The sequence below is a fragment of the Roseibium sediminis genome (assembly GCF_008711325.1).
Classification (GTDB): domain Bacteria; phylum Pseudomonadota; class Alphaproteobacteria; order Rhizobiales; family Stappiaceae; genus Roseibium; species Roseibium sediminis.
Genome location: NZ_VXDB01000021.1, coordinates 1 through 57,671, shown reverse-complemented (window position 1 = coordinate 57,671; position 57,671 = coordinate 1). Strand labels below are relative to the sequence as shown.

Here is a 57,671-nt window from a genome sequence, read left to right as displayed (position 1 = left end):
CGTCAAGATCGCCTCGGAGAAAACTGCGACCTTGCAGCGCAATCTCATTCTCTCCCATTGCTGCGGCGTGGGCGAGTCCATGGACCGGGCAACCACGCGCCTCATGATGGTCTTGAAACTGCTCTCGCTAGGACGCGGCGCATCCGGTGTTCGCTTCAAGGTTCTGGAGCTGATTGAGGCCTGCCTTGAAAAGAACGTCACACCGGTCATTCCCTCGCAAGGCTCAGTCGGCGCATCAGGCGATCTCGCGCCGCTTGCCCACATGACGGCCGTGCTGATCGGAGAAGGCGAAGCCGAATATGAAGGGGCGCGCATGCCTGGCGGCGAAGCCTTGGCCAAGGCAGGGCTGACCCCGGTGGTTCTCGGTTCCAAGGAAGGCCTTGGCCTCATCAACGGCACGCAGTTCTCGACCGCTTGCGCCCTCACCGGTCTCTTCGACGCCTGGCGTCTTGCCGAGGCAACCATGGTGACAGCCAGCCTCTCGACGGACGCAATCATGGGTTCGACTGCCCCGCTCCTGCCGGAAATCCACGCCCTTCGTGGCCACCGCGGCCAGATTGAAGTCGCCAAGTCGATGCGGGACATCATGGAAGGCTCGGAAATTCGGGAAAGCCACCGCGAAGGCGACACCCGCGTTCAGGACCCCTACTGCATTCGCTGCCAACCGCAGGTGGCCGGTGCCTGCGTCGATCTCCTGCGCATGGCTGCAACCACACTAGAAATCGAGGCCAACGCGGCGACGGATAATCCGCTCGTTCTGGTGGATGAGGGCCGCATCGTTTCCGGCGGCAACTTCCACGCCGAACCGGTCGCCTTTGCCGCAGACCAGATCGCCCTCGCCATTGCCGAAATCGGCGCGATTTCCCAGCGCCGGATTGCGCTGATGGTCGACCCGACCCTGTCCTTCGACCTGCCGCCATTTCTTGCAAAAGACCCCGGCCTCAACTCGGGCATGATGATTGCCGAAGTAACCACGGCGGCCCTTATGAGCGAGAACAAGCATCTTGCAAATCCCTGTTCGACGGATTCGACCCCGACCAGCGCCAATCAGGAAGACCATGTGTCCATGGCTGCCCATGGCGCACGGCGTCTGGAGCGCATGAACAAGAACCTTTCCCACATTCTGGGCGTCGAACTTCTCTGCGCTGCGGAAGGTGTGGAGCATCGCGCACCACTCAAAACCAGCGCACCGTTGCAGGCTGTCATAGCGACCCTTCGCGAAACCGTCGCCCCGCTGACCGAAGACCGCTACATGGCGCCGGATCTCGAAGTTGCCGCCGATCTGGTCCGCTCCCGCAAGATCGTCGCCAAAGTGTCCGCCGATCTGATGATCAAGCTGGGGGACAGCCATGAAGCCTGTTGAGGTTACGCGTGGCGACAGCCCGATCGTGCTCGGCGTTCCCCATTCAGGAACCTTCGTGCCGAACGACATCTGGACGAAGCTGAATGACAACGGGAAGCTGCTCGCCGACACCGACTGGCACGTGGACAAGCTCTATTCGGGTCTTCTGCCCGGAGCCACAATGGTGCGGGCAAATTTTCATCGCTACGTGATCGACGCCAATCGCGATCCGGAAGGGGTGAGCCTTTATCCGGGTCAGAATACGACAACGCTCTGCCCGACCACCGACTTTGACGGGCTGGCCATCTACCACGATGGCGAAGAGCCGGATGCAAAGGAAATCGAAAGCCGTCGTTTGGTGTGGCACGCGCCATATCACGCAGCGCTGGAAGCAGAACTGAGCCGCGTTCGCGAAAAGCATGGCGTCGCCCTCCTTTATGACTGCCACTCCATCCGCTCGGTCGTGCCTTATCTCTTTGATGGCACTCTTCCCGATTTCAACACAGGCACGAACAATGGCACGACCTGCGACAAGCAGGTTGAGACAACGGTTGTTGACATCACCGAAGCAGCAGAGGGCTTCAGCTCGGTATTGAACGGGCGGTTCAAGGGCGGCTGGACAACCCGTCACTATGGCAAGCCGGAAACCGGTGTTCACGCCATCCAGATGGAACTGGCCCAGTCCACGCATCTTCAAACCCAAGCGCCTCCCTTTGCTTACGACGAGGAAAAGGCCGCGAAACTGCGCGGGCATCTCGCCGACATACTGACCGCCCTCGACAAGCTTGCAGCCAGGCTTTGACGCCAGCCGACCAGACAGACCTAAGGAACACACCCATGGTAGATCGCCGCCACAACGCACGAGACGTTTTCCCGCCGACCGGCACGACACTCAACACCAAGTCCTGGCTGACCGAAGCCCCCTTGCGCATGCTGATGAACAACCTGCATCCGGATGTGGCCGAAAATCCGCATGAGCTGGTCGTCTATGGCGGCATTGGCCGCGCAGCCCGCACCTGGGAGGACTTCGATCGCATTGTCGCAGCGCTGAAAGAGCTCAACGAGGACGAGACCTTGATGGTTCAGTCCGGCAAACCTGTCGGCGTCTTCAAGACCCACAAGGACGCGCCGCGCGTTCTGATCGCGAACTCCAATCTGGTGCCGAACTGGGCAAACTGGGACCACTTCCACGAGCTCGATAAAAAGGGTCTGGCCATGTACGGCCAGATGACCGCCGGGTCGTGGATCTATATCGGCACGCAGGGCATTGTTCAGGGCACTTATGAAACCTTCATGGAAGCTGGCCGTCAGCATTATGAAGGCAACCTGAAGGGCCGCTGGATCCTGACCGGTGGCCTTGGCGGCATGGGCGGCGCCCAGCCTCTGGCGGCTGTGATGGCTGGCGCATGCTGCCTCGCCGTCGAATGCGATGAAAAGAGCGCTGACTTCCGCCTGCGCACCCGCTATGTCGATGAAAAAACCCACTCCCTCGACGAAGCCCTAGCGCTGATCGATCGATGGACAAAGGCCGGTGAAGCCAAATCCGTCGCCCTGATCGGCAACGCAGCCGAGGTCTTCCCCGAACTCGTCAAGCGCGGCGTGAAGCCGGATATCGTCACCGACCAGACCTCTGCCCATGACCCGGTCAACGGCTATCTGCCCCTTGGCTGGACCGTTGCCGAATGGCGCGCCAAGGCCGAATCCGATCCAAAGGCGGTCGAAAAGGCTGCCCGTGCCTCGATGAAGGTTCACGTTCAAGCCATGGTCGATTTCTGGAACGCTGGCGTTCCGACCCTCGATTATGGCAACAACATTCGTCAGGTTGCACTGGAAGAAGGTCTGGAAAATGCCTTCGCCTTCCCCGGCTTTGTTCCGGCCTATATTCGTCCGCTGTTCTGCCGCGGCATTGGTCCGTTCCGCTGGTGCGCGCTCTCCGGAGACCCGGAGGATATCTACAAGACAGACGCCAAGGTGAAGGAACTCATTCCCGACGACCAGCACCTGCACAACTGGCTAGACATGGCCCGCGAGCGCATTGCCTTTCAGGGGCTCCCGGCCCGCATTTGCTGGGTCGGTCTTGGCCTGCGCCACCGCCTCGGACTTGCTTTCAACGAGATGGTGCGAACCGGCGAACTGAAAGCACCGATCGTGATCGGCCGCGACCATCTGGACAGCGGCTCCGTTGCCTCGCCGAACCGCGAGACGGAAGCCATGAAGGACGGTTCGGACGCTGTCTCCGACTGGCCGCTGCTGAACGCTCTCCTCAACACCGCCTCCGGCGCAACATGGGTCTCGCTCCATCATGGCGGCGGCGTCGGCATGGGCTTTTCGCAGCATTCCGGCATGGTGATCTGTTGTGACGGGACGGACGATGCGGCCCGCCGCATTGAACGTGTTCTGTGGAATGACCCGGCAACGGGCGTCATGCGTCATGCCGATGCAGGCTACGACATCGCCCTCGATTGTGCCCGCGAGCAGGGCCTGAAATTGCCGGGCATCCTTGGAAACTGAGCATCTTCTTTAAACAAAACGGGAGGTTAAGATGAAAAGACGTGATTTTCTGAAAGCCGGTGCAATCGGTGCAGCGGCGACCACGCTGGCAGCTCCTGCAATCGCGCAGGACATTCGTCAGTGGAAGATGGTCACCGCGTGGCCGAAGAACCTGCCGGGACCGGGTGTTGCAGCCCAGATGCTGGCAGACCGGATCACGGTCCTTTCCGGTGGTCGTATTGAGGTAAAACTCTTCGCCGCTGGCGAAATCGTTCCGGGCAACGGTGTTTTTGATGCTGTCGGCCAGGGAACGGCCGATCTCTATCACGCCGTTCCGGCCTATTGGGGTTCCAAGTCGAAGGGCATCTTGCTGTTTGGCTCCCAGCCATTTGGTCTCACCGCACCCGAACAGGCCGGCTGGATGATCCACGGTGGCGGTCAGGCGCTTTATGACGAGATCTATGCGCGCTTCAATCTGAAGCCATTCCTTTGCGGCAACTCCGGCCCGCAGTGGGCAGGCTGGTTCCGAAACGAGATCAACTCGGTCGACGACCTCAAGGGCCTGAAGTTCCGCTCCACGGGTCTTGCCTCGGAAATGTGTGCCAAGCTTGGCATGGCGGTTCAGGCCATGAGCGGCCCGGCCATGTTCCAAGCCCTGCAGTCCGGCGCTCTGGATGCGGGCGAGTTCATTGGTCCGTGGACCGACAGCGCGCTCGGCTACTACCAGATTGCCAAGAACTACTACTGGCCGGGCGTTGGCGAGCCGTCTTCTGCAGAAGAATGCGCCGTCAATCTGGAAACCTTCAATGCCCTTCCGGACGATCTGAAGGCAGCTGTCACGCAGGCATGCGCCAGCCTCTACAATGATGTGCTGACCGAGTACAACACCAAGCACGCCCAAGCCCTGAACCAGCTGGTTTCAGACCACGGTGTGCAGGTACGCAAGTTGCCGGACGACGTGATCGTGGCCATGGGCAATGCGGCTGGAGAAGTGATTGCCGACCTGAAGTCCGATGAGGACGAACTGGTCCGCCGGATCACCGACAGCTTCCTCGCCTATCGCAAGCTGATGAAAGACTACATGTCGTATGCGGACAACGGGCAGATGAACGCCCGTTTGCTCGACTACAAATACGACTAAGCCTTTCCTCAAGCTCATCAGAGGGTCGATGTTCCGCATCGGCCCTCGCACTGCGACAAGACGAGAAAGCCATTTGCCATGGAAAAGCTGGCGAGCGCATTGGAGCGCATAAACCAGATCATCGGGCACGGATTGTGCTGGGCCGCTCTGGCCATGCTGCTCCTGCAGTTTGCAATCGTACTGCTGCGCTATGTCTTTGGCTTCAGCTTCATCTTTCTGGATGAAGGCGTTCTTTATTTCCATGCAGCCATTTTCATGCTGGGGGCAGGATACACGTTTCTGGTCAATGGCCATGTTCGGGTCGACATCTTCTATTCCGGCATGACGCCCCGTAAAAAGGCGCTTGTCGACATCTTCGGTCACCTGTTTCTTCTGACACCGGCCTTGCTGGTTCTCATCTGGTATTCGTGGCCGTCTGTGCGCGGTAGCTGGGCTATTCTGGAAGGACCGATTTCGGTTGGCGGCATTCCTGCCTCGTTCCTCCTGAAAAGCCTTATTCCCGCCTACTGCGCCCTGCTTCTCGTACAAGGGCTCGCTGCCTTGCTGCGTGACATTCTCCGCCTGAAGGAGACAAAGGCATGACCCTGCCCCTTGACCTCTTCATGTTTGGCGCGCTGGTCGCCTTCATCCTGCTGGGCTACCCGGTTGCCTTTACAATTGCAGGCGTCGCCACGGGCTTTGCTGTGCTCGGCTTTGCGCTCGGACAATTCGATCTGCAATTCATGGGCGCCATGGGCCAACGCTTCTTCGGCGTGTTGACCAACCCGGTCCTGACTGCAATTCCCCTATTTGTCCTGATGGGTGTCATCCTTGAAAAAAGCAGGATCGCCGAAGATCTGCTCGAAACGATGGGGCGGCTGTTCGGAAGAATGAACGGTGGCCTTGGCGTCTCCGTGGTGCTGGTCGGCGCGCTTCTGGCTGCCTCCACCGGCATTGTCGGAGCAACGGTCGTCGCAATGGGCCTGATCGCCCTGCCGACAATGTTACGCAACGGCTACGACCCTAAACTCGCCTCCGGCATGGTCTGCACGGCAGGCACGCTGGGTCAGATCATTCCGCCTTCCACACTGCTGATCATTCTGGCGGACGTCATGTCCAACGCCTTCCAGCAGGCGCAATATGCGCAAGGAAAATTCTCTATCGAAACCATCTCGGTTGGGCAGACCTTTGCGGCCGCGATGGTGCCAGGACTGCTGCTGGTTCTGATCTACTGCCTCTACATCCTCGGGCGGGCCTGGATCTCGCCGTCGGTTGCTCCGGCAATGTCAGAGCAGGTGGAAAAGCCGACCTTTGAGGAAATCACAAGCGCGGTCATCCCGCCGATCCTGCTGATCATTGCCGTTCTCGGCTCAATCCTCGGCGGCATTGCTTCTCCAAATGAAGCGGCCTCTGTCGGAGCGATTGGAGCCATCCTTCTCGCCGGTCGCCGTCTGGGTGTATCCACGAAGACAATCGTACTGGCGACAGCTGCGCTGTTGATCCTCGCCATTGCCGCAACACTCATGCCCGTTCGCCTTCAGCGCTCGGACATATCGGCTGGCGGCTACATTCTTGCGGTGATCTATGCCGGTCTTGCCTTGTTCGCATTTGGCGTCGTGCTTCATATTCTGCTGATCGCGATCAGGGACGGCCTTTTGAAGGCTGCACTCTTGTCGACCATGACGGTCACGTCGATGATCTTCGCAACGATCCTCATGGCGAGTTTCTTCAGCCTCGTCTTTGTCGGCCTTGGCGGCGAGGATCGGGTTCATGAAATCCTGAAGGAAATGCCGGGCGGAGCAACAGGTGCGCTGATCTTCGCAATGCTGTTTGTCTTTGTGCTGGGCTTCTTTCTGGACTTCGTCGAGATCTCCGTGATCCTGTTGCCAGTTCTGATCCCACCGCTGATCCTGATGGGGATCGATCCGATCTGGCTAACGGTGCTGATCGCGGTCAACCTGCAGACATCTTTCCTGACCCCGCCTTTCGGCTTCTCGCTGTTTTATCTCCGTGGCGCCGCCCCCAAGGAGATCACCACCGGTCAGATCTACAAGGGCGTTGTCCCTTTCATCCTTCTGCAAATTGCAGCCGTCGCGATCCTCTGGCTATTCCCGGCAATCGCCACATGGCTCCCCCGCTGGCTCTATTAAACCACCAAAGCCCGCAAACACGGTTTGCGGGCTTTTCGCGTCTTACGAGGATCATAAGGGTCAAACGGCTCGAAACATGTCGTGCTGAATAAGCAGAACTTCTGCGCCATGCGATTTGAGAAACCCGTTGATCGAACCACAACCAGCATCAACATTCACGAACATCAACCTGTCTGGATGTATAGCGGCGACCTCGGCCAGCAAGGCAGATCCCACGCCCCCCGTCGTCGCCAATCCCGCCGCACAGCAAGTTCTGGTGCCGCGCCATCAGGAAAAACAGCCTGCCAACCGATCACTTGCCCCTCTGCAAAGGCCCCGACAACTCGAACTGTTCCCGGCAGGGCTGACATGGCGGATCTCTGGTTCTGCCGGGTTGGGTACGTATCAAAGAAGGAACTTAACTCCTCAGGCAGGTCCACAAGTTCAATCTCCCGAATGGCCACGCCCTGTGGTACATCTTGAGAAAGATGAGGGTTTTCAAGCTTGTAAACATTGAGATCTCGAACAATCTCATATCCAAAACTCGCATATCCACGAAGGGCCGCTTCGTTTGTGGCAATGACCTCCAGCTGTAGCCCAGTACCCCCATCCTCAATGTGCTTGTCGAGAACCGCATCAAACAAGCGCCGCAAGAGCCCTTTTCGGCGATAGGCAGGTATCACACCGGCTGACAGACAATAGGCACGGTTTCCCACTTCCGATTCCGGTTTCGACGAAAACCAGAAGCCGGCGATCCGGTCCCCCTCCGTTGCCAGGAATGAATGGTCCTCGGAGAACCCGCGACGGTTGGTAATTTCATGAAACTGGGCATCAGTCAGATGCAGCGGAACAACATAGTCTGCGAAGGCTGCATTCATGGCCTCAGCCAGGCGCTGAGTTTGAATTCCGCGACAAGGGCGAATTTGAAGGGTCATGAACTCTAAAGGTCTTATGAAGGAAACCGTGTGGGAAAGTTACTTCTAGCTGCTTCATACTGAGCGATCAGGTCAAACGGAACAACCGGTCCAATAAAAAGGGCTGCGCCATGCAAGCGCAGCTCTCTCTCTTTTCAGTAGCAATGAAGCTTAGTGGAACTTCTTGATCTCACCAGACTTCAGGCGGCTCAGGTAGCTGTCCAGCTCGGCCTTGACGACCGGCATCAGCAAGTAGAGCGCGATGATGTTGACAACCGCCATTGCGAAGATCGCGGCATCGGAGAAGTCGATGACCGGGCCGAGGTTAGCGGCAGCGCCGATGACCACGAACACGCAGAACAGGACCTTGAACGACAGTTCCGTGGTCTTGCCTTCGCCGAACAGGAAGGTCCAGGCCTTCAGGCCGTAGTAGGACCAGCTGATCATCGTGGAGAATGCGAACAGGATCACCGCGATTGCCAGAACATACTTGAACCAGCCAAAGGCAGACGAGAACGCAGCAGAGGTCAGCGCAACGCCGCTGTTGCCGTCAACGGTCTGGATCGTGGAAGCACCTTCGTTCAGCAGGTAGAGGCCTGTTTCCGGATCACTGACCAGCTGGCCGGTGATGATGATGACCAGAGCGGTCATGGTGCAGATGACAACCGTGTCGATGAACGGCTCGAGCAGCGACACAAAACCTTCAGTGATCGGCTCTTTGGTCTTGACCGCCGAGTGGGCGATCGCTGCGGAACCGACGCCGGCTTCGTTGGAGAATGCTGCGCGCTTGAAGCCCTGGATCAGCGCACCAACGAGACCACCAGCAACACCAAGTCCGGTGAAAGCGCCTGCAAAGATCTGGCCGAAAGCCCAGCCGATCTTGTCGGCATTCATCAGGATGATGATCAGAGCGGTTACGACATAAAGGACGCCCATGAACGGAACGACCTTTTCGGTCACGCTGGCGATGGACTTCAGACCACCGACAATCACGGCAAAGACGATGACCGCAAAGACAACACCGGTGATCCAGCCCGGGAATTCGCCAACAACGTTTGCGATCTGGGCGTGGGCCTGATTGGCCTGGAACATGTTGCCGCCACCAAAGGCACCAAGGATACAGAAGATCGCGAACAGGATCGCCAGCGGCTTGCCAAGCGGAATGCCACGCTCTTCAAAGCCCTTGGTGATGTAGTACATCGGACCGCCGGAAACCGTGCCGTCTTCATATTCGTTACGGTACTTAACGCCGAGCGTACATTCGGTGAACTTGGAGGCCATGCCCATGAGACCGGCAAGGATCATCCAGAAAGTTGCCCCCGGTCCGCCAATGCCGACAGCAACGGCCACGCCAGCAATGTTGCCGAGGCCAACGGTGCCCGACAGAGCCGTTGCCAGGGCCTGAAAGTGACTGACTTCACCGGCGTCATTCGGATCCGAATAATCGCCCTTCACGAGTGAGATAGAGTGCGGGAAAGCCCGGAACTGGATGAAGCCGAAATAGAGGGTGAAAACCGTGGCAGCCACAACAAGCCACGCAACAATCCATGGGAAGGATGTACCCGGGAACGGGCTGAAGATGAAATTGACAAACCAGCCAGTGGAGCTGGCGAACAATGCGTTCACGGTTTCATCGATAGAGCTGGCCATCGCCGGCGCAGAAGCAACCAGCGTAGCCGTTGCAGCCAGGGCTGCAGCGTTGAATTTTTTCATATGTGTTTCGCTTCTGGAACGTTAGGGAACAATGGTGACCGGGACCGATGCCGCCTGGGCAAGGCTGCCCGCGACGGATCCGAACAACCGCGAAGACAATTGCGAATGTCCGTTACGACCGATGACGATCTGGTCGACACCATGTTCTTCGGCAATCTGGATAAGTGTTTCAGCAATATGGCCATACTTGAGTGCAGTGGTGACCTTCACGCCGCTCTTCGCCAGCTTGTCCAGTGCCGGTGTCAAAATGGCCTTTTCAGCCCGTTCCAGTTCCTCCTTGCGGCGCTTGTGGCGCTCTTCGAGTTCTATCGGTGTCAGGAAGGTATAAGGTGACCATTCAAGGACGTGAGCCACCACCAGCTCCGACCCGCTCGCCTTGGCCATCGAAACCGCGAAATCCAGCGCCCCCACAGCACTTTCGCTGCCATCGAAGCCGACAGCTATCTTTTTTGACATTTTTTACTCCCCTGTCATGCGGCATTTTGCCGTAGAGGAAACTTACAATGTAACGAAGAAGAAAGCTTCCTTAATTTCGCCTCATATGGGATAATTTATGAATATTTATCGAAATATGACGCAAAGTTCGGAAATTTTCCCATGGACACCCTTGATCTCAAAATTCTTGAGGCGTTGCAAATTGACAGCCGTATTTCGATGGCGAAGCTTTCGGAGCAGGTTGGCCTGTCGCTGTCTGCATGCCATCGGCGGGTCAAGCTGCTGGAGTCAAACGGCATCATTTCCGGCTACACGGTTCGGCTGGACCGGCGTGCCCTCAATCTGGAAATTCAGGTCTTCATCGAAGTCAAACTGACCAGCCAGCGCAAAGACGACATCACCGCGTTCGAACGCGCGATTTCGATGATGCCGGAGGTGCTGGAATGCCATCTGATCTCGGGCGAGTTCGACTATCTGATCAGGTTGGTGACGCGAAACACCGCCGCCTATGAGGATCTGTACCGCAATCGTCTGTCGCAGATCCCCTCGGTCTCGCAGATGAAAACGCTGCTCAGCCTCAGCACCGTCAAGGAGTTCAAGGGGCTACATCTGGACAACTGAACCAGACACGGCCCGCCAATATGACGCGATCGTTCACAACGATATCGCGTTCTTTCGTCCCCCAACAGCTATCCAGCCGATTCTGCTCGCTAGCCAGATGGGAGGATGGGTGCTACATTAAGATTCTCAACTATAAATAGAAATTCCGCTATCCAACTTGGTTGCGTTGGCAGGCGTTGTGCGTACACCAGCTCATAAAGGGGGAAGTTGGTGATCAGGATACTTGGCCGGTTGAACTCGGTGAATGTTCAAAAAGTCATGTGGTGCGCTGCCGAACTGGGGGTCGAAATCCAGCAGGAAGATGTTGGCGGCGCCTTTGGTGGCACCGACACCGACGACTACCTCTCCAAAAACCCGAACGGTCGGATTCCAACGCTCGAAGATGGCGATTTTGTCCTTTGGGAGTCCAACTCGATCGTTCGGTATCTGTGCGACAAGTATGGCAAGGACGACTGGCTTCCCGATACGCCGCAATTGCGCGCGCTCGCGAACCAATGGATGGACTGGTACATCGCCCAGCTCCACCCGCCCATGACCACGCTGTTCTGGCAGTTGATCAGAATAGCCCCGGACAGCCGTGATCTTGCCGCCCTGCATGGAAGCATCAACACGTCAGAGGTCTACTGGACGCTGCTGGATGCACATCTGAAAGGTCGCACGTACCTGCTTGGTGACAGGATCTCGATGGCTGACATACCGCTCGGGTGCTCCGCCTATCGCTGGCACTCGATGACATTCGAGCGCCGGGACCTTCCACATCTGGCGGCCTGGTATCATCGCCTTACCGTGCGTCCGGCATTCCGCGAAAATGTGATGCTTGAACTGACCTGAGCTCCGGGGTTCGAAGCGAGCTTGACAAACGCACGCAATTATCCCAAATTTCTGTCATGACAGAAATTACCGACAAAGATGCAGCAACAGCCCGCAAACAGTTCATCCTCTATTGGGGGGACATGGGCAGCCAATGGGGCGTCAACCGCTCCGTTGCCCAGATACATGCTCTCCTGTATCTGAGCTCCGTGCCGATGAATGCGGAACAGATTTCCGATGAACTGGGAATCGCGCGCTCGAATGTGTCCAATTCCCTGAAGGAATTGGTTGGTTGGCGCTTGATCCAGCGGGTCCCGGTTGCCGGAGACAGGCGTGAGCACTTTGTCGCCGAAACCGACGTTTGGGAAATGGCCCTCCTGATTACCAAAGGGCGCAAGGAGCGGGAGATCGATCCGGCGATCCGCGCGATCAACCTGTGTGTCACACAGGCGAGAACTGAGCCGCAGCAGGATCCGGTGGTTCTGGAGCGGATGCAGAACATGCATGAGTTTCTCACCACCGCGGACCGCTGGTCTGAACAGATGCTCAGCGTGCCGAAATCCAAACTCTCGATGCTCATGAAGATGGGCGACAAGGTTCTCTCGCTCCTCAAGATCGGCGGAAAGCCACCCGAATAGCGAAAAAATTTTGATCCTATATTTCTGTTTATACAGAAATTTCCGATCAATCGGTAACTGGTGTATAAAATGACCCAACTCAACCAATGCGCAGCCGCAGGCCGCAAATTCGGCGTGTCAGAAGATCCCCGGTTTCGCGACCTGTTGGGGCTTTCTGTCTGGAAGCAGTTACCCGATGCCGTTCGCCGACGGTTCGGCCGCCATCTCGGGCTTGGTGAATCCGTTGTCTATCGGGGCACTGTGGTCGCCATGCGCCTGAGCATCGTCGGGCGAACCCTCGCCTATCTGGCACGGATCATCGGAGGCCCACTGCCGTATGATCTGTCTTCAGTTGGTCAGGCGGCGATTGTATCCGTGACGGAAGATGGAGCTGAAAAGGGTCAATTCTGGATCCGGCAATACGGTCGGGCCAGCGGCTTTCCGCAGGTCGTTCACAGCTCCAAGCGCTTTGCAGGACCAACAGGCATTGAAGAGTATGTTGGCGCTGGCATCGGCATGGCGTTGAAGGTCTGCGCCCTCCCTGATGGGCTGAGCTTTCAAAGTGCGCATTATTTCCTGCAAGTGGGGCCCTATCGCCTGCGGTTTCCCGCATGGCTGGCTCCGGGAGACCTGACCATTCTCCACCGGGACCTTGGGCAGGGCCGATTTCTCTTTTCCCTCACACTCAAGAACCGATTGCTCGGCGAACTGATCCATCAGGACGCCGTCTTTCAAGACAGCGAGGACTGATCATGGACAATCCCTTGTTATGGACACTGGTCGCCATTCAAATCGTCATGGGCGGATTTGATACCGTCTTCCATCATGAAGGCACCGAACGTCTGGCGTGGCGGGCATCGCAAAAGACCGAGCTCACACTTCACGGCGTGCGAAACCTCTTCTACGCGATTATCTTTTTCGCCTTTGGGTGGTGCGAACCCCAAGGGGCCTTTGCAATCGCGCTTAGCCTGATCCTTGCAACGGAAGTCATTGTCACGCTTTGGGATTTCGTGGAGGAAGACCTGACGCGAAAGCTTCCCTGGACGGAGCGGATCAACCATACGCTTCTGACACTGAACTACGGTGCAATCCTGATCTTGGCAGCTCCCATTCTTTGGAGCTGGGCTCATCTTCCAACCGCTCTTGTCCCCGCAAACTATGGCTGGGCCAGTATCATGTCGACGATCGCAGCCCTCGGGGTTGTTCTCTTCGGCATCCGTGACCTTCTGGCCGCAACCCGCAGCGAACGGCTGACGTTAAATCGCGGTGACGCGGCCAAACTTGTGACCGAACTGCCTGAAAGACAACATGTTCTCGTCACCGGCGGCACGGGATTTATCGGCAACCGGCTGGTGGAGGCTCTGGTACTGGGTGGCCACATCGTCACGGTCGTGACACGCAATGTCCGACATGCGGAAAACCTCAGACATCCCGTGCGGATCATCACGTCACTGGATCAGATCCACGACGATGAACACCTGGACATCATCGTGAACCTTGCCGGCGAACCGATTGCAAACGGACTTTGGACAAGCCGAAAGAAGGCCCGCATCATCGTCTCTCGCGAGGACACAACAAGAGCTGTGGCCGCCTTGATTGACCGGCTTCGGACCAAACCCGCCTGTGTGATCAGCGGTTCGGCAATCGGCTGGTACGGCCTTCGTGAGGATGAAACCCTGACCGAATGGTCCGGCAGCAAACCGGCCTTCGTTCATGACGTCTGCGACCGATGGGAAAACGCCGCAGCGCCCATCTCGGCTACAGGTGTCCGCGTGGTGCTCTTGAGAATTGGACTTGTCATGGGAATAGATGGAGGCTTGTTATCCCGCCTTCTCACCCCGGTCGAATTTGGCGGTGGAGCGCAGCTGGGAAGCGGGAAGCAATGGATGTCCTGGATCGAACTCGACGACCTCATCCGGGTCATTGCCCGCGCAATGGTCGACGATACCTTGAGCGGCCCCGTGAATGCTGTTGCCCCAAACCCTGTTCGCAATGAGGAATTCACCCGCGCTCTGGCGAAGGCCTTGCATCGCCCTGCGCTGATAAGAATACCGGCAGCCGCCCTTAAAGCCCTCCTTGGGCAAATGGGGCAAGAAACCATGCTCGGTGGCCAACGGGTCCTTCCCGCCAAACTTCAGAAGCGGAACTTCTCTTTCAACCACCCGAACATTGCGCCGATGCTGCAACACATCACTGGCGGCCAGACGTCAAAAATTCCGGAATTCGAAGACGTATCCGGGCGGGTCGTCAGGCAGGCAGGCGAATAACGAACAGTTTCCGGGTGGTCTCAAGAACTTCCCAAACGCCGGAAAAGCCGGGCTGCAGGACAAAACTGTCGCCCGGCCGGATTTCACGGGTCACACCGTCCTTGTCGGTCAGGCGCGATCTCCCGGAGAGAATCGAACAAAATTCCCATTCATCGTAGGAAATGCGCCACGCACCGGGAGTGGATTCCCAGACCCCGGAAAAAAGGGTCTCGTTGTCAGTGGTTTCTGCCAACCATGTCGTGAATTGAGGCTCGCCGGAAATGACCTTCTCGGGTGCCGGGGCGTCCCGTTCCGGTTCGATTTTGTCGAGATCAAAGGGAAGAAACGCGCGCACTCAAATCTCCTTCGCCACTTGGGCCCGGCAAAGCCGAGCCAACCGAACGCCTCATGAACGATCAGGAATCCTGTATAGAATTTCCGCACCAAGCCGCCAAGCACAAAGGTATTTCCGGACCGTTCTTTGGCCAAAAGCAGATTTGATCACGCATCTTCGGGCGGAGCCAAATCCTGAGGGCCGATGCGGTCAATGATAAAAATCATACTCTCAATACTCTTACACTCAAGATTATTAAGCTTTCCGCTTGCAATTATAGAGAGAACCCTCTCCCTTTCACTAGGCCAAGCCTGAAAATACTCCACAAGATCAGCAACACGAGTTTCATCTTCCATCGATTCACAACCCTCTTAACTCTTTTACTTCTTAAGGATACCAATCCATAAGCGTGAACCTCCGTGAATATACTGTGAGACCAATAGCTTCCCTTAGGATAGGGTGTTAGTAGTATTCCTGAGGAACCGAGTTATGTCAGTCATTCTGGAAATATCTCTTTTCGGCACATGTGTGGTCCGACTGAAGGCTGCAGAAACCCTTGAAATTCGGGGGGCAAAACATCGTGCATTGATCGCAATTTTGGCGACAGCACCGATGGGCAGACGCACCCGCACTTTCCTGCAGAACACACTTTGGGGATATTCGGGATATGACAGCGGGCATCAAAACCTGCGCCGGGCTCTGGCTGATCTCCGCAAGCTGATGGGAGACGCGTTCGACGTTCTTTTTCACACCACCAACACCGATGTGGAACTAGATTTCGAGCACGTGCGGTTCGTCGGCGACATCAATGCAGGCCCATTTCTTGAAGACCTGAACGTCGCAGAGAAGGAATACCTAAACTGGGTGGAAACGATCCGCGACAATCCCAGCCAGATCGAGGCCCTCTACAGGACCACCCTGCCCGGCACCTTTCGCCGCCCCCGCCCCTGCATAACCATGCTTCCCTTAAAGCAACTGGGCGATGACCCCGTGCTTGCCGCATTGGGTGACTGGATCGGCGAACAGGCGTGCCGGGTCTTGTCCAGATCCCGGTTCTTGAACGTCATATCGCATCTTTCCGGACGCGCGATGGCTCAAAAAACCACATTGGTAACTGAAGTCAGACAAACGCTCAGCGTGGACTATCTGACAACCGGTTTCTTACGCCGATCCGGAACCGAGATCATCTGCGACATTGATTTTATCGAAGCAGATAGCGGCCAGATCATCTGGAACAGGACACTGCATATCTCCGATCTGGTGCAACTGGATGATGCGGCGGCGGAGATCGAGCACATTGCTCGCTCGATCGCGAAGTCGATTGCGGACTCTGCCATCAATTCCAGCCGCTCCAGCCCCATGAAAGAAATCGCGGATCAGAACCTCCTGATCTCGGGTGTCGGACTGATGCATCGCGTCACCATGCGTGACTTTCTGAAATCCCGCGACTACCTCCGCGAGGCGACAGCGCGGCTGCCGAACTTCGCCGAAACCCATGCCTGGCTTGGCAAGTGGTACGTCCTGAACGTCATGAAGGGCTATTCAATGGATCAGAAGCGGGACACGCAGCTGGCGATAGACTGCACGGCGCGCGCTTTGGACATTGATCCGGAATCCAGCCTCAGCCTGACGATCGACGGTTTCGCAAGCAACAATCTGGCTCATGATTTCGATCTGGCAGGAAAGCGGTTTGATGCGGCTCTAGAGGTCAACCCGAACGAAAGCCTCGCCTGGTTGCTGCGGGGCTCCTTGAAAGCCTTCATGGATGATGGCGAAACGGCAGTATCCTCGAACATGCAGGCCCGGAAACTGTCACCTATTGATCCCTTTTCCTATTACTACGACAGCCTTGCGAGTACGGCCTATATCGCGGCTGACGATTTTGAGAATGCCCTAGCCTTCGCTGAGCGGTCCTTGACCGCAAACGACCGGCACCTGTCGACCCACCGTGCAAAAATCACGGCACTTCATTTCCTGGATCGGCACGAGGAAGCATGCGCTGCAGCTCAGGACCTTTTGGCTATCTGGCCATCCTACAACCTGCAGCATTACGAGCGAAGCCATCCTGTTTCAAAGGAGAAACTGGGCCGTCGCGCGATCAGCGCAATGGCAGCTTCGGGAATTAGATAGACGCAAAACAAGGATTTGAGACATGGCACAGCTTGGCGGGATCGGTGGTATTGGCGGCATCGGCGGGATAGGAGGAATTGGAGGTATAGGCGGCATCGGTGGGATCGGTGGAATCGGCGGCATGACCGGGATCGGCTCATTCCTTGGAGCCGAGGATCCTGGGGGGTATTCATCAACCACAACGCTGGGTCTTCAGACCACGGCCGAAGGATTGCTTCATTTGGCCGGACAGGGAGAAACTTCAGCCGGAACGCCTCTTGGCTTCAACACAGCCTCAAACAACAGCCGGTGGGCCGCGTGGGTGCGCGGGTCCCTTTATCTCTGTGAATTCCTGTCAAAAGTCGACTTCAGCGCGGCACAAACGCGTACGGAGCAGACGGTCAAGTTATCCTTTGCCGGCAACGACCTCATCGAGCTCGTTCGACCATCCGACACGTTGCTCGCGCAGCAATGCTCCCATGTCATGGACTATGCGGATTTGAGAGCTGACCGTTCAGCCGAAATCATCTCCCAATTAGGTTTTCCAACCGAGTATTTTGCGATGATCCTCGGCATGCATGTGGCCCAGCACAAAAATACATTTGAGCTGATCACCGCAACCCAGGTCATGGCCGCGCACATGGCAATGATCGTCAAGCACGCACTTGCAGTTCGCCGTCCGGACCAGCTCGACGGGAGGATACTTCCCATGATCCCCACGCCGGGACATGGCAGCTTCCCGTCCGCGCATGCAACCGAAGCCTACGCGGTGCTCACCGTCATGGAAGGTCTGGTTGCCAAATGGCAAAGCTTTAAAGACCTGGACAAGCGGTTGCCGATGCTGCGCGGCCTGGCCGAGCGGATTGCAGTCAACCGCACTGTCGCGGGCGTGCACTACCCGATAGACAGCTGGGCAGGTGCATGTCTTGGAACCGCCATCGGCAAGGTGATTTTGAACCTTGCAGGACATACGGGCGTGGCCGTGCAGGAATTGCGCTATGTTCCTGAGCATCAGGATTTCAACGATTTCGATTTCACACACAACAGCACGACCATGGGCGTTCATGTCTGCGGCGAATTCCAGCTGTCCTCCAGTTCACATTTTAGCTGGATCTGGGAACGGGCCCTCAACGAAACACAGAACGTCTGAGGCCTGCCATGTTCATGAAACGAGAACCTGAAGAGCGGATTGAGCGCTATGCCGGTCCCTATGAGCGGTGGGTCTTTACCGAAGAGCTCGGTCGACCATTTGCCTTTCCAGCCATTGCAAAGGGTCCTTCTGGATACTACACGGCCCTCATGGAAGGTCGCGGCAAACCTGAAAGCACATCTGATATGGAAGTGCGCTTGCCGCCACTCTGGAACCCATCCGGCAAAACACGAAATGTCACGCCATTTGCCTTTCATGACCGGCAAATGAACGACCCAAGACGGCAGGTGCAGCAAGATACGACCGTGGCGCGGCTGTTGGGAACGGTGAGGACCAAGGCACGCAGTGCAAATTCCCCCCTGTCTCCGCGGTTCAGGGTCAATTTCCCAGTTTCTCCAGATGCTTGGGTCAATGACTACCGGGAAGGTGAGCAACCGGAGGGTTGGGTTCAGCCGGCTACACAGCCAAAATCCATAATTGGTGTCATCGATGATGGTCTTCCCTTTGCGCACAGCAGCTTTTTGGGAACTGACGGCAAAACGCGTATCAGCCACTGCTGGCTCCAATCGGGACACTCCCAGCCAACAGCCGCCGTTCCTTTCGGTCGGGAGTTTGTAAACGGGGAGATTGACGAGCTGATAGCCCGTTTTCCGAACAATGAACGCCACCTTTACCGGAATGCCAAGGCAACGGCGCCGAATATGGACGAACTTGGCAATCATCTGACAAGGCATGCAACTCATGGGGCCCATGTTCTGGGACTGGCAGCAGGCAACAATTCGCGGTTTCTGGGTGAGAGCCTGGGGGATGATATTCAGATCATCGCTGTGCAATTGCCCAACACAATTGCCTGGGACACATCAGGTTTCGGCAAGGAAATGTATATGCTCTCGGCAATCCATTACATTTTCGAGCGCGCCAGACGGATCGCCGAGCATTTCGGAACAGGTGAATTGCCACTGATCGTGAACTTTTCCTATGGCTGGAGCGCCGGTCGGCATGATGGCCAGACGGAAATGGAACTGGCGATGGAGGAATTGCTTGAAGAACGTCAAATTCTCCAGCCGATCAGCCATATCGTCATGCCGACCGGCAATAATTTTCAATCACGGATGCATGCCCGTTTTCGGGAAGCGGACTTTACACAAGAACAGATCAGCCTCGGATGGCATTTGCAGCCGGATGACAGAACTTCCAGTTATCTGGAACTCTGGCTTCCGGAGGGTTTCGATCCGATTGGTTACGAGCTGGAACTCTCCGCCCCTTTCGGGTCGCCAGCCCTTTCGACAAACTCCATCTCGATTTCGCCCGATCCGGAGCTATCGGGTGGTGATGATGGCGATCCTCGGCGCTTCGCAGAGATCAAAATCAATGATCAGGTGATCGGCCAACTCTCTGTGGATCAACACCGGGGAAACCGGTGGCGGGTCATGATTGCCCTTATCCCAACGGTTTACCGCAACGGTCTCGGTCGCAAGTCCCCATCTGGCACATGGACGATTACCTTGAAACGACATGCAGGCTCAAATTCGCTGTCAGCCGAGGATGATATTCTTGTCTGGCTTCAGAGAGACGATGACCCAAGCGACCTGAAAACACATGGCCGCCAGAGCTATCTGATTGACCTTTCGAACACACAGCAAGCGCATTCCCCAAAGGCACCGCATCAACGATACGGGCAATCCCTGCCAACAGTTTCGGGATTTGGGGCAACCAATGCGGTTGCGACCGCACGCAAGGTTACCCGTGTCGCAGGCTATCAGGAAAACACCTCACGTCCTTCCAGATATTCGGGCGCAGGAGGACTGCGGATCTCCGAAGATGGCACGGTGTCACCGTGGGGTGTGCAACCTGATGTCTCAGCCGTGTCGGACCAGAGCAGTATCAGGCCCGGCATTCCTTCCATCGGCACAACAACAGGCTCACGTAGCCGACTGATTGGCACCAGTGGAGCCGCTCCCTCTGTTGCACGGCTTATGGTTCAGAATGCGGCTCTGGGCAATCACCTCCTGGAAGGGTTCGTGACCCGGCTCGCCTTTCCCGTTTCAGAAGAAAACAGTCTGGACGCTCGCGCGCAGCACAAGGCGTGTGTTGGTGAACTGACAGCTCCACCTGTCACCAGATAGAGAGCGAAACAAATAAAATATTATATTCAATCACTTACACAAAATTCCTCCTGCCCGCGAATTCCTCGCGGGCTCTTTTTTGCCCGTGAATTTAATCCTCACGGCAAAGACCAGTCCAATTCACACGCATTTCACTCCGCCTCATTCCGCTGCGTTGCTAATCTGTCTTCAGGTCAAGGCAAGAGATCGAAACAGTCCCTGCCCAGACCCGCCGATCGGGAGGATTTTTATCCGGCGGTGAATTTGATCCCAGTGATCACCTTTTTAAGTCCGCCTGCCCTGAAAAGCAGGAACCATAGTTTGAAATACATTTGAAACAAAAGGCATTTTTACCGGCGGTTGCGGCCTGAAGGCCGCAACCGCATCACCTGAACCATCATTCATTTCTCCACCGGCTGCCTCAACCGGTCCCTAACCCGACACATTCGGGAGCTGTACATGTATGTCTTGAAAGATCAATTCCAGACGCTTCGCGCCCTGCAGGAAATGGCCAGGCGCGGACCCGCAGTTAAGGTCGCCGTTCTTGACGGCAACTTTGATGCTGAAAATCCCAGCTTGAGCAGCCAGAAGATCGCGAGCACCTCAACCAGTGGCAAGACCCTTCACGGAACCGCGGTTGCAAGCATTATTCTGGGCCGGGATACAGGCATCGCCCCACAGGCCGAAGGCCTTCAGTTTCCAGTGTTCGAAGAAGATGCCAACGGTCATTTGAGGGGGTGTTCGCAGCTCACACTCGCCCGTGCCATCCGCGCTGCCTGTGAGGCGGGCGCAAGCATCATCAATATCAGTGGAGCCAACCTGACCAATACAGGGCATCCGACCGACGAGCTTCGCGAAGCCGTAGAGCACTGCGAAAACAACAACATCGCCGTCGTTGCAGCAGTCGGAAACGATGCCCTTTCTGTCGACACCGTACCGGCCAATCTGCACGGCGTGATTGCTGTCGGCGCACATGATATCGAAGGCCACCCTGCCTGCTTCAACAACACCGGACCGGGGCTCATGTCGAAGATGATACTGGCCCCCGGCGTGGACATTCGGGTTCACGCCAACGGTGGCGAGGCCAGGATCTCAGGCAGCAGCTTTGCCGCCCCTATGGTCAGTGGTGTCTGCGCCCTGATACGTCAGATCCTGCCGGATTTCCCCATTCGCGACCTGCACGAGCTTCTGTCGCGTTCTTGTGTCCCCTGTGATTTGAGCCACTCGGGAGATCACAAGCCTACAGCTGTAAGGCGCCTGGATCTGGTGCTTCTTCACCAGAACCTTCGCCCGCACCTGGCACCACAAGTGGCTCCTCAAAATTTCATTTCAGAAAGGACAAATTTGATGTCAGAGATTGATACCTCCCCCGCCGCCGTTGAGGCCACCATCGAACCGGCATCGCTTCCGCAGCCAGTTGGATCCTCGACAGATATCGTGCCGATGGAAGCAGGCCACGAGCCCCAAGCAGTAGCCGAATTCAACCCGGTACCTGCCGCGCCCCGCAGCCATGCCGACATCCGTGACAGCGCACCCAGCAATTTCCTGCATACCCAGCCTGACACGATCCGTCCCCAGCATACCGGATCCAATTTGATGGGTGATAACAAGGTCTTCGCCATCGGGACACTCGGTTACGACTTCACCAACGAGACCAACCGCGACTACTTCCAGCAGGCGATGTATTCGCTTGGGGAACGCCACCCGCACCTGAAGCCACTGATCCCGGAAAACGAGATCGCAATGGCCCGGTTCCTGACCTTCGTCGAAGATGGAGAAACACCGTATCTCGACTCCGCAACCGCTCTGGAGTGGACCCTGAAGGTTGATGGCATTCCGATCTATGTCATCCGCCCGCAGAACCAGTTTGCCGTTCAGCAGTTCGGCCGAATGATCGAGTTTCTCATTCAGCAAACCGGTATCGACGTGAAGGAGCTGACCAAGCCCAAGGCGCAAACAGCAGACCTCATTTCGAAATGCGCTGCGGGGGCCGAATCTGAAGACAAGATCGATCGGGTGTCGATTGCCGGGAATATCGTCGGCGAAACGCGGCTCTACAACGGTCAGATTGTTCCGGTTGTCTCGCCCATCCTGCGCGGCATGTTCTCCTGGAATCCGCACGCTCTGGCCAAGGCTGTTCTCAAGGCAGACGCGAAGAAGGAAGAGGTCGATCGCCTGAAAAACTTCCTCGAACGCATCTACTACGAACTGAGAAACCGGGGCGCAGAGCCACAGCATAGAGCCATGAATTTTGCGGCGACCAATGCTCATGTGGCCGGTGAGATTTTCACGGATGCCTTTGAGAAAAAGCTTGAGCTGAACACCATCAATGTCCAGCGAAGTCCGGTAAGCCGACCCGGGACGGATTGTTGGGACATCGTTTGCGAATTCTTCAATCCATTCAAGCGCGATCAGGAAGCCCGCATGATCTACCGCTACACGATCGACGTGACTGGCATGATGCCAGTGACCTTCGGTCCGCTGCGCAGCTGGCGTGCATTTTGATCCATTCACGAGATGCGCCGCATCGGAAAGCTCCTCATGCGGCACATAACCGGCACAATTTGATCGTGCCGTCAGGGCCAAGGCCCGTCTATTTCCACGAAAGGAGAATTTTATGAAACTGCCATATCAAGCCCCCTCGATTGATCGAGCCAATCGACTGAATTCCGCGATCCAACAGGGTGTCGACCCTGCCCTGTTCGGCCTCGACTGGGAGGACGTGACAGGTGGCCTGCGTTCTGTGGTCAAGTACCTCGCGCCGCACGCCAAGGACGCTGCCAAGGACTTTGCGATGTCCGCAATCGATGGCCTCTGATCCACACCACCAAACATTTCCAATCGAACATTTTTCAGGAGTGAAGAAAATGAAACTTCCTTATCAAGCCCCGTCCATCAATCGTGATGACCGTCTCACCTCTGCCATTGACAGCTCTGTCGCTCCGGCGTTCTGGGGGGCCCTTGCCTCAGCAGCAGCCCCGATTGCCATCAATCTTGGCAAGAAACTGATCCGGGAACTGGTGAAGTAAAGCCGAAGAAGCGGTCTCGAGAGATCGCTTGTGCGCGAACCGTTTCAATCATGGACGGTGGCAATCAGACCGCAGGGGCGCTCCTCCGCCCCTGCGTGTTTTCGTTCACGCTAGCTGGAAAGCGGTCAAAATGAAAAAGGCAGCTCCGGTTTGTTCAACCCGAAGCTGCCAGTTAATACGATAATGCCCGCAAAGGGCGTTTCAAAGAATACACATGCCCGGCTTCCATACTACAAACCCACAATTGAATCGAAGTAGCCGCTAGGCCGGGCCTCGATTTCGACGCTTATGTGCGCGCCCTCTCGAACGCTTCCCAAGCTGCCTTGAACTTCTCGAAGTCGAACCCCGGTTCTCTGGCGGGTCCAAGGACGATCTGCTCGGTTGCGAGCAACTTGCGGATGGCCGCTTCGAGTTTCGGGATTACGGCTTCAGGAATAACGAGGGCTCCGTGCCGGTCTGCGTGGACCAGTTCGCCGGGATGAATATCCAGTCCGAAGATCTTCACCGGAGTATCAATCTCCTTCACATGAACATAGCCGTGGCTCGGCCCGATGGACCCGGCAACAACCGGAAAACCGTCCGGCAGGTCTCCAAGATCGCGCATAACACCATTGGTAAGTGACCCGGAAAGGCCGAAGCCCTTGTGAATTGTGGTGTTTATCTCGCCCCAATAGGCCCCGATGGCGCTCGGATAATCAATGTCCTCGACAACGGTCAAGGCCGGGCGTGGCCCCTCCGCCATGTAGCGGTAATAGTCCATCCGCCGCGCCTTGATGACCTCGGCGGGTTCCGTCGGCGGGGCCAGAGCCGAGATCTTTGCCGTGCGGGCATAGCCGACCATGGCGCCAGCCGCAGGGTCCGAACACAACATTGTGCCACGCGTAAAGCGATTGAACCCGCGCCGTCCCTCCGCCACTTCGATGGCATTGCAAACGGTTGGCGTATCAACCGACTTCAGGAGGGCAAGGAGCGTATCTTCCATCATCTGTTCAGCCATTCTAAAAGTGCGGTATTGACCGCCTGCGGTTGTTCAAGCGTTGGCAAGTGCCCTGCTCCCTCAATGATCCGGAACACTGAATGCGGGATCAGCTCATGCATGCGTTCATGCCGGTCGCGCGGACAAAGCCTGTCCTCTTTTCCCATCACGATGAGGGTTGGCACTGAAACTGATGCAAGCGTTTCCTGCTGGTCCGGTCGCCGTTGCAGTGCGCGGGACTGACGTTCGAAAACATCCGCCCCAAGGTCCAGCGCCATTTCCATGCAAAGATCCAGAACAGCACCCTTGTTTGGACCGTCGGCGAGATAGTTCGGTTTCAGCTCGTCGCGCATGACTTCACGCAAATGCCCTGCACGAACCTTTCGAATCTGCGGTTCCCGCCCTTGCCTGATCTCTTCCAGCTCGGCGCGTGGGTTGGTGTCGAGAAGACCAAGCCGGTCCACGCGTTCCGGCGCCTGACGAAAAACTTCCATTGCAACGATGCCGCCCATCGAGAGGCCAGCAAGGGCAAACCGCCGTGGCGCGTTTTTCAGAATACGTGCTGCGAGATCCTCCACGATATCGTCATCCGAGATCGGAGCCAGATGGATCGGAACTTGGCCCGACAGTGCCGCGATTTGCGGCCCAAAAAGGCGCGCGTCACACATCATTCCGGGCAAGAGAACGAGGGGGGTCACACCCGCCCTCCAGCCAATGCAGCCCCGTCTGACAACGCCTTCAGCTTGGCAAAGGCGATATCCGGATCTACTGCACCAAAGCCTGCGAATGTACCGAAGCCGCAGTCTGAACCTGCAATGACACGCTCGGCTCCGACAATTGGCAGAAACCGTTCCAAGCGCTGCGCGACCACTTCCGGATGTTCCACGAAGTTTGTGGTGGTATCGACCACACCGGGCACCAAAATCTTGTCGTCCGGGATTTCGGCTTTCCGGTCGCGAAACACGGTCCACTCGTGCGCATGGCGCGGATTGGAAGTCTCGAACAAGATGTAACGCGCCCGAGCGGACATCAGCGTTGAGAACACCTTGTCCATCGAGATGTCACAGACATGCGGCCCTTCATAGTTGCCCCAGCAGATATGGATGCGCACCTTTGCCGGATCGATATCTGACAAGGCATGGTTCAGGGCCTCCACATGGCTGGCGGCAACCTTGACGAATTCGTCATCGGACAGGTCTGTGAAAAGCATATGCCGGGACAAAGCCAAATCCGGGCAGTCCAGCTGCAAGTCAAGGCCGCTGGCAACAATCGTCTCGTATTCAGCCTTCATGACATCGGCAAGCGCCTGCAGGTAAGCCTCGCGTGTCGGATAATAATCATTCTGCAGAAAGAGCGAGATCACACCGGGGGACGCGGCATTCATGAAGCCCCGTTCCGCACCATGTTCAGCCATCGCCACCTTCAGGTGAGCAATATCCTTTTCCAGCTCGCCCTGCCCTTTGGATTTCACCTCTCCGGTGCACATAGGACGGGCATATTGCGGAGTGCCGCCACTTTCAGCGATCCGCTTCAGAAAACTCGGATACAATTTCAGATCTTTCGGCGCATTGCGCGGGCTGTCTCCGGAAAACCCGGTGTAGCGATCCTTCACATAGGTCGCATAGGAGATCTTGGAGGTCTCGCCATCACTCACGATGCTGACACCTGCCGCGACCTGTTTGCCCACGGTCTCGGAAACGGCCTCGGCCATGACCGCATCAAACTCTGCACTATCGTAATCTTCGCCGCGTTCGCGGGCAAAGATGAAATCGACAACCTTTTGCGTCCGCGGCAACGACCCGACATGGGTCACGTCCAGTTTCGACATATGGCTCCCCCTCCCTGTTCTCCTTGGCCCGGTGTCCCGGCGTCTGGAGGGGTCCCGGCTCATTGGCCGGGACCGCGTATCCTGCAAAATTACCTGGCCCAGGTCGCTCCGGCGGGATCATTGGTGTTCATGACCCGGAAAAGGCTGGCCTCCCCGCTCATGGACGGCGCTAGGCTGTGCTCCAGACCCGGAGGCACGGCACAGGTGTCACCCGGGGCCAGAACCTTCTCGCCGCCAGACCATGACAGTTTCCAGTGGCCGCGCATGATCATCAGGACTTCATGGGCATTGAGACTGTAGGACGTCTCAGGAATGGACCCGCGGGTCAGGAACTCGACTTCAAATCCCGGCCTGTCCTTCAAGAGCGCGGTTTCGCCAATAACCTGACACGGTCTTTTGGCGGCAAGCGCCATCATGTCCCAGTAGCGGGCAACGTAATCGCGGACCACGGCTTCGTTGCCGAGCTCCGGATAGGCTTTCAACTGGTCGTCGGTCAGAAGCGGCATCGGCTTGACGCCGTCCGGCAGGTTTTGGCCCTTCTTGGAATCGTAGAGCACACCGTTTTCGCCCAGAACAAGGCCATGCTCCTTGGCATCCTCGATCACCTGCGGCGCCCAGATGACACCGCCTCCGGCATCATCCCCTCCCAGGATCGCCATGATCATCCCATAATCGGTTCCAATGTTTTCAAAGCCGCGGAAAATGCCGGTCGGGATGTTGAAAATATCGCCCTCTTCCAGAACCACTTCACCGGCCGTGCCCCAACGACCCCAGAAAAACCGCCAGCGTCCCTTGAGCACAAAGAACACCTCGGCTGTGCGATGGGAATGGAGCGAGTTGCGGCACTTGGGCGGTTGCCCGGCAGCCCCGATATTGAAACCGGGCGTTTCCTTGATGTGGACATGTTGATCCGGGCTTTCCGAGACACCGCCACCGATGATCGTGAAGTTTTCCTTCTGGTTCGATCCCGGTGTATGCGCGTCGATAAAGGCCGTCCGGCACGGCTTCAGATCGCCATAGCGGACAATCCGGGTTTCCATCTCTTCAGGACTCATTCAACGACCTCCCCGGCGCTTTCAACCGGTCTTCAGGGCGATCTGCTTCCAGATTGCCGTTTCATCAAAAAGCGTAAATTCGCGTCTCAGGCCCCATGGCCCGAATTCGGCATGCGATGCCCCCATGACATGGACTTTCGCGCCTGTCGGCTCGCCAAAGGTGCCCCATCCGTCATGTGTGCCGGTCAACGACCAGCGCAGGGCCGCACGCGGCGGCATCATCGGGTCGTCCCGGCCAATCTGATGGTGAATGGCAAATTCCGCTGACGGGAAACTCGCTCGAAGACCCATCCAGAACCGATCCGCAAAGGCCCAAGAATAGCCCGTCGCCCCACCCGGATAGGCGAGCTGGCAAGCGCGGTCATATTCAGCCTCGATTGCAGCCATATCCGCGCCCATCATGCGCGTCAGGATGTCGGCGTATTTCGCGCCCCATTCATTGTCATTGCCACGCCCAAGATAGGGACCGGGGCGATCCATGTCCGGCGTGAAGGGGCGTGTGCAGTCTTCCGCTCCGCCCTCGCGTTCGATCAGCCGGAGGGCATAGTCCTTCGGATCCCATCCCATCTGGCGGACAATGGCGCCCTGATCGCGGATCAGCCATTCATCGTTGATCTGGTTGTTGATGGCATGGCAGTCGGCAATGATCCGGTACTGCAGCTTGGTGCCTGTCGCCTTGCCATAGACCCCGTCGCCGAGATGGGTAGCCGTGGAGATGATCCGGTGCGAGGACAGCATGCCTTCCTCCGGCGACCCCGACCAGATGACATCCTCGCCAAGCAGCGTTCGATCCGGGAACTCGGCCAAGGTTGCCATCGTCGCACCGATGACGCCCTTGTTTCCGGACACGATAGACCCGGGAGACCGGACAATAATGTCCTCGGAATAATAGTGATGGAGGGTTGCAATCTTGCGCTCCTCCCAGATCTCGCGGGTAATCCCGATGATATAGTCGGGAAAGTCCTTCCAGCGGGGATCAAAGCCTTTCATCGGGCCAACCTTCCGGTATGCGGGCAGAACCGCGGATCATCAGCGGACCGCCAATCTTGATCTTGCGAACGTCCTTGCTGCCTTCCTCGATCCAGTCGAGCAGTGTCTTGACTGTGGCCTCCACCATTCGGTTGGAGGGCTGGCGCAAGGTGGTCAGGTCATAGGCCGCCCAGGACGCGAGCGGCACATCGTCATAGCCGACAACCGACACGTCCCCCGGCACATCCAGCTTCAATTCGAAGCGCAATACATCCATGACGGCAAAGGCCATGTGGTCATTGCCGACAAAGACGGCGTCAGGACGGTCTGGCCCGGAAAACAGTTGGCGTGCGGCCTCCGCTGCCGTCTCGCGTTTGTACATGCCGTCAATCGAGGCCAGGAGTTCATGCCCTCGCTCCTTGAGGCCCTGCCGGAAGCCGGCCTCGCGATCGCGGCCGGTGGACGACCCGGCCCAGCCGGCAATATGGACAATCCGCTTGTGCCCGCCAGCAACCAGAAACTCGGCAATCTTGCGCCCACCTTCGAAATTGTCGGAGGTCACCTGATTGAGGCGCTCATCATCTTGCCCACGGTTGAAGAGCACGACCGGCACCCCTGCAGCCGCACACCGGCCCGCCAGTGCATTCGACATGGCGACAGAGGCGGTAATGATGCCGTCAACCTGATAATCGAGCAGTTCCTCCATCACCTTGTCGACGCTGTCGTCATCGTTCGACACCATGAAGACGAGGATGTGATAGCCGTGTGCCTGAAGAGCATTGGAGAGCTTTTCCAGCGCATCCGGGTAGAACTGGTTGTCCAGATAGGCAACGACCAGCCCGATGATCCGCGATCGTCCCGTAATCAGGGATCGGGCCAGAACATTGGGCCGATACCCCAGTTCTTCAGCAGCCTTCAGCACCTTTTCCGCCATCTTCGGCGAAACAGATGCACCCGGCGTGAAGACGCGGCTCACCGCCGACTGACTGACGCCAGCGCGCTTGGCAACTTCATTTGAGGTGACTTTGTCCGGGCGCATCAATCTGCCGTCCAACCTCCGTCGACCAACAGGGAGGTTCCGGTCACCAGCGAGGATGCGTTACTGGCGAGATAGAGCACCGAGCCCATGATGTCCTCGACAACTCCGGTCCGGCCGAGCTTGATCTTTTCCTCGATCCATTTCACCCGCTCGGGGTTCTCGAAGGTCTGCTCGGTCAGCGGGGTTCGAATGAAGGTAGGGCAAATGGTATTGATACGGATCTTTTTCGGCCCGAATTCCAGTGCCATTGCCTTGGTGAAGCCTTCGACGGCAAACTTGGATGCACAATAGACCGCGCGATCAATGCCGCCGACATGCGCCATCTGCGAGGAGATCGTAATCAGGGAGCCCGGCTTTCCGGCAGCGATGAGCCCTTTGGCGACGGCCTGCGCGAGAAAGTAGGCACCGCGCACGTTGATCCCCATCACCTCGTCAAAGTCTTCCGGTTTTGTCTCGACAGCCGGAGAATGTCTGGCAAGGCCCGCGCTGTTGACCATGATGTCGAATGGACCCTGCGCTGCGACACTGGTCTCGACCTCCTGCACATCCGCGATGTCCAGCTGCAATGCTGAGGCTTTCCAGCCTCTTGCAATGATGGCGTCGACAGCGTCCGTCAGCTTGTCCTTTCGCCGAGCGGCCAGAACCACGTCTGCACCCGCTTCCGCGAGAGCAACGGCACAGGCAAGGCCGATCCCGGAAGATGCACCGGCAACGAGGGCCCTTTTTCCTGCAAGGGAAAAACTGGGAGTGGTGGGAAGCGTGATCATGACAAGGCAACTCCGGTCTCTGGATCAAAACCCGAACGGGCCTTGTTGAATTCCCGCAGCCGCCCGAAAACGTCAACGCCCAATTGACGGTAAACATCGAGCAAGTCGACCATCACCCAGTTTTCGCGGATAAGACCGTTTTCCAGTCGCCAGAAATCGAGGCTGCACAGGGTGACCTTGGTGCCCGACGGAGCGATCCCCATCCATCCATCATGCGTGACCGTCTGGATCATGTTGGGCCATCCGGTCACAGCCGCATAATTTCTGTCGCCGAAGAAGTGGTAGGTGACCTGATCAGCATACTGTCCCCGATCCGGCATCGCGTTCAGGAACGGGATTTGATGCCAGTTTCGAAAGCCCCGAATGCCGCGTGCTGTGCCGATGCCCGCCGGGCCATACCAGCTCATGCGCGGATGCCAGAAACGCGGCATCTCCATCACTTCCGGCCCGCCTTGCGCAGGATGACGCTTCATGTAGTGCAGCATCTCGACGATGATGCCGCAGGAGGCTTCGCTCGCAACGGTATCGTAAGGCCCGGGAACCAATCCGTCCTGTGTCGCCGGTGCCGGAACCTGCCATTCGCGTCCCAGACTTGGTGCCATCGGCCAGGCGCTGGCCTGCATCATCACTTCGGGAAGGTCCCAGAGCGCCTGAACCTCGACGACCCGGTCATTTTCGAAGCGATAGAACTCGTGAAAGCGCATGGCGACCTGATGACCGGTGGCCGGAATATCAAGCCAGGGCTTTGCGAATGTCCCAGTGTAAAAACCGCAACAGCCGACCCAATCCGCTCCCTTGTCCGTCGAACCGGCCATCACGATGGTATCGCGCCGCTCCAGATCGGGAACGGCCTTGATGAGCTGTGCCAAGGCTGTCTCATAATAGGCATCCGGCCCGATCGCCTCTCCAAAGGGATGGCACAGGCGAAAAACAGCATGCGGCGCACAAAGCTCTGACAAGGCACGCCGAACCGCGCCTTCCTCAAAGTCGTACAGCGCCGCCCGCAAGGGGGCGACGAGCGCCTTGTGCCGCGTATGCCGGTCGGGTGTCACTCGGCAGCCTCCCCGTAAGGCACATTCTTGCCGCCGTAGCGACGGACACGGACATTGGCCTGTTCCGCATGCCCGACAAAGCCTTCCAGCAAGCAGAGCCGCGAACAGTAAGCGCCGATTTCCGCTGCGGCCTCGTCGGTTAGCACCTTTTGATAGGAATGGGTTTTCAGAAACTTTCCGACCCAGAGACCACCTGTGTAACGCCCTGCCTTTTTCGTCGGCAGTGTGTGGTTGGTGCCGATGACCTTGTCACCATTGGCCACATTGGTGCGCGCACCGAGGAACAACGCCCCATAGCAGGTCATGTTGTCGAGGAACCAGTCGTCCCGGTCGGTCATCACCTGCACATGTTCTGAGGCAATGTCATCGGCAACAGCAAGCATTTCTTCATAGGTGTCACACAGGATCACCTCGCCATAATCCTCCCAGGATTTGGCTGCTGTATCTGCCGTCGGCAGGATTTTCAGGAGGCGCTCGATCTCCGCCAGGGTCTCGGTGGCAAGCTTGCGGGAATTGGTGACCAGAACAGCAGGCGAGTTATATCCATGCTCGGCTTGCCCCAACAGATCGGTCGCACAAAGCTCTGCATCCACCGTCTCGTCAGCGATCACCATGGTTTCAGTCGGGCCTGCAAAAAGGTCGATGCCAACCTTGCCGAAAAGCTGCCGTTTTGCTTCCGCGACGAACGCATTGCCCGGACCGACAAGCATGTGGACCGGATCAATCGTCTCCGTGCCCAGCGCCATCGCGCCGACAGCCTGAATCCCGCCAAGCACATAGATCTCGTGCGCGCCGCCAAGGTGCATGGCGGCAATCACAGCCGGATTGGGCGCCCCCTTGAAAGGTGGTGTCGCAGCGATGATCCGAGGCACTCCGGCAACGGAAGCCGTTGCCACGGACATGTGGGCAGATGCCACCATCGGGAACTTGCCACCGGGCACATAACAGCCGACCGACTGAACCGGGATGTTCTTGTGCCCGAGGATCACGCCGGGCATGGTCTCGACTTCAATGTCGGTCATCGACGCACGTTGCGCCTCTGCAAACTTGCGCACCTGCGCCTGCGCAAACTTGATGTCTTCCATATCCCGTGTCGAGACCTGGTTCATCAAGGCTTCAATATCGGATTGCGAAAGCTTGAAGGAGGCAGGCGTGTAATTGTCGAATTTCCGAGACAACTCACGCACGGCCGCATCCCCGCGCGTTTCGATCTCCTTCAAGGTTGTTTCGACAATGGAGCGAACCTTGGCATCATCTTCAGAACGTTCTGCTTCCGGTTTTCCGCTTTTGAGATACTCGATCGCCATTGTTCTTTCCTTTCGGCGCAAATCCGCCAACTTCCCTAATTCACTGCATCGCTCGGTGGCGCGCGAAGACCTGTCCTTCGGTCACAAAAAGCCTCTTATGAGGGGGATGGGGGACGACGCTCCCCCCGGTCGAACGCCTCCCAGCCCTCGCCCGCAAACACGTCCTTGCCGAGTTGCGCGAGCACATGGGGGAAGTCGACCATTACCCAATTGTCGACGATCTTCCCGTCGGCCACCTTCCAGAAATCCATGTAGCGGATCTCGACCTTTCGGCCAGTTGCCGCAACACCCATGAACTCGCCGGAATGTATCGCTTCCTGTCGCCCGAAAGCCGCCGCCCATTCGCCCATGTAGAGACGAGCCTCATCAATGCAGACCTTGTCGGAAAAGGCAGCCTGAAACGGCTTTTGCCAGTTGTCCTGAAACTCTTTCAGGCCCGTCTTGGTTCCACAGCCGAAATTGCCCATCCAGCGGAAGCCATCAGCGAAGAATTCTCCGATATCGCCAATCCGGTGGTCGTTCAAACCATCAACCATGCCTTCGATCACGCGGCGCGTGTCGTCAGTTTTGGAGAGGTCGGTATCCCGGCTGAGAACCGCTTGTTCCGGACGCGCACCACTCATCCCTTCACGGCTCCTGCTGTCAGGCCGGAAACAATCTGGCGCTGGAACACCATCACCAGCAGGAAGAGCGGGATGACGGCGGAGACGGAGGCGGCGACAGCGAACATAACGTTGCCTTCCGTGTAGGTGGTGCCAAGGAACGCGGCGATCTTGGGAACCATGGTCCGGTTGTTCTCATTCAGCAGCATCGCGGTCACGGCAAAGTCGTTATAGGCCAGCAAAAAGCTGAACAGGCCGGTGGTGATCACACCCGGCCACATCACCGGAATGATCACGAAGCGGAACGCCTCGAACTGAGTGCAGCCATCCACTCGAGCGCTTTCATCAAGGTCTTTCGGGATTTTCTGGAAAAAGGAATGCAGCATCCAGAGCGTAAAAGGCTGATTGATCGCGACGAGCACAATGATCGCCGTTGGGAGATGTCCCCAAAGGTTCCACTGGAAGAAGGGTGGCAAATAGCCCGACACCAGCGTGATCGGCGGCATGGCCCGAAAGATCAGCGCCGTAATCAGGAGCCAGAAGACATAGTTGTGGCTGGAGCGGCTCAGCGCATAGCCGCCAAGCGTGCCAATCGTCAGGGACGTGCAGACCACAAAGAAGCAGACAAGGCCGGTATTGAGGGCAGCCCGCCAGAAGTCTTCCTGTATCCATGCGCCGAAATAACCCGCCCCGGTAAAGGGTCGGCCGTAGGTGTTCTCCGTCGCTTCACCGGTCAGCGCGTTGGTCCAGTCGGTGATGGAAAAGAAATCCAGCTCCACCTTGAACGATCCCCACGCGGTCCACAGGAACGGGAACGCCGCGGCGAGCAGCCAGAGGATCAGGAACACCGTGGAAAGCAGGACGAGAGGCGCCGGACGACGCCTTGCTGATGCAGCCGCCATGATCAGGCCTTTCCCTTGAAGTCACGCCAGGTCCGAACCAGAACCGGCGACAATAGAATGGCAACGCCGAGGATTGTCAGCACCGAGGTTGTGGCCGCTGCCGACAACTGACGCGTCTCACCACCCAGATCATTGAAGATGATCCAGGAAAGCGATGTGGCATGGGCAGCCGCATTGAAGCCAACGATAGGCTCAAACACCCGGAAATTGTCCATCAGCTGGATCAACGCCACGAATGTCACCAGCGGCATCAAATGTGGCACGATCACGTACCAGACCTGTTGCCAGCGGCTGGCCCCGTCGATCCGCGCGCTTTCCAGCGTATCCTGCGGAACGGTCTGAAGACCCGCATAGAAGACAACAAAGGCAAACGGCGCACTGTGCCAGACACCATAGGTGATCAGGGCGCCCCACATCAGGCTGGTGGAAGCTTTAAGCGACAGGCCCGGGTCATCGGCCAGATACTGGATCAAGGTTCCCAGCACGCCTCTGCTGTCGATCATCCAGAAGAGAATGAGAGAGCCAACCAGCGGGGTCACGATCATCGGCAGCAGAGAAAAGAAAATCACCACACCCTTCAAGCGCTGGGTCAGTGAGTTCACTGCCAGCGCGATGGCAAAGCCAAGCGCGATCAAAAGCGGTGTCACAACAAAGGTGTAGGTCAGGGTGAAGGCAAGCGCCCGGTAAAACGGCAAGTCGCCGATATCAGAAAAGAATGCGCCAAGACTGTCAGTTTCACGCCAGGCTTCCGCGACCTCGCTTACTGCGAGGTGACCACGATCCAGATAGATATCCAGACCGGCAAACCGTCCAAGCGGATTGTTCGCGCGCAGCTGTTCCGTCGCCTCCTGATCGATTGTCACCGACTTGGTACAACCGAACGGGCCGCAATTTTCGGTTTCCACGAGCACAGCCTCATGGGGAACGAAAAACGACTGCATGACCACAGAGACAATCGGCGCTGCAATGAAGATCAGCATCGCCAGCCCGGTGGGCAGGAAGAACCAGAAGAAGGTCCGGTGCTTCATGACAGGTCCTTGCGTGTTGGAGAAAAGGGCAGCGCACCTGTGGGGCAAGCGCGCTGCAAGTTTGTGGGCTTCAGAGGTAACCTTGTTCCTTGGCCGCTGCGGTGTACGCGGCCTCAACATCCTTCAATGCCTGCTCCGCGCTTTCCTTGCCCTGCATGAAATCGGCAAGCTCGGCACCAAGCGCCGTGTGCATCAGGCCCATATACGGCAGCATCGGATAGGGAATGGAGCCCATCTTGGCCGCATCGAACACGCCGACAGCAGCATCCGTAGGCTGATAGCCGTCGATCAGCCAGACAGCCTGTTTCGCAACTTCGGGATCCTTGAGAATGGATGGGTCGATCGCCTTGGTCATGGCCACGAAGGTGGCTTTTGCCTCTGCATCGTTAATATTCTTGGCCACCGTCCAGCCATCCCACCACAAGGTGGTTGCAGGTGTTGAGCCGCCGCCAACCGTCATCGGCCCGGCGATTGCAAACCCGTCGATAACCTCCTGCGGAACACCTTCGGCTTCGGTCAGCGTGGCAGCGCGCGAACCCCACATGTTCATGAGGGCCACATTCCCTGCCCTGAACTCCGCGTTGGTCGCATTGGAATCGTGGGTCAGGTAGTCCGGGTTCATGTATTCGCTGAGCGCCTTCATCATTTCCAGCGCCTTGACCCCTTCAGGCGTGTTCACATTGGGCGCGGCCGAACCTTCCTTGAAGTGCGTGCCACCATACCCGAGGAACATGTTGTTGAATTCCTGGGCAAGGTTCCATCCGGCAGCATAGGCCCCGCCAACGGGGTTCTGCATGATGCCCTTTTCGCGGATCATCTTTGCCGCAGCCAGCATGTCCTCATAGGTCTTCGGAGGCTCAACGCCGATTTGTTCCAGAATGTCCTTGCGGTAAACCAGATGCTGCGCGTTCGCCATGAAGGCAACAGCCATGATCTTGCCGTTGATCGTGATCAGCTGGTTCTTCTTCAGGTCCTTGCCATATTCGGCAACCAGGTCATCAAGCGGGCGGATGACGTCCTCGTTCATCAAGGCGACGATGGAGGAGTTCGCGATGATTGCCGTGGTATATTCCGCCGGATTACCGCTCATGCCTGCAACATTGAGCTTCTGGTGATCTGCGGTCAGATTGGATTTTGCTTCCACCTTGTCAGACCCGCAGGCCATTGCCCCGGCCCCGACAGTCTGAATGGCAGGAAACTCGTTCCCGATAATGCTGATGCGGCCCTCCTCAAGGCCACAATTTGCAAATGCCGTACTGGCAACGAGGGTCATCGCCCCTGCCAGGAGTACCCGTTTCAACATCTCCGTAACTCCCTGTTGATCCGTCCCTTGCGCCTTGATCGGCGCCTTCCTCTTCCTCCGGCGTCAGGCTTCGAGGCGTGCGCCGGTGTCCTTGTGAAACAGATGACAAATATGGGCCGGCACACTGAGGCCAACCGTCTCATCGATTTCTATCCGGTAGTCCTTGTGGGCCTTCACCGAGACCATCGCCCCGCCAGCGCGCACGGTGATCATCGTGGCATCCCCCAGCAGCTCCATCGTGTAGACCGGCGCCGAAATCTCCGCCCCGTCTGCCGAGGCCGATACCGACGCGTCCTCGGCCCGGAAGCCGAGCGTGACGGGACCGTCCGGACCTGACAGGCCTTCAATGCGCACATTCGATGCGGTGAACACGCCGCCAGCAAGCGTTCCGTCCATGAGGTTCATCGCCGGAGATCCGATAAAACCGGCAACAAACGTATTGGCAGGCCTGTCATAGATCTCGGTCGGCGTGCCCACTTGCTGGATCACGCCGCGCTTCATCACCACCACCCGATCGGCAAGCGTCATCGCCTCGATCTGGTCATGGGTGACATAGATCGTCGTGACCTTCAGTTCGTGTTGTAGGTTCTTGATCTGGGCCCGTGTCGAAACCCTGAGCTTGGCGTCAAGATTGGACAACGGCTCGTCCATGAGGAAGACATTCGGCTCGCGCACAATCGCTCGTGCCAACGCCACACGCTGACGCTGTCCGCCCGAGAGTTCCGCGGGCTTGCGATGAAGAAACTCCTCCAGCTCGACCATCGCGGCAGCACGCATGACGCGCTCGTTATGCGTGGCCGGGTCGACCTTTCGAACCTTCAAGGGAAAGCGGATATTCTCGTAGACATTCATGTTCGGGTACAGTCCATAGGACTGAAACACCATCGCAATGTCCCGGTCCTTCGGATCGAGATCGTTGACCACCCGGTCGCCAATCACGATTTCGCCGTCGGTGGCATCCTCCAGCCCCGCGATCATCCGCATGGTGGTGGTCTTGCCGCAACCGGACGGGCCGAGAAGAACAAGAAACTCCCGGTCGGCAATCGTCAGGTCGAAATTGTCGACACCGATAAACGACCCCCAACGCTTGCACACGTTTTTCAGCTGAATTTCAGCCACACGCCCCTCCCAGAACCGGCCGCAATCACTATTTTGCATTCGTATGCAAAATAAGTAGACACACTCATCCGGCTTTGGCAATACTATTCTGCATACGAATGCAAATTCACCTTCCTTATGGTCACTCCTCCGCTTTCACGCAGGTCTCCCCATGGCTGATTTCCGGCATGCCCCTCACAGCTTCCTGAACACTGTCCTCAGCGCTTCCCAAGATGAACGAAAAGCCTTGTTCGCCCGAAACTTGCGCGAGAACGTGGTTTTCGATGTCGCCCACCCCGTCAACCGGCTGGAAGGGATGGACGCCGTCATTGAAGGCTTCTTCAACCCCTTGATGAACAGCCTCTCCCATGTTCGACGGCGGGACGAAATCTTCATCGGAGGACCAAACCGGCGCGCGCCCGGCGGTCACTGGATTGCCAGCGTCACCCACTATGTCGGAAATTTAGAAAAGCCCCTCTTTGGAATTCGTTCTTCCAACCGGCTGGCCTTCCTGCGGTCAGGCGAATTTTATCGCATCGAACCGGATGGCCGGATTTCCGAAGCCAAGATCATTCTCGACCTTCTTGACCTCATGCGTCAGGCAGGTTGCTTTCCCCTGCCCCGCATGCTTGGCACGGAAATGCTGTTTCCAGGCCCGGCAACCCACGACGGCATTTTGCCGACCGGTCAGGCAGATGGAGAAAGAACGCTGGATCTTTGCGAAGCGATGCTGGCCGACCTCAAGGCATTTGATCCGGAAACCTTCACTTCAAAGGGGCAAACCGGCGACGACGGTTATTGGCATGACGACATGCTGTGGTATGGCCCCGGCGGGATCGGTTCAAACTATCGCTGGTCCGGATTTGAAAAGGATCACCGCGCGTCCTTCCTGACTGCCTTTCCGGACCGGGTCGGCGGCAATCACTATTGCCGGATCGGGGATGGAAACTATGCTGCCGTCAGCGGCTGGCCATCCATGACCATGACCCATCAGGGCGACTATCTTGGTGTCAAGGCAACGGGAAAGTCCCTGACCTTGAGAGTGATGGACTTCTATCGTTGTGCAGACAGGAAGATCATGGAGAACTGGGTTCTCCTCGACTACGTCGACCTCTTCCGGCAAATGGGTGTCGATTTGATCGAAAAGGCGCAGCAGCAGCCGTAAGCCAGTCCGCCGTTTTCACAATCCAGAACCTTGTTCCCAACAGAGGTTCAGACCGGGCACCGCAGTGAATTTCGATGATCTGACCAGCCCGGGAACATCCCCGGGCCCTTGTCGTCGCCGACTACTTGTCGAGCCTTGCCGACTGAACCAGATCCTCATTGATCACAATGCCCAAGCCTGCTCCCTCTGGCATGTTGACGTAACCGTCCCTGTGCCAGATAGGCTTGTCGACCAGATCTTTCTGGGCCGGACCATAGGCGGGCTGCAGCTCAAGCAGGTAGCAGGCAGGACACGCGAAGCTGAGCGCCTGACTGGCAGCACCGACGATGGCTGTCGAGAAGTTATGGGCATTGGCTTGCCTGCGTGAAAGAGCACACAGGTCGGCCGCCTTGCGAAAGCCCGTAATCCCCTCAACGCGGCCCGGATCGAGTCCGATAACATCGACCGTCCCGGTTGCGACGATTTTCTGGACGCCGCGTGCGTTCCACTCGCGCTCACCATAGGCGATGCGAATTCCGCTTGCAGCCCTCAGTGCTGCATAGCCTTCCGGATCATCATGACCAAGCGGCTCTTCCAGCCATGCAACACCGCGTTCCTCAAAGGCCCTGGCGCGGCGGATCGCGGTTGGAACATCCCAGAAGTTGTTGACGCCCAGATCGACCATGAGGTCCTTGCCCGGCCCCATTGCCGCCATGACCTTGTCGACGAACTCCAGATCGCGCGCTTCATCAAAGCCCAGATGCGCGTTGCCAGCCTTGCCGAAGCCGACCTTGGCGCCATGGAGACCGGTTGCGGTATGCGCCGAGATTTCTTCGGCCATCTCGTCGATACTGGCCTTGGTGCCGTGAAGGCTTGCAATGGCAGGCAGCTGGTCACGGACGGGACCGCCGAGCAGATCAAGCACGCTGACTCCAAGGATCTTGCCTTTCAGATCCCACAGCGCGATGTCGATGCCGGATATGGCCAGAGAGGCGATGCCGGCTCCCGTTCCATACCACCAACTGTGCTTCTTCAGCTTCAGCCAGATGGCCTCGATGTGAAGTGGGTTCTGTCCGATGACAATGGGTGCAAGCCCTTCGACAAGCTTGGTCGCAGCCAGTGTTGCCTCGGGAAAATAGGCACAACACTCGCCCCAGCCGACACGCCCGTCCTCGTCCGTGATCTTGACCAGACACACGGACCGAAACCGGTTGTGATCCGTTGGTTCCCGGTAGGAGACCGGAATTGCCTCGACGGTTTTGACCTTCATCGTCCTGCTGCTCCACCCGTTCGCGCTCAAAGCGTCATCATGGCCTTGAAGAAATCATCCCGCACATCAATCGTCACGTCGGTCAAGTTCCTCGCTTCGGGGCCACATAGCCACGCCATGACACTCGCGGGAACCTTGGGGTCAACAAGGTCAGACTTTGCGATCTTGCTGATCGGATTGAGACCAGCCACCCGGATCTCGCCCTGCATGTTGGTATCAGTTGGCGGTATTCCGAGGAAGAAGAACTGGACCCCGCTCTCGGAAAGGTCCTTGGCAAACATCAGTGTCAGCATGCGGGCTGCGGCTTTCGAGCTGCAATAGGCTGTCCAGCCTTCCATCGGGGTGGTTGCAGCCCCTGTTCCGGCATTGACAACAACCCCGCGCGACTTGCGCAACAGCGGGAGCGCGGCGCAGGTCACGCGATGAAGCGCAAGCGCATTCACGTCAAAGGCGCTGCGAAACGCATCTGTGTCGAGTGTATCGATATGCCCGATCGGCGAAATGACGCCTGCGTTGTTGACCAGCGCATCCAGTTTGCCCGACTCCTGCTCGATCCGTTCCATCACCGCTTTGACGGCAGCTGGATCAGTGACGTCCATTTGAACCACTTGAGAGCGAGCGAGATGTTGAGCCCACTCGCTTTCGGGATCTCCCTGGACACCTGCATAAACCTCAGCCCCCCTTGCTGTCAGAAGTCCGGCCAGCACTGCACCGATGCCGCGTTTTGCTCCGGAAACAAGCACTGTCTTGCCGGTAAGGTCCGGCACGTCGATCGAAGAAAGGTTGAACATCGGGGTTGATTTCCTCCACGTCATCTGATTATTTGGCCTGACCAATTATTTGGTAAGGCAATTCTGATTGGTTGTCAAAACCTATCAGGCGAGCCTTGGGGAGGGGATTTCATGAGCGACCGTATGCGCTACGGACTTGAGCGACCGACTTTGGCTGACATCTGCAGTGGCGGGTTTTCCACGCCCTGGGATGCGCCAATGATCCCGCCGTTTCCCTTTCGCTTTCGCAACGCCGAGATCCTGACGATCTATTGGCGCACAGACCCCGAGGCGATGGCCTTTCTGCTGCCTCCTCCCTTGCAGCCGGTCGGTGATGTTGCCTGCGTTCACATCTACAAAATGAACGACACGGACTGGCTTGGCCCCTATTCGGAAGCCAATGTCATGTTCGGTGCGCGACTAGCTGATCGCTCTGGTGCCTATTCCCCCTATCTCGTGCTTTCATCCGACGTGGGCGTGACGCACGGGCGGGAAATTCACGGCCAGCCCAAGAAGCTGGGAAAGCCATCGCTCGAATTCCGGGGCGATCTGATCGTCGGCACTGTCGAACGTAACGGAATAGACGTTATCACCGGCACGATGGCCTACAAGCAGCGCCAGATTGCACCGACGGATTTGGCCCCTTACTTCGACTTCGCCACCAACTTGAACCTCAAGGCGGTCGATCACATCGACGGCACTCCTGCCATCCGCCAGATCACCAGCCGCCGCCTCGCGGATGTGACGGTGCACGAAGCATGGGCGGGACCAGCGACCATGGAACTGCGCCCGAATGCGCAGCTACCCGTCTATCGACTGCCGGTTCAGGACACCCTGCAAGGGATTTACTGGCGGGCCGACTTCACCCTGGTGCCGGGCGAGATCATTCACGACTACCTGGGAGAGGAAAAATGACAAAGAAAGTCATTGTCACCGACTACACATTTCCCACGGTGTCGTTTGAGCAAACGGCGGCGACCAATGGCTGCGCCGACTTTACCGCGCATCAATGCCGGTCCGACGAGGACATTGCTGCGGTTGTCGCCGGAGCCGACGTCGTGGCCGTGCAATTCGCCAAATTCGGGCCAAAATCCGCTGCCGCCGTTAAGCAGGGCGCGACGATCATCCGCTATGGCGTTGGATACGACAACATCGACCTCAAGGCCGCCGCTGCAGCCGGCCTGAAGGTTGGATATGTGCCCGACTATTGCGTTGACGAAGTCGCCGATCACACAGCCGCAGCTGTTCTTGCGCTCCTGCGCAAACTCGTTCCGCTGGATGCCTCTGTCAGGCGCGGCGAGTGGGCAGCTGTTGCCAATGCCCGTCCGTTGAAACCGTTCAGGGAAACCGTCGTCGGCTTCTTCGGGCTTGGACAGATCGGACGGGCCGTCAAATCCCGGCTTAAAGGATTTGGCTTCAGATTCATTGCCTCGGATCCGGGGCTGACAGCCGATGATGCGGCAGCAATTGGAGTAGAGCTGTGCACATCAGATGACCTGCTCAAGACCGCAGATATCATTTCCTTGCACGCCCCGGCGACCTCGCAAACAACCGGTTTCTTCAATGCGACCGCCTTCCCGAAGATGCAGCCTCACGCGATGATCGTGAACTCCGCAAGGGGCCAGCTGATTGTCGAGGAGGATCTGGCCAAGGCGCTGGAGGATGGCGTCATCGCAGGGGCCGCGCTGGATGTGTTCCAGAGCGAACCGCTTCCGGCAGATTCCCCGCTTCGGCAAGCGCCGAACTGTCTGATTACCCCACATGCGGCCTGGTATTCGGGTGCGGCCATAGACCGCCTGCAATCCCTCGTCGCTGAAGACATCACTCGTGCCCTTTCCGGCCAGCTGCCACGCAAACCGGTACCGGGATACTGAACAACGGCTGTCCACCGGCGCAATGCCGGAAACCACCTTTGCGACCTCTCATGGTTTGGGGTCGCAGCAAGAGATCGGAGACACGAGCAGCCGGGAGGATGGCTGCAGGTCTGCGAAACGCATCGCGGCAATGAATGAGACGTGCTGCGAGTAAGTGTTTGAATTGGAGGAGGAGAATATGGGTTCATTGAAATCACTGAGCCTCGGCGCGATGCTCATGCTGACCTGTGCAAGCTTCGCTCAAGCCGACGCGATCAAGCTCGAAGGAGGCAAGGAAACGAACCTTGTCCTCCTGCCGAAATTCCTTGGCATTCTGGTCTTTGATCAGGCGAACGAAGGCGCTCAGGAGGCGCACAAGGAACTCGCCAATCCGGGCGAACTCCTGTTCGTTGGCCCGACACCGGAAAACTCCGTTGCCGGACAGATCGAAATCATGACCACCTCGGCCACACAGGGCCAGGGCGCGGTCATGCTTTCCAACAATGCTGGTGACCAGATTGTTCCGGCCGCCGAAGCTGCCAAGGCTGCGGGCACCAAGATCGTGACATGGGACAGCCCGATCCCGAGCGGCAACGGAGAAGATGTCTTCGTCGCTCAGGTCGATTTCGGCTCCATTGGCACTGTGATGGCCGACATGGCCCACTCGATCCTTGGCGGCAAGGGCGAGATGGCGGTTCTTTCCGCAACGCCGGATGCAGCCAACCAGAACGCCTGGATTGCGAGCATGCAGGAAGCCCTCAAGGGCGCCAAGTATGCCGACATCAAGCTCGTCGACGTTGTCTACGGCGATGATCAGGCCGAAGTCAGCTACAACCGTGCACTCTCGCTGGTCGACCAGCATCCGAACCTTGGCCTGATCATGTCTCCGACCACCGTCGGCATTCAGGCCTCGGCAAAGGCGATGCAGGATGAGGGTCTCTGCGACAAGGTGAAGGTCTCCGGCCTTGGCCTGCCGTCTGAAATGGTCAGCTACACCATGAATGGCTGCGCGCCAGAGTTCGCGCTCTGGGACTTCCGGGATCTCGGCTACCTCACCTACTTCACTGCCTATGGCATGGCCACCGGCCAGCTGAAGGGTGAGATCGGTGAGAGCTTCCATGCCGGACGTATGGGCGACTACACCATCGAGGCAGATCCGGGCCGCGAAGGCGCCAAGCGCATCCTGATGGGGCCGTTCACGGTCTACAACAAGGGCAACGTGGAAGCCGCCGCGAAGTAAATGCAGCAGAGACGGGTGGCTCGCCGCCCGTCTTCACTCGCCGGAGCATTAAATGGCCGAGACCATTCTGGAACTGCTGGACATCTCCAAGTCCTTCGAGATGACCCATGCGCTCAAGAACATGTCGCTGGAACTGAAGGCTGGCGAAGTGCACGCCATCGTCGGCGAGAATGGTGCCGGCAAGTCGACCATGATCAAGATCATGACCGGCGTTCACAAGCCAACGAGCGGAGAGATCCGTATCGATGGACAAGCAAGGACGCTTTCCGGCACACAGGCGGCAAGGGAAGCAGGCATTGCGGCGATGTATCAGGAACCGATGGTGTTTCCTGATCTGGACGTCGCCGAAAACATCTTCATCAGCGCCCGCAACAAGGGACTGTTTCTCAAACCGACCCAACAGCGGCAGGCAGCAAGAGCACTGGTTACGCGCCTCGGCATGTCACTTGACGTCGAGCTTGCCGCCAGCGGACTGACGCTTGCCGAACAGCAGATCGTGGAGATCGCCCGCGCCCTCAGCGAAGACGTGCGTGTCCTCATCATGGACGAACCGACCGCCTCCCTTTCCGCCTATGAAGCCTCCCAGCTCCGGCGGATCGCCAAGACACTGGCGCAGGAAGGCGTGGCCGTCGTCTATATCTCTCACCGGTTGGAGGAGATTTTCGAGATTGCCGACCGGGTGACCGTCATCCGTGATGGCGGGCATATTTCCACCCGCCCGATTTCCGAGACCACCGCCGATCTGATGATTGCCGAGATGGTTGGCCGGGATGTGGGCAACTACTTTGCAAAGATCCCCGGCACAGCAACGGACACGGTCGCGCTGAAGGTTCGCAATCTCGCCGTTGATGACGTTTTCGAAGGCGTGAACTTCGACCTTCACAAGGGCGAAGTGCTTTGTTTCTCCGGCCTTGTCGGCGCACGGCGAACCGATGTTGCGCTGGCCCTGTTTGGCGTCAAGCCCGCCACCCGCGGGACCATTGAGGTCAACGGCACTGCTGTCGAGATCAGGCATCCAAAACAGGCGATGGATATCGGCATTGCCTATGTGTCCGAGGACAGGCGCAAGCTTGGCCTCGCGATGCCCATGTCCATCCAGTCGAACACCAGCCTTGCAACGCTTGGAAAATTCCTCCGGCGCTTCGGGCTTCTGGATCGCGCCGAGGAACGCAACGTTGCCGAAGCATTTCGCAAGCGGCTGAACATTCGCACGCCGAATGTCGACATTGCCGTCGGCACCCTGTCCGGCGGCAACCAGCAGAAGGTGATGCTGGCGAAGTGGCTCAACATGGAGCCGGAAATTCTCATTTTTGACGAGCCCACCCGAGGCATCGACGTTGGTGCCAAGGCCGAGGTGCACGAATTGATCCGCGAGTTCGCCAAGGCAGGCGGTGCGGCGTTGGTGATTTCCTCCGACTTGCCGGAAGTAATGGCTCTTGGCGACCGCAACCTGGTCATGCGGGAAGGACGGCAGATGGGCGTGATCGCAAGCGAAAACGCCACGCAAGAGAAAATCATGGCGCTGGCGACAGGTCAGCAGAACCTGCGGGAGGCGTCGTGATGACACGCATGATGGAAAAACTCAGCCCGCAAACGCTGCGTATTCTGGCACTTCTGGCCGTTCTTCTGGTCATCCTCCTGTTCTTTTCCCTCGTCATTCCGAATTATCTGAACGGACGGCTGTTCAACCGCATTTCAAGCTCCGTTGCGATCATGGCGTTGATCGCGACAGCCCAGACGCTTGTCATCATCACGCGGAACATTGACCTCTCCATTGGCTCCATTCTCGGCTTCGTCGCTTTCGCCACCGGAAGCCTTGTGACCAACAATCCGGATCTCGGCCCTGTTCCTCTGGTTCTCTATTCGATCACGATTGGAGCCTGCTTTGGCGCAATCAACGGGGTACTCGTGGCCTTCGTGCGCGTGCCTTCCATCATCGTGACGCTTGGCACAATGGCCCTCTTCCGCTCGGTTCTGGTAGAGTATTCCGATGCCAAATCCATAACGACTTCCAACCTTCCACAGTGGTTGGTGGAATTCCCCAACACCGTCCTCTTCAGCATCGGCCAGATGCAGTTCCGGGCGGCATTCGTGGCGGCGGTTATCGTCGTGTTGATCGTGCATCTGGCGCTTACCCGCCTCAACGCTGCGCGCAAGCTCTATGCCATCGGCTCCAATCCGGAAGCGGCCGAGATGGCCGGCATCAACATTCACAAGACAGTCTTTGTTGCGTTCGTTCTATCCGGCGCCTTGGCGGGCCTTGGCGGTTTCATGTTCCTCGCCCGGTTCGGCACGATCACCGTTGTTGCGGGGCTCGGGTTTGAACTGAAGTCCGTGGCTGCGTCGGTCGTTGGGGGTGTCAATATTTTCGGCGGATCGGGAACGGTTATCGGCGCGCTGATCGGTGCAATTCTGGTTGACGTCATTGAGACCAGCCTCGTTCGCTGGCAGCTCGTCAGTGAGTTCTGGCGCGAAGCGGTGCTCGGTGCTCTCATCCTGCTCTCGGTCGCAGCGGATGCAGTGTTGATGCGAAGATTTATTTCACTCCGGCGCAAGCGTCCCAAGTCCGATCCAATCCCTGAAAAAACCTCTGTTCTTGATGGGGAGGCGCGCTGACATGCTTAGCAAATTCAAGAGCTGGGAAGGTTTCCTGTTCGGTGTGCTCGTTCTCATCCTGATTGCCAATTCCAGTCTGTCACCGGAATTCCTGACCCTTTCGAACCAGATCAACCTGTTCCAGCTTTCGGTCGAGAAGATCATCGTCTCGCTGATCATGACCTTCATCATCATCAACGGGGAAATTGATCTTTCCGTTGGCTCCATGATGGGGCTTGCCGCCTGCGCCTTTGGCTGGATGGTCGATCAGGGCACGCCCGCCGCGCTTGCCTGCATTATTGTACTCCTGATTGGATGTGCTGGCGGCGCTCTCAATGGCTATTTCATCGCCCGGGTCGGCCTGCCATCACTTGTCGTTACGCTTGCGACCCTTATCGGCTTTCGTGGCCTTGCGCGGGTTCTCGTAGAAGATCGCGGCATCACCGACTTTCCGGACTGGTTCGATGCTTTGGGACAGCAAGGATTGATCGGGCCGATTCCCCTCGCTCTCATCCTCTTCCTGCTGCTTTTCCTGTTCCTCTATGTCGTGCTGCAGAAGACCGGCTTCGGGCGGAAGACCTACGTCATTGGCACAAACAAGGCCGTCGCGGACTTTGCCGGCATCGACACCGCCCGCCACAAGCAGATCCTGTTCATGGCCTCAGGCTTGATTGCAGCCCTTGCCGGACTTCTTTATGCGGCCCGCGTTGGCGCGGTTCGCGGCGATGTGGCCTTTGGATTTGAACTCGACATCATCACCATTGTGCTGCTTGGCGGCGTCAGCATCTTCGGCGGCTCTGGCACACTAGTAGGAACCTTCCTCGCCATCCTGATCGTTCTCAGCCTTCGAAACGGGATGGCTTTGCTCAACATAACCGGGCATATCCAGACAGGAGTAATCGGCATTCTGCTTGTCGCATCGGTTGTGGCTCCGCGGTTCAATCTGAAGGCAATTTTGGCGCATGCCGGTACCCCGGAAAAAAAGGAGACCTCGTGATGAACGAGTGGCAATCCGCCTTCCGCGCGGAAGCACCGATTGAGCGGCAATCAGTTGCGGAAATGGTGGCCAAGAGAATTCTGGAGATGGTGACATCCCGTGCGCTCAAGCCGGGTGATCAGATCCCGCCCGAACGGGATCTGGCTGAAATGTTGAACGTGTCCCGCCCCTCGGTGCGCGAGGCCATTCGCGGCCTGTCGATCCTTGGCGTGATCAAGTCGCGTCAGGGCGGAGGCGCCTATATCAGCCGACTGGACGGCGATGCCCTTCTCGGGCCAATCCGGTTCTTCCTGGCACTGGAAGACATGAACATTCGCGAACTCTACGACGCCAGATCGCTGATCGAAGGAGATGTCGCACGGCGCGCGGCCAAGAACATGTCGGACGAACAGCTCAATCTGCTGGAAGCCATTCTGGACGAGCAGAAAAACACCTTGTCCGATCCCAAGGCTTTCCGCGTTTCCGACTTCAAGTTTCACGAGCTGATCTGGATCGGCTCCGGCAACGCATTTCTCAAGCGGATTGGCGAAAGCCTGAATTCGCTTGGGTTGGAGTTCAGACGGCGGGCTTCGGAAAACAGCATGGTGCTGGAGCAAAGCCTCAAGGATCATCGCGCCCTGCTTGATGCCCTCAAGGCACGAGATCCGGAAGCGGCAGCCCAGGCTGCCGAAAGGCACATGCAGAACGTCTACCACTCGACCGTCGCACAGGATCTGGAGGAGGACTGACATGACCGCGCGCATTGGAGTCGTTGGCACCGGCTGGTGGGCAACGTTCAATCACATCCCGACCATTCAGGCCTCCAGCGAGGCGGATGTGGTTGCGATCTGCGATCTTGATGCCGAACGTCTTGACGCGGTCGGTGAAAAGTTCGGCATCAATGCGCGCTATCAGAACCTTGATGACATGCTGGCCCGCGAGAACCTCGACGGCGTCATGGTGTCAACGCCCCATACGGCCCATACCGGCCCTGCTGTTGCAGCGCTCAAGGCCGGGTGCCACGTGTTGGTGGAAAAGCCGATGGCAACGAAAGCCGCCGACGGGCGCGCGATTGTTGCCGCGGCCAAGGCCGCCAATCGGGAAGTTCTGGTGCCCACCGGCATGAACTTCACCCCCTTCACGATCAGGGCCGCCGAATGGGTAAAAGCTGGCCGGATAGGCGAAGTCCGGCACGCTGTATGCCAGATGGGATCAGCGCTGGAAGACCTGTTCTCCGGAGAGCCCATGCTGGAAACAGCAGAGCACATGTTCCGTCCCCCTGCGTCCACCTGGGCCGACCCGGCCAAGGCAGGCGGATATGGCTGGGGTCAGATGTCCCATTCGCTCGCCTGGCTCATCTATGTGGCTGATATCACCTTTGAGAGCGTCTACTGCATGGACGGCAAGTCCAAGTCCGGCGTCGACTATTACGACGCAGCCATCGGACGCGCGACGAACGGGGCGACCGTCTCGTTGTCAGGTTCTTCAACGGTGCCCAAACACAAGGGCATGCACATGGATATCCGCATCTTCGGATCGGAAGGCATGATCCTGTTCGACAATGAACGGGCGCGGCTGTCGCTTCACCGTCTAGATGGAACGGATGAGATCTTCGAGATGACGCAAGCCGATGCCGACTATGACGGCGCGCTGCCTGTGCGGGTGTTTGCAAAGCTTTGTGCCGGAGAACCCGTCATCAACGCCTCGAATGCCGAATGCGGCGCACGGGTCACCGAGGTGCTGGACGCCATGTACCGCTCGGCAGCATCTCGCCAACTGATAACAGTGGGAGAGTAATCCATGCGCCTATCGTTGACCGCCTGGTCCCTGCCCTCATGCACCCTCCAGGAAGCTGCGGATATATCCAGGGCACTGGGAATTGGAGCGCTCGATGTCGGCTTGTTCTACCGCTCGGCGCTGGACAAGCAGCAGATTCTTTCCGACCCGAAAGCTGCGGCCGAAACCGTTCGCGGCCTGCAGATTGACGTGCCAAACTACTATCACCTGTTCGGGGAGTCACTTGAGGGGCAGAACCTTGCCCAACCCGGCACCCTTGACGCAAACCTGAAGGATCTGGAACAGGTTCTGACCTTTGCGGACAGTGCAGGAATTGGCTCCGTCTTCATTCTTCCGGGTGTCGTCAACTCCGGTCAATCCCGTGAAGACGCGGAGCGGGTGTCGGTTCAGTCCCTCACCGAAATGGTCGCCCTCGCCAGGGGCTTCAAGACCAAACTCTGCATCGAACCGCATGTTCAATCCTTTGCCGAGTCTCCGACGATTGTCCGCCGTCTGATCGACAAGACCGGCATTCAGCTGGCGTTGGACTATTCCCATTTCGCCTGCCTTGGCTATCGGCAGGAGGAAGTCGACCCGCTGGCGCCCTTTGCCGCACATGTCCACCTCCGGCAGGCGAAGATGGGGGCACTTCAGACCAAGTTCGCGCACGGGACGCTTAATTTTCCGGCCATGTTCGGGACGCTGCGCGACACCGGATACACGGGCGCCCTGTCCATCGAACCCGTTCATCAGGACTACATGAACACCTTGTTCGAAGACGTGCTGACCGAAATCATCGCCCTGCGCGACTGCTATTTGAACTGGAAGGAGGCTGCAAAATGACGTCCTATGCCTGGATCCTGGAAGTTCGCCCCGGATATGAAGAAGAATACAAGCGCCGCCACGATGAAATCTGGCCAGAGATGCTGGAAACGCTAAAGAAAGCAGGGATTTCAAACTACAACATCTTCCGGCACGGCTTGACGCTGTTCGGGTATTTCGAGACGGATGACCTGGAAGCAGCCAAGGCGCATTTGGCAACCTGCCCCGTCAATCAGAAATGGGCGGAATGGATGGGGCCGATCATGAAGATCGACATCGACCCCACAACGTCCTTCCCGTATCTGCTGCCCATCCAGTTTCATATGGATTGACCCTTCGGCGCGGGCGATACCACAGGCCTCGCAAGTTTGTGACCAAACTGCCGAATGAGGCACCAATGGCTGAACCGTGATGTTTTTATTGCCCAAAAAGGTGTGCTTACGGAGATGACGGTCATGCACCTTGTGGCCAAAATAGAAGTTTGAGGAAATGCCTCTTGTATTTTCCGCGCCGCCAGCTATCTGATTCCTCATGGTAAAAAACGCTCGCGACCTTGGCAGACTTGCAGCAACGCTTCTCTTGGCGATTGCACTGCTTTTTGGTGCGCGCTCTCCCATGCAACATCAAATCGCAGACGCCCATGAAGCCTTGGCAACAGAGGCAATGATGCCCTGCGACGCGATGGCCGAGCATGCCGGGAACGGTTCTGCTACTAGTTCGCAAGACCACGAACAGACAACAGTAGATACATGCTGTGGCGATGCGCTGTGTGCGGGATATACCATTGAAATTGCGGCCAGCACTCTTGTACCGCACCTGCGGGCAATGACATTTGTGCAGTCTCCGCCGGACACGCTCCTCCCGGCGGAAATCACCCTCCCCAAACGCCCCCCTCGCCTCCTCTGACGACTTCAACTCGCTGATTTACGCGGGCTTTCGTTGTTCAACAGGTTGCCGGTTCTCTGCCGACAACAATTCAGAGGTTATTATGCGTGGACGCTACACAGCGCTCAGCATTCTCACTCTTGCCGGTGGTGTGGCAGGTGGGGTGTTTCTTGAGCGCCTATATCTAAATCCGTCGGACCAATCAGCATCGAAAGATGCTGAAATTCTCTATTGGGTAGCCCCAATGGACCCCAACTTTCGCCAACCGGGTCCCGGCAAATCACCCATGGGAATGGATCTGATTCCGGTCTATGCCGGACAGGAGCCCTCAGGTGACCCGTCAGAGGTGAAGCTGTCTGCGGCGGAGATCAACGCGATTGGCGTACGCACGGCTCTGTCACAGGTTGCTGAGATTTCGCAGAAGATCGAAACCGTGGGCTTCGTGGGCTATGACGAACACCTGACAAGCCATGTTCACACTCGCGTCGACGGGTGGATTGAGACCCTCAACGTAAGGGCCGTTGGAGATCAGGTTAAAAAGGGACAGGTGCTTTTTGAGCTGTTCTCTCCCGAGTTCGGTGTCGCCACCTTCGACTTTCTCCGCTCATTGAAGAATGAAAATGGACTGCCTCAGGAAGCTGCCCGCAACAAATTGCGCAGCCATGGTGCTTCCGAGGAACAGATTGCAGAGATCGAGAAATCCGGCGAAATCGCGCGAAGAATCCAGATCGTAGCACCACGTGACGGGGTCGTGATTGCTTTGAGTGCCGCAGATGGCATGTTCTTGCAACCCGGCAATCAGGCCATGTCGATCACCGAGCTTAACGAGGTTTGGCTGATCGTCGACGTTTTTGAACGCGATATCGCCCGGCTGTCTCTGGACATGAGAGCAATTGCCCGGTTCGAGCACCTTCCAGGACAGACCTTTGAAGGCAAAATCGACTACATTTATCCTGCACTCGACGCAAAAACCCGAACACTTCCCGTTCGCCTTCGCTTCGACAATGCGGACGAACATCTTCGTCCAAACATGTTCGGCAATGTCACGCTGGTGCCAAACGAGACACGCACAGCTGTCACGGTCCCAACCGAGGCAGTCATCCGCACGGGAGGAGCCGAAAGGGTAATAATCAAGACAGGTGAAGGAACCTTCAAACCGCGCCTGATTACAACGGGTCTGCGCGACGACTTTGGCGAAGGAGGGCGCACCGAAGTCGTCCAGGGCCTCGCGCCGGGCGAGGAAGTTGTTGCTTCGGCACAGTTTCTGATCGACAGCGAAAGTGCACTAAGCGCCGGATTGATGCGCATGGCCCCGACCGGTGACACACCGGCACGCGGAACCGGGGAGTTGATCGCACTTGATCGCTCCAATCGCATCGCGACCATTCGCCATGATGTTCTGGAAAGTCTCGACTGGCCAGCGATGACATCCCGCTTTCAGATCAAGGCCGACGTTTCCCTGGAGCGACTGACTGAAGGTCAACAGGTCAGCTTTCGTGCTGCCCGCGGCGCCGACGGTCTGCTCGGTTTGATTGAACTGGGCAGCGATGACGGCATCGCCGCAACCGGTCAGGGAAAGGTGCTTGCGGTCACCCAGGACGGCAAACTTTCCATGGATCATGGCCCCATTCCTGAACTCGGATGGCCTGCCATGCAGATGGACCTTGAAATAGCAGGTTTTGATCCGGCCTCCGTGCCGCTGAATGAACCTGTCGAATTTGATCTGTCCAAGGACGACCGCGGCCTCTTCTCAATCATTGCAGTGCGCAAAGTAAGTACCTCAGAACCTTCAGCCCCAACACCGCAGAAGAAAGAACCAAAAGTATCCCCGCCAATTATGGTGGTGGGAACAATCGATGCCATCGATGCGAATACGGGCAAGGCTACCATCACTCACGGGCCGATCACCGAGATCGGAATGCCGGGAATGACGATGGCCTTTGAAGTCGAGGATGGGCTTGACCTCCAATCTCTGCCGCTCGCAGCCAAGGCTACGCTGACCTTCGAACGGCCAGACGGATTGACCATGGTTCTGGCGAAAGTCGAACCGGAAATGCCTCCCATGGAGGTGCGCGGCACCATAAATCACATAGAGGACGCCACAAGAACCGCAAACGTTACGCATGGCCCGATGACAGAAATCGGAATGCCCGGAATGACGATGGACTTTCCAGTCGACACGGCACTTGAACCGTCAAGTCTGCCGCTTAATCGAGAGGTTACACTCCAGTTTCGGCGCAATCCGGATTTTTCCATGACACTTGTCGGGATCCGGTCTGAAGGAGCAATGTGATGATACCAGCCATCATCCGCGCCTCCATCGCCAACCGGGTCATCATACTGGCGCTCGCCGCCATGATGGCGGTCGCGGGCATTTGGGCTGTTCGGGAAACGCCGGTCGATGCGATCCCGGATCTGTCTGATGTCCAGGTCATCGTCCGCACACCCTATCCGGGTCAGGCCCCGCAAGTTGTTGAGGACCAGATTACCTTTCCGTTGGCGAGCGCGATGCTGGCCGTGCCGGGAGCAAGCGATGTTCGCGGGTTCTCCTTCTTCGGCGACAGCTATGTCTACATCGTGTTCGAGGACGGTACCGATCTCTATTGGGCGAGAACCAGAGTTCTGGAATATCTAGGCCAGATCACCGCGAACCTGCCCGATGGCGTATCACCGCAATTGGGGCCAGATGCGACAGGGGTGGGCTGGATATATCAGTACGCCCTGATTGACCGCACCGGCAAACATGACCTTTCGCAACTTCGCGCATTTCAGGACTGGTTCCTGAAATACGAGCTGCAAACCATCGACGGAGTGGCAGAGGTTGCCACCATTGGCGGCATGGTCAAGCAGTATCAGGTCATTGTCGATCCGAACAAGCTGAGGGCCTATGACATCACCCTGCCCCAGATCCGCACCGCGATCCAGGCAGCAAACCGGGAAACCGGCGGCAGCGTCATCGAAATGGGTGAAGCGGAATTTATGGTCCGCTCAACAGGATATGTTGATGAACTTGCGGACCTCGCAAAAGCACCGTTGATGGTGAATGAGCGCGGAGCGGCCATCACTCTTGGAGACATTGCCGACATACGCCTGGGACCGGAAATGCGGCGAGGCGTTGGAGAATTCGGCGGCGAAGGCGACGCGGTTGGCGGCGTCGTGATTTTGCGTTGGGGTGGCAATGCCCTTGCGACCATCAAGGCCGTCGAGGCCCGCATCAAAGAGCTTCGCAGCAGTCTTCCGGAAGGCATCGAATTTGTGACCACGTACGACCGGTCCGGTGTCATTGAACGCGCAATTGAAAACCTTGAGAAGAAGTTGACCGAGGAGTTCATTGTCGTTGTTCTGGTCTGCGCAGCCTTCCTGCTGCATCTTCGCTCGTCTCTGGTCATCCTTGTATCTCTTCCCCTGGGCATTGCAGCAGCCTTCATCATCATGAAGCTGCAAGGCGTGAACGCGAACATCATGTCGCTCGGCGGCATAGCCATCGCCATTGGCGCGATGGTGGACGCGGCAATCGTGATGATCGAGGCCATGCACCGTCGCCTCGAGCACGAAAAGCTGACCAACGAGAACCGGTGGCGGATCGTTGGCGAGTGCGCGTCAGAAGTCGGCCCAGCCCTGTTCTTCTCACTCGCCATCATCACTGTGAGCTTCATGCCTGTCTTCGTGCTGGAAAGTCAGGAAGGGCGCTTGTTCAAGCCACTTGCCTTCACGAAGACTTACGCGATGGCGGCAGCGGCCATCTTGTCAATCACGCTCGTTCCGGTTCTGATGGGATACTTCGTTCGCGGGCGAATTCTGCCGGAGAACAAGAACCCGCTGAATCGACTTGTAATCTGGCTCTATCGCCCTTTTCTGGACGCTGCTGTCGCCTGGCCGTGGGCAACCACATTGCTGGCCGCAATGCTGGTCGCTTCCATGTGGTGGCCCCTGCAACGGATCGGCACCGAGTTCATGCCGGAGTTGAACGAGGGCGACTTCCTCTACATGCCCTCACTTTATCCCGGTGTGTCCATCGGCAAGGCTCGTGAGGTGCTCCAACAGTCGGACCGCCTCATCGCGACAGTGCCTGAAGTGTTGACCGTTCACGGGAAGCTGGGCCGCGCGGAGACAGCCACTGATCCGGCGCCCCTCACGATGATCGAGACCACCATCCAGTTGAAACCCAAGTCCGAATGGCGACCGGGAATGACGATGGAGAGCATTCGCAACGAACTGGACAGGGTTGTCCAAATCCCTGGCGTGACGAATGTCTGGATCCAGCCCATCAAGAACCGGATTGACATGTTGGCCACCGGCATCAAGACGCCAGTTGGTGTCAAGATCACCGGAACGGACCTTCGCGTTATCGAGCAGATCGGTATCGAGATCGAAGCTGCGGTTGCCGACATTACAGGAACCGCCTCGGCCTATGCGGAACGACCCGTTGGCGGCAGGTTCATTGAAATCGATGTCAATCGGGACGCCGCTGCCCGCTTCATGATGAGCGTACGCGATATTCAGGATGTGGTTCAGATTGCGATTGGAGGAATGCAGATCTCTGAGTCCGTTGAGGGCCAGGAACGCTTTCCGATCAATCTGAGATACCCGCAGGATTGGCGTAACAGTCCGGAGCGTTTGAGAGACCTCCCGGTCGTCACCCCCTCCGGTGCTCACATTCCACTCGGGGCGCTTGCTGAGATCAAGGTCGTCGACGGACCGGGCATGATCCGCTCAGAAAATGCCAGACGGACCGGGTTCGTCTTCATTGACATCACCGGGCGTGACCTTGGTGGTTATGTGGATGAGGCAAGGCAGATAGTTGCCGAGAATGTCCAGCTTCCGCCGGGCTATTCAATTTCCTGGTCAGGTCAGTATGAATACATCGAGCGGATGCAAGAACGGCTCAAACTGGTGGCACCGGCCACCCTTTTGATCATCACCTTGATGTTGTTCATGACCTTCAACCGGGTCATCGAAGTGGGGATCATCCTGGCCGCCCTGCCTGTGGCTCTCGCCGGAGGGGTATGGTTCCTCTGGTACCTCAGCTTCGACATGTCCGTGGCCGTCATCGTCGGCTTCATCGCACTTGCCGGCGTTGCCGTCGAAACGGCGATCGTAATGTTGCTCTACCTGAACCTTGCCTGGGAAAAGCGAAAGAAACAGGCCGGAAGTGAAACCCGTGACATGACCCTTCAAGATGTCGAGGATGTCGTCTTTGAAGGTGCACTCCTGCGGGTGCGACCGAAGGTGATGACCGTTGCGACAATCTTCGCCGGCCTGATCCCCATCATGTACGGAGACGGAACGGGATCGGAGATCATGCAGCGGATCGCCGCCCCGATGGTTGGAGGAATGGCCACAGCCACCCTGCTTACCCTTTTTGTCATTCCGGCAATTTTCGTGATCTGGAAGCGTCTCGCCCTGCCCCGCGTGAATCGGGAATTGAAGGCAAGCGCCCCAGCCATCGGCCTGGTCCAACCAGCCGAGTAACCTCGTCACTCCACCTGGATCAGAGAAAGAAGTGAAACTCATGAAGACCATAGCACTTGCAGCACTCTTGACCTTGGCAGCCCTGCCGGTCGCACAGGCCCAGACAACTCATGGCATGGACCATTCCAACATGCATATGAGCTCCGAGCAGATGGAGGCCGCCGTACATGCAAAGGCGGTCGTCAATTCAATCGGGACCGGCACGGCAAATGTCAGTCATGACCCGATCCCGGAAATTGGTTGGCCAGCCATGACCATGGACATGCCCGTGCTCGAAGACGCTCAAATGATGGGCGATATCAAGCCAGGAGACAGCGTCACTCTTATGCTGGTGAAGGGTGGTGATGGCCTCTATTCCATCGGGGCAATGATGCCAAACTGATCTATCCACGGCCACCTCCCGGAGCACACTTGCCCGGGAGGTGCCTCAAGGCTGCCTTCGTTGACGAAGGAAGGTGACTTCGTGCCGATTTAAGCGGCGTTTAACCGGCCTTTATGGCCATTCAAAAACCAACCAGTCGGAGTGTGAAACATGAGCTTGCTTGTCCAGGCTATCAGCCAAGATGGCGAACAGACCGACTGGTTTTGCGAACGGGTAAGCTATGAGAGATCCGGCGACGTCAACCTGAACCGTGGTGGGGAAACGGTCTTTACGCTCGGGCCGGAGGATTATGCGGCTGGTTTATCAATCTGTGGGAGCAAGGCTCCGCTTTTTCGTGATGTCTTTCTAGGCGAAGAATACTAAGTGGATAGTCAAACGTCGAGTTTATCCATTCGGAATACGCGAAGCTGTTCTAAGATTTTGTCAATCACGATACAGGTTCGGCTCAATCGCGCGTGCTTATACCAAAACCAGTCTGCTAGCAGCTCTGATTTTGGCCTTGCTTGATCATCTTGTAATGTCTTCTGCTGTGAGAGATTAGGCCAGGTTGCTTCTTTTTTGAGGTGACTGCAAATCTCAGCAATCATTCCTGCCGCCAAATCTGGGATTGCAACCAGATCTTCTAACATAAGACCAAAGCCATCAATTTCTGTTGTATTCATAGCAAAGGTCCCCATTGGTTGTCGGATATAAAGGGAATGTAGCCGTGCAGCTAATTGTTGAATGTCATCTAATCGATAATCATTTGCTACAAACTCATCCTGATCGGAAATCCAAGTGATATCAGTGTGTCGTGATGCCCATTGAGCTAAGAGAATTGTAAAAAGATGTGTTTTTAAGAATGCAGTTTCAAATGCTCTCGAGTTCCATTTGGCCGATAATCCAAGAATAGATTTCCATTCCGCCAGATCTGCCTTTTTTGTGGGATACAAGCGAACAGACTTGTCAATTGCGAAAACGACCAAATGCCCATTGAGGACGTCTGCTGCTTCGAGAAAAGGGACAAGGGCAACTTGGCGTTCTGGATCGCTCAGTCTCTTAAAAGACATTCTTCGACCGTCTTTAAGGTGCTTGGATCTAATAACTCTCAGATGGGAAACCCAATCGGAATGCTCCCCGTTTACCAATAAGTAGGCGTAGGTATTAAAAGCGCTTCCTTTGTGGTTTCCACCATAGTCTGACCCAATAAACAGATGATCTCTCGAAAAAGGAACCGGACGATCGGCATAGAGAATTTTTCTGATGGAATGCGACCACGGGAATGTTCTCCTCAGCCTGATATTTTCATGCGTGAGCATGTTATGCCGAGCATCTACTTGGGTGAAATTTAGAGGAGCCTTATGATCAGCCCCACCTAAGCGGTCCAGTTTGAATGTTAGTGCATGATTAGCCTGGG

The 57,671-nt window shown here is 57.3% G+C and carries 55 protein-coding genes (1 of these 55 running past the window's edge); 33 read left to right on the top strand and 22 right to left on the bottom strand.

The annotated features are described in order from the left end of the window. From hutH to F0155_RS18380, 6 genes are all read left to right on the top strand, one after another. Window positions 1–1,363, top strand: partial view of a histidine ammonia-lyase gene (gene hutH, locus F0155_RS18405; RefSeq protein WP_150526021.1) — the 3' portion only. Its footprint begins 194 nt before the window's first position; only the last 1,363 of its 1,557 coding nucleotides appear in the window; its start codon lies beyond the left edge, outside the window; its stop codon occupies window positions 1,361–1,363. Continuing rightward, window positions 1,350–2,144 carry an N-formylglutamate deformylase gene (hutG, locus tag F0155_RS18400; RefSeq protein WP_150526020.1) on the top strand — a complete coding sequence of 265 codons (795 nt, stop codon included), beginning with the start codon at window positions 1,350–1,352 and terminating at the stop codon, window positions 2,142–2,144. The genes hutH and hutG overlap by 14 nt, the downstream gene beginning before the upstream one ends. A gap of 35 nt (window positions 2,145–2,179) precedes the next feature. Continuing rightward, window positions 2,180–3,853: a urocanate hydratase gene (gene hutU / locus F0155_RS18395; RefSeq protein ID WP_150526019.1), complete on the top strand. Its 1,674-nt coding sequence runs from the start codon at window positions 2,180–2,182 to the stop codon at window positions 3,851–3,853. Between the two features lie 31 nt (window positions 3,854–3,884). Continuing rightward, the gene (locus F0155_RS18390; protein WP_150526018.1) at window positions 3,885–4,973 is read left to right on the top strand and encodes a TRAP transporter substrate-binding protein; all 1,089 of its coding nucleotides are present in this window, start codon (window positions 3,885–3,887) and stop codon (window positions 4,971–4,973) included. Window positions 4,974–5,051: 78 nt separating this feature from the next. Beyond that, complete coding sequence (locus F0155_RS18385; protein WP_150526017.1) at window positions 5,052–5,555, top strand: TRAP transporter small permease subunit; 504 nt, start codon at window positions 5,052–5,054, stop codon at window positions 5,553–5,555. After that, window positions 5,552–7,102 carry a TRAP transporter large permease gene (locus tag F0155_RS18380; protein ID WP_150526016.1) on the top strand — a complete coding sequence of 517 codons (1,551 nt, stop codon included), beginning with the start codon at window positions 5,552–5,554 and terminating at the stop codon, window positions 7,100–7,102. The genes F0155_RS18385 and F0155_RS18380 overlap by 4 nt, the downstream gene beginning before the upstream one ends. A 164-nt stretch (window positions 7,103–7,266) precedes the next feature. Here F0155_RS18380 and F0155_RS18375 read toward each other — a convergent pair whose 3' ends face one another. The 3 genes from F0155_RS18375 to F0155_RS18365 form a co-directional block, all read right to left on the bottom strand. Continuing rightward, the gene (locus F0155_RS18375) at window positions 7,267–7,959 is read right to left on the bottom strand and encodes a GNAT family N-acetyltransferase (protein WP_161599837.1); all 693 of its coding nucleotides are present in this window, start codon (window positions 7,957–7,959) and stop codon (window positions 7,267–7,269) included. A 207-nt stretch (window positions 7,960–8,166) separates the two neighbouring features. Next, window positions 8,167–9,708 (bottom strand): alanine/glycine:cation symporter family protein, encoded by a 1,542-nt coding sequence (locus F0155_RS18370; protein WP_150526014.1) that lies wholly within the window; start codon window positions 9,706–9,708, stop codon window positions 8,167–8,169. A gap of 21 nt (window positions 9,709–9,729) precedes the next feature. Next, a complete protein-coding gene (locus tag F0155_RS18365; protein WP_150526013.1) occupies window positions 9,730–10,164 on the bottom strand; it encodes a universal stress protein in 435 nt (144 codons plus the stop codon). A gap of 141 nt (window positions 10,165–10,305) precedes the next feature. Between F0155_RS18365 and F0155_RS18360 the strand changes: the two genes are divergently transcribed. The 5 genes from F0155_RS18360 to F0155_RS18340 all read left to right on the top strand — a co-directional run bounded on the left by F0155_RS18360 (window position 10,306) and on the right by F0155_RS18340 (window position 14,458). Continuing rightward, window positions 10,306–10,764 (top strand): Lrp/AsnC family transcriptional regulator, encoded by a 459-nt coding sequence (locus F0155_RS18360; protein ID WP_150526012.1) that lies wholly within the window; start codon window positions 10,306–10,308, stop codon window positions 10,762–10,764. Between the two features lie 210 nt (window positions 10,765–10,974). Further along, on the top strand, window positions 10,975–11,595 hold the full coding sequence (locus F0155_RS18355; protein ID WP_244303547.1) for a glutathione S-transferase family protein: 621 nt from the start codon (window positions 10,975–10,977) through the stop codon (window positions 11,593–11,595). Between the two features lie 56 nt (window positions 11,596–11,651). After that, entirely contained in the window at window positions 11,652–12,212 is a 561-nt protein-coding gene (locus F0155_RS18350; protein WP_150526011.1) for a GbsR/MarR family transcriptional regulator, read from the top strand. A 69-nt stretch (window positions 12,213–12,281) separates the two neighbouring features. Beyond that, window positions 12,282–12,941, top strand: coding sequence for a DUF4166 domain-containing protein (locus F0155_RS18345; RefSeq protein WP_150526010.1), 660 nt, complete (start codon window positions 12,282–12,284; stop codon window positions 12,939–12,941). Window positions 12,942–12,943: 2 nt separating this feature from the next. Then, window positions 12,944–14,458, top strand: a complete 1,515-nt coding sequence (locus F0155_RS18340; RefSeq protein ID WP_208999358.1) for a TIGR01777 family oxidoreductase — start codon at window positions 12,944–12,946, stop codon at window positions 14,456–14,458. On the opposite strand, the gene F0155_RS18335 is transcribed toward F0155_RS18340, so the two are convergent. Further along, entirely contained in the window at window positions 14,439–14,792 is a 354-nt protein-coding gene (locus F0155_RS18335) for a cupin domain-containing protein (protein WP_150526009.1), read from the bottom strand. The genes F0155_RS18340 and F0155_RS18335 overlap by 20 nt on opposite strands. A gap of 146 nt (window positions 14,793–14,938) precedes the next feature. Continuing rightward, window positions 14,939–15,127: a hypothetical protein gene (locus tag F0155_RS18330; protein WP_150526008.1), complete on the bottom strand. Its 189-nt coding sequence runs from the start codon at window positions 15,125–15,127 to the stop codon at window positions 14,939–14,941. A gap of 133 nt (window positions 15,128–15,260) precedes the next feature. On the opposite strand from F0155_RS18330, the gene F0155_RS18325 reads away from it, so the two are divergent. From F0155_RS18325 to F0155_RS23605, 6 genes are all read left to right on the top strand, one after another. Further along, complete coding sequence (locus tag F0155_RS18325) at window positions 15,261–16,901, top strand: hypothetical protein (RefSeq protein WP_150526007.1); 1,641 nt, start codon at window positions 15,261–15,263, stop codon at window positions 16,899–16,901. Window positions 16,902–16,923: 22 nt separating this feature from the next. Then, window positions 16,924–18,030: a phosphatase PAP2 family protein gene (locus F0155_RS18320; protein ID WP_150526006.1), complete on the top strand. Its 1,107-nt coding sequence runs from the start codon at window positions 16,924–16,926 to the stop codon at window positions 18,028–18,030. A gap of 8 nt (window positions 18,031–18,038) precedes the next feature. After that, window positions 18,039–20,156, top strand: coding sequence for a S8/S53 family peptidase (locus tag F0155_RS18315; protein ID WP_150526005.1), 2,118 nt, complete (start codon window positions 18,039–18,041; stop codon window positions 20,154–20,156). Between the two features lie 438 nt (window positions 20,157–20,594). Further along, complete coding sequence (locus F0155_RS18310) at window positions 20,595–22,640, top strand: cyanobactin maturation protease PatG family protein (RefSeq protein WP_150526004.1); 2,046 nt, start codon at window positions 20,595–20,597, stop codon at window positions 22,638–22,640. Between the two features lie 112 nt (window positions 22,641–22,752). After that, the gene (locus tag F0155_RS18305; protein WP_150526003.1) at window positions 22,753–22,953 is read left to right on the top strand and encodes a hypothetical protein; all 201 of its coding nucleotides are present in this window, start codon (window positions 22,753–22,755) and stop codon (window positions 22,951–22,953) included. A 49-nt stretch (window positions 22,954–23,002) separates the two neighbouring features. Then, entirely contained in the window at window positions 23,003–23,164 is a 162-nt protein-coding gene (locus F0155_RS23605) for a hypothetical protein (RefSeq protein WP_192913840.1), read from the top strand. Between the two features lie 286 nt (window positions 23,165–23,450). Here F0155_RS23605 and F0155_RS18300 read toward each other — a convergent pair whose 3' ends face one another. From F0155_RS18300 to F0155_RS18235, 14 genes are all read right to left on the bottom strand, one after another. Next, entirely contained in the window at window positions 23,451–24,161 is a 711-nt protein-coding gene (locus F0155_RS18300) for an RraA family protein (RefSeq protein WP_244303546.1), read from the bottom strand. Next, window positions 24,146–24,838: an alpha/beta fold hydrolase gene (locus F0155_RS18295; RefSeq protein WP_150526002.1), complete on the bottom strand. Its 693-nt coding sequence runs from the start codon at window positions 24,836–24,838 to the stop codon at window positions 24,146–24,148. Before F0155_RS18295 ends, F0155_RS18300 begins: the two co-directional genes overlap by 16 nt. After that, the gene (locus F0155_RS18290; RefSeq protein ID WP_150526001.1) at window positions 24,835–25,968 is read right to left on the bottom strand and encodes a cobalamin-independent methionine synthase II family protein; all 1,134 of its coding nucleotides are present in this window, start codon (window positions 25,966–25,968) and stop codon (window positions 24,835–24,837) included. Before F0155_RS18290 ends, F0155_RS18295 begins: the two co-directional genes overlap by 4 nt. 89 nt (window positions 25,969–26,057) lie before the next feature. Beyond that, window positions 26,058–27,023: a cupin domain-containing protein gene (locus F0155_RS18285; protein WP_150526000.1), complete on the bottom strand. Its 966-nt coding sequence runs from the start codon at window positions 27,021–27,023 to the stop codon at window positions 26,058–26,060. Between the two features lie 21 nt (window positions 27,024–27,044). Beyond that, window positions 27,045–28,013, bottom strand: a complete 969-nt coding sequence (locus tag F0155_RS18280) for a nuclear transport factor 2 family protein (protein ID WP_150525999.1) — start codon at window positions 28,011–28,013, stop codon at window positions 27,045–27,047. After that, entirely contained in the window at window positions 28,000–29,031 is a 1,032-nt protein-coding gene (locus F0155_RS18275) for a LacI family DNA-binding transcriptional regulator (protein ID WP_150525998.1), read from the bottom strand. The genes F0155_RS18280 and F0155_RS18275 overlap by 14 nt, the downstream gene beginning before the upstream one ends. Continuing rightward, on the bottom strand, window positions 29,031–29,798 hold the full coding sequence (locus tag F0155_RS18270) for an SDR family NAD(P)-dependent oxidoreductase (RefSeq protein WP_150525997.1): 768 nt from the start codon (window positions 29,796–29,798) through the stop codon (window positions 29,031–29,033). The genes F0155_RS18275 and F0155_RS18270 overlap by 1 nt, the downstream gene beginning before the upstream one ends. Then, window positions 29,795–30,850, bottom strand: a complete 1,056-nt coding sequence (locus F0155_RS18265) for an ester cyclase (RefSeq protein WP_150525996.1) — start codon at window positions 30,848–30,850, stop codon at window positions 29,795–29,797. The genes F0155_RS18270 and F0155_RS18265 overlap by 4 nt, the downstream gene beginning before the upstream one ends. Then, entirely contained in the window at window positions 30,847–32,157 is a 1,311-nt protein-coding gene (hisD, locus tag F0155_RS18260; RefSeq protein WP_150525995.1) for a histidinol dehydrogenase, read from the bottom strand. The genes F0155_RS18265 and hisD overlap by 4 nt, the downstream gene beginning before the upstream one ends. A 95-nt stretch (window positions 32,158–32,252) precedes the next feature. Beyond that, window positions 32,253–32,780 carry an ester cyclase gene (locus F0155_RS18255; protein WP_150525994.1) on the bottom strand — a complete coding sequence of 176 codons (528 nt, stop codon included), beginning with the start codon at window positions 32,778–32,780 and terminating at the stop codon, window positions 32,253–32,255. Continuing rightward, window positions 32,777–33,661 carry a carbohydrate ABC transporter permease gene (locus F0155_RS18250; RefSeq protein WP_150525993.1) on the bottom strand — a complete coding sequence of 295 codons (885 nt, stop codon included), beginning with the start codon at window positions 33,659–33,661 and terminating at the stop codon, window positions 32,777–32,779. Before F0155_RS18250 ends, F0155_RS18255 begins: the two co-directional genes overlap by 4 nt. 2 nt (window positions 33,662–33,663) lie before the next feature. After that, on the bottom strand, window positions 33,664–34,689 hold the full coding sequence (locus F0155_RS18245) for a carbohydrate ABC transporter permease (RefSeq protein ID WP_150525992.1): 1,026 nt from the start codon (window positions 34,687–34,689) through the stop codon (window positions 33,664–33,666). Between the two features lie 70 nt (window positions 34,690–34,759). Then, window positions 34,760–35,992 carry an extracellular solute-binding protein gene (locus F0155_RS18240; RefSeq protein WP_150525991.1) on the bottom strand — a complete coding sequence of 411 codons (1,233 nt, stop codon included), beginning with the start codon at window positions 35,990–35,992 and terminating at the stop codon, window positions 34,760–34,762. Window positions 35,993–36,055: 63 nt separating this feature from the next. Beyond that, window positions 36,056–37,111, bottom strand: a complete 1,056-nt coding sequence (locus tag F0155_RS18235) for an ABC transporter ATP-binding protein (RefSeq protein WP_150525990.1) — start codon at window positions 37,109–37,111, stop codon at window positions 36,056–36,058. Window positions 37,112–37,262: 151 nt separating this feature from the next. Here F0155_RS18235 and F0155_RS18230 point away from each other — a divergent pair, with 151 nt between their 5' ends. Continuing rightward, window positions 37,263–38,255 (top strand): nuclear transport factor 2 family protein, encoded by a 993-nt coding sequence (locus tag F0155_RS18230; RefSeq protein ID WP_150525989.1) that lies wholly within the window; start codon window positions 37,263–37,265, stop codon window positions 38,253–38,255. A gap of 121 nt (window positions 38,256–38,376) precedes the next feature. On the opposite strand, the gene F0155_RS18225 is transcribed toward F0155_RS18230, so the two are convergent. Together F0155_RS18225 and F0155_RS18220 are read right to left on the bottom strand one after the other, a co-directional pair. After that, complete coding sequence (locus F0155_RS18225; RefSeq protein ID WP_150525988.1) at window positions 38,377–39,504, bottom strand: mandelate racemase/muconate lactonizing enzyme family protein; 1,128 nt, start codon at window positions 39,502–39,504, stop codon at window positions 38,377–38,379. 26 nt (window positions 39,505–39,530) lie between these two features. Further along, window positions 39,531–40,295 (bottom strand): SDR family oxidoreductase, encoded by a 765-nt coding sequence (locus F0155_RS18220; protein ID WP_161599836.1) that lies wholly within the window; start codon window positions 40,293–40,295, stop codon window positions 39,531–39,533. A 111-nt stretch (window positions 40,296–40,406) separates the two neighbouring features. On the opposite strand from F0155_RS18220, the gene F0155_RS18215 reads away from it, so the two are divergent. From F0155_RS18215 to F0155_RS18145, 15 genes are all read left to right on the top strand, one after another. Further along, window positions 40,407–41,189, top strand: coding sequence for an acetoacetate decarboxylase family protein (locus tag F0155_RS18215; RefSeq protein ID WP_150525986.1), 783 nt, complete (start codon window positions 40,407–40,409; stop codon window positions 41,187–41,189). Continuing rightward, complete coding sequence (locus tag F0155_RS18210) at window positions 41,186–42,148, top strand: C-terminal binding protein (RefSeq protein WP_150525985.1); 963 nt, start codon at window positions 41,186–41,188, stop codon at window positions 42,146–42,148. The genes F0155_RS18215 and F0155_RS18210 overlap by 4 nt, the downstream gene beginning before the upstream one ends. Before the next feature lie 178 nt (window positions 42,149–42,326). Beyond that, entirely contained in the window at window positions 42,327–43,367 is a 1,041-nt protein-coding gene (locus F0155_RS18205) for a rhamnose ABC transporter substrate-binding protein (RefSeq protein WP_150525984.1), read from the top strand. Between the two features lie 52 nt (window positions 43,368–43,419). Further along, window positions 43,420–44,928: a sugar ABC transporter ATP-binding protein gene (locus F0155_RS18200; protein WP_150525983.1), complete on the top strand. Its 1,509-nt coding sequence runs from the start codon at window positions 43,420–43,422 to the stop codon at window positions 44,926–44,928. Further along, window positions 44,928–45,983, top strand: a complete 1,056-nt coding sequence (locus F0155_RS18195) for an ABC transporter permease (protein WP_204934530.1) — start codon at window positions 44,928–44,930, stop codon at window positions 45,981–45,983. The genes F0155_RS18200 and F0155_RS18195 overlap by 1 nt, the downstream gene beginning before the upstream one ends. A gap of 1 nt (window position 45,984) precedes the next feature. Then, window positions 45,985–46,959: an ABC transporter permease gene (locus F0155_RS18190; protein ID WP_150525982.1), complete on the top strand. Its 975-nt coding sequence runs from the start codon at window positions 45,985–45,987 to the stop codon at window positions 46,957–46,959. Continuing rightward, entirely contained in the window at window positions 46,959–47,687 is a 729-nt protein-coding gene (locus tag F0155_RS18185; protein ID WP_150525981.1) for a FadR/GntR family transcriptional regulator, read from the top strand. Before F0155_RS18190 ends, F0155_RS18185 begins: the two co-directional genes overlap by 1 nt. A gap of 1 nt (window position 47,688) precedes the next feature. Further along, a complete protein-coding gene (locus F0155_RS18180; RefSeq protein ID WP_150525980.1) occupies window positions 47,689–48,735 on the top strand; it encodes a Gfo/Idh/MocA family protein in 1,047 nt (348 codons plus the stop codon). Window positions 48,736–48,738: 3 nt separating this feature from the next. Next, complete coding sequence (locus F0155_RS18175; protein WP_150525979.1) at window positions 48,739–49,557, top strand: sugar phosphate isomerase/epimerase family protein; 819 nt, start codon at window positions 48,739–48,741, stop codon at window positions 49,555–49,557. Beyond that, window positions 49,554–49,868 carry an L-rhamnose mutarotase gene (locus F0155_RS18170; protein WP_150525978.1) on the top strand — a complete coding sequence of 105 codons (315 nt, stop codon included), beginning with the start codon at window positions 49,554–49,556 and terminating at the stop codon, window positions 49,866–49,868. The genes F0155_RS18175 and F0155_RS18170 overlap by 4 nt, the downstream gene beginning before the upstream one ends. A gap of 199 nt (window positions 49,869–50,067) precedes the next feature. After that, complete coding sequence (locus F0155_RS18165) at window positions 50,068–50,442, top strand: hypothetical protein (RefSeq protein WP_150525977.1); 375 nt, start codon at window positions 50,068–50,070, stop codon at window positions 50,440–50,442. Window positions 50,443–50,524: 82 nt separating this feature from the next. Next, window positions 50,525–52,714 carry an efflux RND transporter periplasmic adaptor subunit gene (locus F0155_RS18160; RefSeq protein ID WP_150525976.1) on the top strand — a complete coding sequence of 730 codons (2,190 nt, stop codon included), beginning with the start codon at window positions 50,525–50,527 and terminating at the stop codon, window positions 52,712–52,714. Further along, complete coding sequence (locus F0155_RS18155) at window positions 52,714–55,893, top strand: efflux RND transporter permease subunit (RefSeq protein ID WP_150525975.1); 3,180 nt, start codon at window positions 52,714–52,716, stop codon at window positions 55,891–55,893. Before F0155_RS18160 ends, F0155_RS18155 begins: the two co-directional genes overlap by 1 nt. 40 nt (window positions 55,894–55,933) lie before the next feature. Beyond that, window positions 55,934–56,275, top strand: coding sequence for a copper-binding protein (locus F0155_RS18150; RefSeq protein ID WP_150525974.1), 342 nt, complete (start codon window positions 55,934–55,936; stop codon window positions 56,273–56,275). Window positions 56,276–56,425: 150 nt separating this feature from the next. Continuing rightward, entirely contained in the window at window positions 56,426–56,638 is a 213-nt protein-coding gene (locus F0155_RS18145) for a hypothetical protein (RefSeq protein WP_150525973.1), read from the top strand. An 8-nt stretch (window positions 56,639–56,646) separates the two neighbouring features. On the opposite strand, the gene F0155_RS23455 is transcribed toward F0155_RS18145, so the two are convergent. Continuing rightward, window positions 56,647–57,671, bottom strand: a 1,025-nt coding sequence (locus tag F0155_RS23455) for a hypothetical protein (RefSeq protein ID WP_161599835.1), incomplete at its 5' end; no start/stop codon positions are given.

Bases quoted from the DNA above. Each gene is read 5' to 3' on its own strand.
- hutG (WP_150526020.1), top strand. From the start codon at position 1,350: ATGAAGCCTGTTGAGGTTACGCGTGGCGACAGCCCGATCGTGCTCGGC.
- hutU (WP_150526019.1), top strand. From the start codon at position 2,180: ATGGTAGATCGCCGCCACAACGCACGAGACGTTTTCCCGCCGACCGGC.
- F0155_RS18390 (WP_150526018.1), top strand. From the start codon at position 3,885: ATGAAAAGACGTGATTTTCTGAAAGCCGGTGCAATCGGTGCAGCGGCG.
- F0155_RS18385 (WP_150526017.1), top strand. From the start codon at position 5,052: ATGGAAAAGCTGGCGAGCGCATTGGAGCGCATAAACCAGATCATCGGG.
- F0155_RS18380 (WP_150526016.1), top strand. From the start codon at position 5,552: ATGACCCTGCCCCTTGACCTCTTCATGTTTGGCGCGCTGGTCGCCTTC.
- F0155_RS18375 (WP_161599837.1), bottom strand. From the start codon at position 7,959: ATGAATGCAGCCTTCGCAGACTATGTTGTTCCGCTGCATCTGACTGAT.
- F0155_RS18370 (WP_150526014.1), bottom strand. From the start codon at position 9,708: ATGAAAAAATTCAACGCTGCAGCCCTGGCTGCAACGGCTACGCTGGTT.
- F0155_RS18365 (WP_150526013.1), bottom strand. From the start codon at position 10,164: ATGTCAAAAAAGATAGCTGTCGGCTTCGATGGCAGCGAAAGTGCTGTG.
- F0155_RS18360 (WP_150526012.1), top strand. From the start codon at position 10,306: ATGGACACCCTTGATCTCAAAATTCTTGAGGCGTTGCAAATTGACAGC.
- F0155_RS18350 (WP_150526011.1), top strand. From the start codon at position 11,652: ATGACAGAAATTACCGACAAAGATGCAGCAACAGCCCGCAAACAGTTC.
- F0155_RS18345 (WP_150526010.1), top strand. From the start codon at position 12,282: ATGACCCAACTCAACCAATGCGCAGCCGCAGGCCGCAAATTCGGCGTG.
- F0155_RS18340 (WP_208999358.1), top strand. From the start codon at position 12,944: ATGGACAATCCCTTGTTATGGACACTGGTCGCCATTCAAATCGTCATG.
- F0155_RS18330 (WP_150526008.1), bottom strand. From the start codon at position 15,127: ATGGAAGATGAAACTCGTGTTGCTGATCTTGTGGAGTATTTTCAGGCT.
- F0155_RS18325 (WP_150526007.1), top strand. From the start codon at position 15,261: ATGTCAGTCATTCTGGAAATATCTCTTTTCGGCACATGTGTGGTCCGA.
- F0155_RS18320 (WP_150526006.1), top strand. From the start codon at position 16,924: ATGGCACAGCTTGGCGGGATCGGTGGTATTGGCGGCATCGGCGGGATA.
- F0155_RS18315 (WP_150526005.1), top strand. From the start codon at position 18,039: ATGTTCATGAAACGAGAACCTGAAGAGCGGATTGAGCGCTATGCCGGT.
- F0155_RS18310 (WP_150526004.1), top strand. From the start codon at position 20,595: ATGTATGTCTTGAAAGATCAATTCCAGACGCTTCGCGCCCTGCAGGAA.
- F0155_RS18305 (WP_150526003.1), top strand. From the start codon at position 22,753: ATGAAACTGCCATATCAAGCCCCCTCGATTGATCGAGCCAATCGACTG.
- F0155_RS23605 (WP_192913840.1), top strand. From the start codon at position 23,003: ATGAAACTTCCTTATCAAGCCCCGTCCATCAATCGTGATGACCGTCTC.
- F0155_RS18300 (WP_244303546.1), bottom strand. From the start codon at position 24,161: ATGGCTGAACAGATGATGGAAGATACGCTCCTTGCCCTCCTGAAGTCG.
- F0155_RS18290 (WP_150526001.1), bottom strand. From the start codon at position 25,968: ATGTCGAAACTGGACGTGACCCATGTCGGGTCGTTGCCGCGGACGCAA.
- F0155_RS18285 (WP_150526000.1), bottom strand. From the start codon at position 27,023: ATGAGTCCTGAAGAGATGGAAACCCGGATTGTCCGCTATGGCGATCTG.
- F0155_RS18280 (WP_150525999.1), bottom strand. From the start codon at position 28,013: ATGAAAGGCTTTGATCCCCGCTGGAAGGACTTTCCCGACTATATCATC.
- F0155_RS18275 (WP_150525998.1), bottom strand. From the start codon at position 29,031: ATGCGCCCGGACAAAGTCACCTCAAATGAAGTTGCCAAGCGCGCTGGC.
- F0155_RS18270 (WP_150525997.1), bottom strand. From the start codon at position 29,798: ATGATCACGCTTCCCACCACTCCCAGTTTTTCCCTTGCAGGAAAAAGG.
- hisD (WP_150525995.1), bottom strand. From the start codon at position 32,157: ATGGCGATCGAGTATCTCAAAAGCGGAAAACCGGAAGCAGAACGTTCT.
- F0155_RS18255 (WP_150525994.1), bottom strand. From the start codon at position 32,780: ATGAGTGGTGCGCGTCCGGAACAAGCGGTTCTCAGCCGGGATACCGAC.
- F0155_RS18250 (WP_150525993.1), bottom strand. From the start codon at position 33,661: ATGGCGGCTGCATCAGCAAGGCGTCGTCCGGCGCCTCTCGTCCTGCTT.
- F0155_RS18245 (WP_150525992.1), bottom strand. From the start codon at position 34,689: ATGAAGCACCGGACCTTCTTCTGGTTCTTCCTGCCCACCGGGCTGGCG.
- F0155_RS18240 (WP_150525991.1), bottom strand. From the start codon at position 35,992: ATGTTGAAACGGGTACTCCTGGCAGGGGCGATGACCCTCGTTGCCAGT.
- F0155_RS18230 (WP_150525989.1), top strand. From the start codon at position 37,263: ATGGCTGATTTCCGGCATGCCCCTCACAGCTTCCTGAACACTGTCCTC.
- F0155_RS18225 (WP_150525988.1), bottom strand. From the start codon at position 39,504: ATGAAGGTCAAAACCGTCGAGGCAATTCCGGTCTCCTACCGGGAACCA.
- F0155_RS18220 (WP_161599836.1), bottom strand. From the start codon at position 40,295: ATGTTCAACCTTTCTTCGATCGACGTGCCGGACCTTACCGGCAAGACA.
- F0155_RS18215 (WP_150525986.1), top strand. From the start codon at position 40,407: ATGAGCGACCGTATGCGCTACGGACTTGAGCGACCGACTTTGGCTGAC.
- F0155_RS18210 (WP_150525985.1), top strand. From the start codon at position 41,186: ATGACAAAGAAAGTCATTGTCACCGACTACACATTTCCCACGGTGTCG.
- F0155_RS18205 (WP_150525984.1), top strand. From the start codon at position 42,327: ATGGGTTCATTGAAATCACTGAGCCTCGGCGCGATGCTCATGCTGACC.
- F0155_RS18200 (WP_150525983.1), top strand. From the start codon at position 43,420: ATGGCCGAGACCATTCTGGAACTGCTGGACATCTCCAAGTCCTTCGAG.
- F0155_RS18195 (WP_204934530.1), top strand. From the start codon at position 44,928: ATGACACGCATGATGGAAAAACTCAGCCCGCAAACGCTGCGTATTCTG.
- F0155_RS18190 (WP_150525982.1), top strand. From the start codon at position 45,985: ATGCTTAGCAAATTCAAGAGCTGGGAAGGTTTCCTGTTCGGTGTGCTC.
- F0155_RS18185 (WP_150525981.1), top strand. From the start codon at position 46,959: ATGAACGAGTGGCAATCCGCCTTCCGCGCGGAAGCACCGATTGAGCGG.
- F0155_RS18180 (WP_150525980.1), top strand. From the start codon at position 47,689: ATGACCGCGCGCATTGGAGTCGTTGGCACCGGCTGGTGGGCAACGTTC.
- F0155_RS18175 (WP_150525979.1), top strand. From the start codon at position 48,739: ATGCGCCTATCGTTGACCGCCTGGTCCCTGCCCTCATGCACCCTCCAG.
- F0155_RS18170 (WP_150525978.1), top strand. From the start codon at position 49,554: ATGACGTCCTATGCCTGGATCCTGGAAGTTCGCCCCGGATATGAAGAA.
- F0155_RS18165 (WP_150525977.1), top strand. From the start codon at position 50,068: ATGGTAAAAAACGCTCGCGACCTTGGCAGACTTGCAGCAACGCTTCTC.
- F0155_RS18160 (WP_150525976.1), top strand. From the start codon at position 50,525: ATGCGTGGACGCTACACAGCGCTCAGCATTCTCACTCTTGCCGGTGGT.
- F0155_RS18155 (WP_150525975.1), top strand. From the start codon at position 52,714: ATGATACCAGCCATCATCCGCGCCTCCATCGCCAACCGGGTCATCATA.
- F0155_RS18150 (WP_150525974.1), top strand. From the start codon at position 55,934: ATGAAGACCATAGCACTTGCAGCACTCTTGACCTTGGCAGCCCTGCCG.
- F0155_RS18145 (WP_150525973.1), top strand. From the start codon at position 56,426: ATGAGCTTGCTTGTCCAGGCTATCAGCCAAGATGGCGAACAGACCGAC.